We start from the raw sequence: 57,671 nt of genomic DNA, 5'->3' as shown, positions 1-57,671 counted from the left end.
TATGTTTGATCAATATGTCGCCCTCCTATAGTACAAAAGTTATAGTATCGTATGTAAGATAGTAGCAATATGAACCTGTGGAATCAAAAAAAGCAAGGGGACGGTTCTGTACTGCACCCCAAAAAGGGTGGTTGGCAAAATTCGCGTTCACGGTGGAAAAGCTGCCAAGAATAATAATAAGAAGCCAAAACATGCATTGTTGTGAATAAAACAATACATACATGGCTTCATTTAAATTTAATAATGTTCGACTAGGCATTACCGTTTGTTCAATAAAGATGATGTACAGTATCGTTGAACTACGCAGTAAATACTCTGTTGTTTTACATTTAACTTCATTCAATTAAGCTACCGTTCGTAATATAAGCTTAGCCAGATGGTTGATTTTTTTATATGGTTTATCAAAGCGTATTCTCGGTAGAACGAAGCTCCAGTGAGACTTGATCCCGTCAAGTAAACGGTGCCCCAACATGTTGAATCATGATTGAACCCTGTTGGGACATAGATCCTGTCCCTTCTTCCTGATTAACTCCAAAGCACTGAAGCAATGCGATTGAATTATTCATATTCAATTACCTCCAAAAGTTTTTCTAGAGCGGCCATCGCTTTCAATTGTCTTCTATTTCGGATACCTAGCAGGGTTAGGACCTCCTCGGCAAGTTTTCGACATGCCGCTCTTCCCTCAGCTCCCTCAAACCTGTCCTTCATCCGTGCATTTTCATCCGTATAAAACCGATGGTTAATAGCTTTAAGGAGACTTATTTTAGCCAATTGAAGACCATCAAAATTACGATAGCTACTTTCCGGATCCCGAATCGCCCGTATGTACCCTTCCTTATCCCAGTACCTGATGGCTGTTCGGGAAACATTCATTCTTTCTGCGGCTTCCCCTAAGGACCAAAGACACGATTTTTTCTCGGAGTATTCAATTAATTCGACGGCTTCTATCACGAACTTCTTTTCCTCTCCTCTACGGATCAATTCATCGTTAAGAATCCAAAGTGCTTCATCGATTTTCTTATTCCCTATGTTTTCCATAACTTTAACTGCTACATCCATTCCAAAACCATCGGATAGCGATTTAATGCATGAAAAATAGACAAGATGAATGTCCGAGTAAACACGATATCCGCTTGCTGTCCGTTTTGGCGAAGGTACAAGTCCTTTTGCTTCATAGTTACGAAGTGTGTTTGTACTTACTTTCAGTTTCGCCGCAATGTCGGCAGGTCTAAGCTTATCCATTTAATTTTACTCCTTCACTTTTATTGCAAAGTTATTCCTGAAAATCTTCTTTAAATACTGATTTTATTATATCAAACATTCCAATTTGCTTTAAGGTTGTACAATCAGGGTGAACAAAAAAGAAAGGGGACTAGCCAATGACTTTATTTAATCAGAACATGACCATAACAGAACTTGAGACATCACTGAATGCCTATGTTGAATTAAACTGGAAGAAAATCCTTGAAGACAACCGTGAGGAGTTTGAAACCTTATTTCCGGAGTATGAAGATGCCACTTACGGTATTTATGCAGAAAAGCTGCTCGTACCCGTCTGGCGGCAAGTAGAGGAGGCCGGATTCCATTCAACAGCCGAAGTAAAAGAGGATGACTTCGTGATAGCCGGTTTTCTACTGTTCCGCCATTCTCTTGAAAAAGAACAGTGGGGCACACCGTTGAACGAAAAGAGAGTATTCTGGCTTACAATAAAAAATAGACAGCACGTAGAAATCGGTACACTTCTGATGGAGATGTCACATTCTCACGTAAGTTTCTCCATTCCCGCCCCACCAAAGTTTCTTGCTCTTCAAACAACAAATGAACGTGAAATCAGATCCCAGATCCGTTCGATCTATAGCGAATAAAGAGTTTGAGAGAATTTCCTCCTGGTGGCACTAGAATAAAAAAGTTTTCTAAGGATATTATTATAATGGGAAAAACGTAACATATAGCAAGAAGCCGTTGCACAAGACTAACGGGTTTAATGATGAGGTGCAAAACGAAAAACATAGCAGTATCACACGCTAAATTACAGAACTTTCACTATCAAATCACAATGAAAAAGCCCGAAGTAAGTACTTCGGGCTTTTAGTTATCAAATTTGTTAGTTAAACTAAAACCCAGTTTTGTTACATATCACTTTTTAAAACAAAACCAGATGTTAGGCCATAAACCCAGCAATTAAATAGTTAGAATAGGTAAATGTCGTTGGATATCATTCTCTCTAGTTTCATTATACTACTACTTATAAAGTATTTATAGACTACTTTTTTTGTAATTCCTATACTATAGTGTTAATTACAAATCTAAAAATATAAGAGGTGTATCAATATGAATGACAAAAAAGATGTCTTAGATAATGGTCCTTTCTTTCATGGTACTAAAGCGGAACTAAAAATTGGAGGTCTATTAGAACCGCAACACTTATCAAATTACCAAGACAAAAAATCGAACTATATATATTTCACTGCAACATTAGATGGGGCTAAATGGGGTGCTGAATTAGCAACATCTAATTCAAAAGAAAGAATTTACATTGTAGAACCATTAGGTGATTTTGAAAATGATCCGAACTTAACTGACAAAAAATTTCCTGGAAACCCAACCCGTTCTTTTAGGTCTAAATCTCCTTTGAAAATAATCGCTGAATTAAGCTCATGGGAAAGACATTCGGATGAAGAAATAAATCATATGCTTACATCTTTAAAAAAGTTACGTGAACAAGGAAAAGCTGTAATAGATGATTAATCTTCAACATCTATAAAATCATGACTAAAAAGAACCAATAATCAACTTGCTTTTACAATTGGTTTTCGTTTCGGCATCGGAGATCACCAAGAAGCGCAAAAGTTAGACCTTGAGTGTCTCCCACACCCGCACAACTTGTTGACATCTGTACAAATAAAACCGAACTTCTCCCCCTCAATCTTGAGAAGCATCGGGACGGTTCTTTCGCTTCCTTCGTTTAGCGAAACTAAAGAAGCAAGAGATCCGTCCCCATGCTTCCACGGATTAAGGATACTCATGCAAGTGTCCTATTACATAAGAAAGTCAACAATATTTATGTAAGTGAGCGATTGGGACATAGCGTTATAGAAACAACTTATAAAGTACTATTCCCACGTTATAAAAGAACTGTGAGAAGAAGAGAAACAAACGATTGAGACATTTTGAGAATTTGTAAGCTCCGAGACTATTTCTCAGCTTACAAATTTCACTATTTAATTAAAGCGCCCGTTGAATCTATTTTATTGAATAGTATCGTTGGACTGTGCACTAAGCGTAGGTGTTATGGTTTAGTTAACAGTAAATAGCTCCAAATTAAATAAAAAATGGAACAGGAGCAACCACATGTGACCGCTCCTGTTGTTAAAGTAATACACACGTTGGCTCAATAATCCCAATTACCTTTACTTATGACCATTCATAATAATGCATCTGATAATTTAAGTACATACATACTCAAGATATTTTTCGTCTCTTTTACTAAATAATCTGCCTAAATAATTCACTTGGCATATTCGATAAGAACATAAGTGTTATTAATGGGGTTACTATTATTACATGAACTAGCCTAACAATCAACCAATGAATACCATTTGATCTTTTTTACTTATCTATTTTCCTTTTTTCTAACAAGAATAAATTTGAATTCCCGAACAATAATAAGTGAAGTGTTAGTATCTAACACAATTCAATGTGGGGGGATATCATTGGGTTTTCTTATTAGGTTAAGTTCAGCCTTATTACTGATTAGCTTGAGGACCACACTATTCATTAGGAACCTAACAACGAAGTTAGATTCTCTGTTGAAGCCAAGAATAGCGACCTAAGATTCGATATTCTGTATGTACCCAATACATTGTTAAACAGAAAAGTGAGCATACCGTTGATGTATGTTCACTTTTTTGTTTGTGGCATTCAATTTATTAGGCTACTTTATAGTATTGTTGATTACTTTGTTAATTCTGCACGCTCTTCAATTTGATGTGGTTTCTATAACCATCTTTTTGAATCATCAGCTTTAATCCCTTCGTTTGAATAGTAGAAAATGCCTTTTGCGATGATTCCTGAATCCATGATAATGTCATTTCGTAACCTCAAACATTGCTCCATAGCTGCTCCAACTATTCCTAATCCGTTCCCGTTCAAAAATACCAAACAACATTAATTTAATTCAACAGGATAGTAAAAAAAAGTATTAATTGTAGCATTAGTCCCTTTTTTATCGATGTATTGTTATTTGTTGGGATTAATATTTTCATCCTATTATTGACATACTATTCTTTGATGTATTGAGATAGGAGGTTGTTATTGTATGGAGAAAAGTAATATTAAATTAACCACAGCTGAAATTGCAACTCTTTGGAAAACATATATTCAAAACACAGCGGTAAGATGTTTTTACAAACATTGTCTTCAATATCTTCAAGATGAGGAAATAAAATCAATTATTGTTGAAGTTGTAGTTCTTGTCGAAACAATTATTGGGAAAGTCGAAACGATTTTCGAAAAAGAAAACTTTCCAATACCAAAGGGGTTTTCAGATAAAGATATTGATTTATCAGCTCCTGCTCTTTATACTGACCTATTTGCATTAAGCTTTGTATATCGTGGAGGGCAAGTAATTATTCCTCACTATGCAAATACTCTTTCTAGAGTGACTCGGATCGATATTTATAATTTTTTTGCAGAGTGTCTATACAGTGAGACGGAATTACATAAGAAATCATTAAACCTCATGCTTTCAAAAGGGCTATATGATCGCCCTCCAAGTATAGAGTATCCCCAAAATGTTGCATTTGTTGAACATCAACCATCATTAATCAACACATTGTTAGGTGAGAAAAGGCCTCTAAATACTTTAGAAATAACAGAACTTTTTGTCGAAATCGAAAGAAATGCCATTGGATTAATCCTTTTGCTGGGTTTAATACAGGTAACAAAAGATAAGGAAGTTAAAGACTATTTATTAAAAGGAAAAAAACTTGCTGAAAAGCAAATAGATACATTTGATAAACTATTGAAAGAAAATGATCATTTTAGCGGATTCCCACTAACGATGGAGGTAACAAATTCAACAACTTCCCCATTTTCTGAAAGGTTAATTCTGTTTATTATAAGTTCTGCAAACCAAATTGCTGTTTCTGCACTCGGAGATGCATTGGCTGTCTCAATGAGAAAAGATTTAACAGCCCATTACTCCCTTATAATAGCAGAGGTAATGAAGTACGGTGACGAAGGTCTTAAACTTTTGATTGAACGAGGCTGGATGGAGCAACCTCCACAACCCATTGACAGAAACGACTTTTATAAATCATAAATCAAATGAAAGGAGACGAGCTTAAAGGAGCGATTATTTATCTCAATTTGATGTATCAAGTGAAGCTGATGAAATGGTGGAATAAGCTATAGAAAAAGTTAACGATACATTGACGATAATTCAGGTAATAATAGACTTAATTACAATCTAAATAGTTTTTAAAAAGCTGTCTACTTGACAGGGATAAGACCATTATAGACAGCTTTTTTATTTAACCAAACTCGTTGTAATTTAATAAGAAAGTTTGAACTTCACAAAGTCACCCACGATTGAAGACATTTGCTGGCAGTATGAGTCAAACGCGTAGAAACAATTACTTAATAAACGTAATTGTCTCCGTAATTTCACAACAGTATATTTTTGAGTCCACTCCTGGAATCGCAAGACAAATCGATATGCTGGATCAAGAAGTAGCCGATAGATTGAGTACCCAAGTATTATAAAACCAAGTATCTAAATTATAGCTATGAATGTTGAGTAGATAAGTTCCGATGGTAGTAAAAGGGACAAAATTATGCGACACTCCAGTATAGCTCCCATCAAGTCTATCTGGATAAAATATACCTTTTCCTACAAAGCTAACGAATCACAACAAAGAAATATAAAACAAATTTAAAACAGTAACAGAAAAAATGGTTCCTGTCCCCCGCTACTTTAACGAAGGCCACTGAAAAAGTCCTTTTTAGCAGATTCGAGGAAGTAGCAATGGCTCCACACGTTGCGCGGCTGCTATGAGAAACCCACTCATAGCAGCCTTTAAAACAAAGCAACGGTTCCGCTCATTGCTTAGAGGCCACTGAAAAAGGTGAAAAACGTACCTTTTTCAGTGGCCTCACTTTAACGTACTGAGGGACAGGAACCCGTATCCTTGAATTCTACCCTTATCCTAGACCCAGTTTGCTTAAGCTGTAGACGCTAGGATTAATTCTTTTAAACCTCCAATTCCTTCTCTTCTATATGGTCTTTCCTTTTATCCCTTTTCAATAGCTTTCTCATTAACGTTCCACTAGAAGAAAATACCTTATAAACCGCCGGAATCAGGAGTAACGTAATAAAGGTAGCAAATAACAACCCTGATATGATAACCGTCGCCATCGGGGCTTGATAGTTTCCAGTAGTGCCAGTAGCTAGAGCTAGCGGCAGCATTCCTCCTGCAGTAGTGAGTGTTGTCATAAAAATGGGACGAATACGATTTTTCCCCGCCTCTACAAGTGCGTCCTCTACACGGAAGTCAGACTTTCGCAGCTGATTGGTGCGGTCTATTAATAGAATGGCATTGTTTAACACGATTCCAATTAACATGATGACACCCATTGCAGACATAACACTTAGCTCTCTTTGTGTGACAACCAACCCTAATATGACCCCGACAACTGTCATCGGGATAATCGACATCACAATGATCGGTTGAATCAGGTGATTAAATTGCACAGCCATAACGACATACACTAAAAAAATAGCTAATCCTAATATTAAAAGCATTTCAACAATTAGTTCTTGTTGCTGTTCTAAATCACCTGCTGCAGATACGCTATAATTGGACGGTACTTCAAAATCATTGATCAGATTTTGAATTTCGCGATTGACCGTTCCAAGGTCCACTCCTTCAATATCTGCCGTAACAAAAAGGTATCGTTCACCATCTATCCGGGTAATGGTGTTCGGAGTAACAACACTTTTTAATTGGACCAAGCTTGAAAGTTTCTTATCACCCTCCAATGTCGGTACATCTAAATTCAGTAAATCTGAAGCGTTCTGTACAGTTTCTTCCCACGTTAAGTTAATAGGAAGGGTTCGGTCATCCAATGTCATTTCGCCAACAGGCACTTGAAGAAATGCCTGTTCTATGAATTGTCTCACTTGGAAGGCGGTTAATCCTGCATTCTCCATTTCTATCTCGTTCAATTCAATCATTTCCTCCACAGAGGATCTCTCCATCGAATGTGAAATGCCAACGATTCCTTTGATGTTTTGTAGTTCACTTGTAAAATCAGTTGCTAATGTCTGCAACTCTTCAAAGCTTTCGCCCTTCATATTTATTTGGACAGGGTGTCCTCCCCCTGCTTCCATAACCCCTTGAATATTTACGATAGGCTCAGTTTCCTCAAGTTCTCGCAAAGCTCTAAATATTTCTTCGTTCACTTCTTTTTGATCCCTTGTAATATCGCTACCTTTCGTCATATTGATGATGGTGTAAAACACAACGCCATTATCCATGACATAGCTAGTCTCTACGTCTTGAATAGAAGAAAGAGTTTTATCCATCTTCTCAACTAGATCTTCTTTGTCCTCAGGCGTTAAACCAGTTTCTAGATTGACTACAATCTCTGCATAACGATTAAAAACGTCTGGCATAATAGTCATCGGTATTTTTGTGATTAATAGGAGAGAACCAACAAACATTAAAAGAAACAATGCTATAACAGTTATACTGTACCTCGTTTTCTTAACAATCCAGAAAACGATTTTGCTATAAAACTGTACGAATCGTCCTTCTTTTTCACGTGTACTTTTCTCTTTTATTTTTAGAAATTTAACTGCAAGAGATGGAATTAGTGTGAATGAGACAATAACAGAGCTTATAAGTGTGATTGCTACAATCGCGGAAAGAATAATCATGAACTGCCCCATTTCTCCACCCATTAACCCAACTGGTAAAAAGACAACAATGGTTGTTAACATAGAGGCAATGACAGCAGTGGCCACTTCTTTAATGCCCGCTAGTATGGCAGCCAAGCTCTCTAATCCTTGTTCTTTTTTTCTATAAATCGATTCAAGTATGACAATGGCAGAGTCGACCATCATCCCTATTCCTAGTCCAAGTCCAATTAGCGTCAAGACATTAAAGCTATAATCTAATAACCACATGCTAATAAATGTTAGGAGGATGGAAGTAGGAATGGAGAGCCCTATAATTAACGTAGCTCGGAAGTTTCGTAAAAAAAATAACAAGATCACAACAGCAAGAATGCCACCTATTAAAATATTATTGGAAACCCCTTCGATCGATTCTTGAACATAATCTGCTTGAGATACAACATCATTTAATTCAAATCCATTTATTAAGCCCTCTTCTTTTATCTTTGCTACTTCCGCTCGCACTGCTTTGGCCATCTCTATTTGAGATACGTTTGACACTCTTCCAACTTGAACGAAAATAAATTCACTGTCACCATTTTTCCAAACTCCAGATGCCTCTTTTTTCGGGTTTACCGAAACCGTCGCAACCTCGCTTAACTCTATAAACCCACTTTGTCCAGGTATTTTCATACTTTCTACATCTTCTATTGACTGAAATCGTGTATTCCACCGGAGAGAAGGCGAATCCTTTTCTCCACTTAATGTGCCTACTGTGACCTCACTATTTGCTTGTTGAAGAAAGGCTATAATCTCCGAGACATCAATACCTTCTTTTGTGACCTTTTCACGGTTAAACTTGATCATTATTTCATGTTCTTGGACACCCACTAAAAGTACATCTGACACTTCTTTCAATGCTTCTAATCTGGGCTCTAAAATATCTTGGGCAAAAGTCGACATGTCTTCTTGGCTTCCACCAGACACATCCATAAAAAAATCGTACGGTTGATTGGTACTATATTTTCCAGTTACTACATCTAGAATTCCCGACATGTTAGCAGTCGAACTACTCACTATTGTTTCTAACTCTCTATAAAGCTCTTCCCCTCGGCCTCGTTCAAAAAAAACATTTATGCTACTCGATCCGATACTAGACGAAGAGTCAATATTCTCCACTCCGTTCATGGCTAAAATCTGAAGTTCTAGGGGACTGGTAATGGATCTTTCTACTTCAGCTGCTTGCAAATCGCCTGCATAAATCACGATATAAGCACCATCAAAATCGATCGCTGGAAAAAGCTCCTTATCAAGCTTTTGCATAGAATACGCCCCTACTAACAGCACCAAGACTGCCATTAAACCAACTAAAATTTTCCTCTGAACAATAAATTTAATAAAATTCATCCTTTTCCCCCTATGTACCTAAATGATTTGATCCAGTCAATTTTAATACTCCCAAGCGCATTATATACTAATACAACCATTTAATTACTATTTTTTACAATTATTTAATAAAAACCTTCTGTATAAGCATGATAGCCCACATAATTTGTATTTTCATTTTACCAAGCAATTAACGTTTTGACACTTGTCTAACTAATCCGGACTAGTCTTATTAGCTTTTCTGACATGGGGAGGACGTCCTTTCTACTAATCTTTTATTCACCACAACCTATTTTTACCATTTTACCAATTAAATTGATTAATAACTAATTTTATTATGTAATTTTAAATTATTTTACCAGTTTGATAGTCCTACTCTTCTTAACAGGAAAATTGGCTGCATCATGTACATGTGACAAATGCTAAAAATTCACCTGTTGGTAAAGTGCTTCCCACTTGGTAAAAGCACCTTATCGAAAGGCACCCAAAGCGTATATGTGTTGAAAAAAAAAAGCGACCTCAATTTTCTGAGATCACTTTCCTGAGTTTTTTCAACAATAGCTCCTGATTGTTGAATATCCTTTTCTATTGAAGGGTATCGTTGTACTATGCAGCAAGAGCATCTGTTGTTTTTCCTTTTTCCTATTGAGCATAAGCACCCGTTCGTAATATAAGGTTAGCCAGATTTTTCTGGTTGACCTTTTTCTATATGGTCTTATGATAACGGTAGTCGGGGTAGAACGTCGCACCCGTGGGACTCGATCCCGTTAGCTAAACTGTTCGCCCCCTAATTGTATGAACATGTTTCAGGCTGGTTGGGACATTGATCCCGTTTAACAAGCGAACCTATGACATTAAAAGCAGCTCTAGGGGTTACCGACTAATTTATTTTCTAGGAGGAGATTCAATTATGAATCCAGTCGTTGGTCTGGATGTATCAAAAGGAGAAAGTCAGGTTCAAGCTTTTTTGGAAAAGGGAAAATCTTATCGTAAAAGCTTTAGTATTCAACATACTGGCTAGATCCTTAACTGTAACTTCCTCTGTATGGGCGGCTTTGTTTCTCAATTCGTGTATGCTAGCCCAATCTCTAAGAAAGGCTTTGTAATCATTTATTCCTAACTGATGCCAGTCTTTTTCTGATAGGTTATAGATAGTTAAGTTTTTCGATTTACCTAATTCGGGTGGGGCCCAGTCGCCGTACCTTTCACTATTTAAATTGATCGGTGAACCTGGATAAAATCGGTGTTCTTTTGGGAAATTTGGTTTAACAAAAGCCTGTTTCCTAGGTTGAACCCTATTATAGAACTCTGGCAGTTCAATAGATTGTTGTTTTCTAAACCAATGGACAAAGGAGTTGTTAATTTCCTGTTCAAACATTTTCCCTAAACAAATGGCACTGGAGGAATAGTCCAGTTTTATTTTGCTTGTTCGCAGGAAAGCTTCCACTTCTATTGCTGTCTGAAGTAATCGCAAGGAATGGGTGTCTAGCCACTTCTCTTTAAGTGGAATCTGCTCCTTCAATAACGGGTCATCTCTTTTTTCCAGCATCGCCAAGAATGTTGCTAGTTTGATATTTAATTCTTCAATGAAAGGAAAAAGCGGCTGGTTCTCCAAATCGTCCTTATCCACTTCAGCGATTGTTCTCTTTAAAACTTGCAAGCTGTGGATTACTCGATTGAGACTGGTTCGCTTCTGTTCCCTTGCTATATTTTTTATCTCTCGGGCAGTGTAATCCCCATCACCTAGACCGTACCCCCTGGCACGATCTAACCCGTGAAATTGTTTCATTTCTCCATTTTTCCCTTCTTGGGAAGCCCGCTTTTTATACTTCTGCCTGAAAAGTACTTGTTTCAAAAGGGAATGAACTTCACTTAATCACTAACCGTTTTGATTTGAGTGCCGGATTTTTGGGCCGTGAATGCTTTTTGTGAAGTATCGGAATCCACGGGGGTGCCCATTGCCGCCTGCTTCATGGTTTTGAGCTGGGTGCCAAATGATTTTGTTGTAATCGATTGGATTAGTTGGTAATTGTTCTTCCTGTAAGTAAATGTTTCTGTCTTGGATGATGGCTGGGATGTTGTATTTTTCAAATAGTCGGATTAGGTTTTGGATGTCGTGGGCATGGTTTCCTTGGCTAATGTATATGTGTTTGATTTGTTGATTAGTGACGAGAAAGCCTCTAAGTTGTTAGGCGTTGGTTAGGTTTGATAGATGGTTGGATGGGGTCATTGGGTTTACACCTCTTTTTAGTGTTGGTTGGTATATCCAGAAGTTGCTATAATAGAACTATAATTATATTTTAGACTATCACTAACTATTAAGAGTATACTAATTTCACAAGGTTATATAATTGAAAGGAAACTACTGCTATGAAACATCCATTTTTTCCGGCTATTATTGGAGGAATCATTAGTTTTGTAATCTTTACATTTGATTATTTCCAATTCAGTCTGATAGAGAAATTTTTAATGTTTGCGTCTTTTGTGATTTTGCCACTAATTATTATGTTAATTAACGACAAGGATCAAACAACGTTTCAAAAAAAGATTTATTCCTTCATAACGGTTCTGCATTTTCCTGCAGCGCTTCTTTCTTTAGCTTCCCTTATGAGCAACAAAACCTGGGAAACGGGAAATAGTGCTATATCAGGATCTTTGTCTCTTACGTGGCTTCTTTTTACTTTCTTACTCGCTTTATATGGATTGCTTCTAATTTTAGAGAACAAAGAAAAGATCGAAGAAATAGCAATCGGTGCTGGGCTGATTTATTTTTTTATTGGAGGTATTTGGTACACCCTTTATCAATTTCAACTAACCTTTCTACTAGTCGATCCTACAGTAAGTGCTTTAAGCTCCGTTCATTTTCATTTTTCATCTGCTATTGTTCCTATTTTTATTGGAATGCTAGGGCGGATCTTGGTCAAAAAAAGCTGGTATAGCTGGTTAGTTGTCATTGATATCATCGGACCAATTTTGATTGCGATTGGGATTGTTTTTTCTAAACCACTGGAGATCATGGGTGTAAGCATCTTTGCCTGCAATATTATCATTTATAGTACCTATCTCCTTTTGAAAATACGAAAAAGCACTAAAAAAAGGTATGGAAACTTACTTTTAACCCTTTCCTCGCTTGCTTTTTACAGTATCATTGTCCTTTCAATTTGTTATCCGATAGCGAAACGGTATTTTTCCTTAACTATTTTGGATATGGTACCTATATACGGATCACTACATGCGTTTGGGTTTGTACTATTTGGATTGTTAGGATGGATTTTAATGTCTTACAATCCACATAAACGAGCTTTATAGCGAACAATTGAAATACAAAGTAATCAGTAACACAAACGCAAATAAGCTCCTTCTTACAATTTTAATTGAGCTTCGTATATGTTTTCCAATTTCCATACACGGATTAAGGATACTCATGCAAGTGTCCTATCATATAAGAAAGTCAACAATATTTATGTAAGTGAGCGATTGGGACATAGTGTTATAGAAACAACTTATAAAGTACTATTCCCACGTTATAAAAGAACTGCGAGAAGAAGAGAAACAAACGATTGAGACTTTTGAGAATTTGTAAGCTCCGAGACTATTTCTCAGCTTACAAATTTCACTATTTAATTAAAGCGCCCGTTGAATCTATTTTATTAAATAGTATCGTTGCTGCGTAGCAAAAGATCATGTAATATAATGACAGCTCTTGTTCAACTAAAGCTTGTTTGGTTGAACAGGAAAAATCTAAAGGTGCAACCCAAAGTTGCACCTTTAAATGAGATATTACATTTTTATCTTTACAAACTTCCGTTTCCCAATTTGTACAACTAACCCTCCGGTAATAAGAACTCGTAACCCTGTATCTTCAACCTTTTCTCCGTTAATATTTACTCCTTTATTCTCAATCATTCTGCGTGCTTCACTTTTTGAGCTTAATAACTTTAGATCTACTAGAAAATCTAGGATTGGTACTTCTAGATTGCCTTTCCATTCAACCACTGGCACCTCATCAGGAATTGTCCCTTTTTGAAAAACTGAAATAAATTGCTGCTCTGCTTTTTCTGCTACTTCTGTACCGTGGTACATCCTAACGATTGTTTTCCCTAAAAGCATTTTTGCATCTCTAGGATGTAGTTTGCCTGAATCTATATCCGCTTTTACTCTTTCTACTTGTTCAGGAGTGAAGTCTGTGATTAATTCGAAGTATTTATTCATTAATTCATCCGGAATCGACATCGCTTTCCCGTACATTTCTTGTGGACTTTCATCAATGCCGATGTAGTTTTTCTTTGATTTAGACATTTTTTCAACGCCATCAAGCCCCTCCAACAATGGCATCAGCATCGCTACTTGCTTTTCTTTTCCAAACTTCTCTTGAAAATGTCTCCCCATCAAAATGTTAAAGTGTTGATCGGTTCCACCTAGTTCAATATCACAATCTAATACAACTGAATCGTACCCTTGCATTAATGGGTAGAAAAATTCATGCAGTGAAATAGGCTTTCCAAGAGCAATTCTTTCTTCAAAATCGTCCCTTTCCATTAACCTTGCCACTGTTATTTTTCCTGCTAATTGAATGACATCTTCAAAGTTTAATTGTGATAGCCACTTCGAATTGTAATGAAGTTCGATTTTTTCCATATCCATCACTTTTCTGAATTGCTCGAAGTAGGTTTTGGCATTATGTTTAACTTCTTCATCTGTTAAAGGTTTTCTAGCTACCGACTTGCCTGTTGGGTCTCCAATCTTACCTGTGAAATCTCCTATAAGCAATTGAATTATATGTCCGTTCTCTTGAAACTGCCTCATTTTCTTTAAAACGACTGTGTGCCCAAGATGTACATCTGGAGCAGATGGGTCTAATCCCAATTTAATTTTAAGTGGTCTGTTTTCAAAAATAGACTTTGCAACCTTTAGCTTTAATTCCTCCGTAGGGATAATTTCTTGCACACCTTGTGTGTATATTGTCATTTGCCTTTTGACTTCGGCTAATTGTTCTTCATTCAGTTGTTCCAACACGTTTTTCATCTTCATAACCTCCTCATATAAATAAAACCATATTCTTTTCTAAAGGGACGTGATTTTCACGCGGTTCCACCCTTATTGAAGAATATGGTCTTCCACTCAACGAATAACGGCTCGTCCGTCCTTGTATCAATAAATACATACAAGGAAGCTCTAGGAATGTAATTCAGATTACCTTTGTATCGATTCACAGAAACCATCGACTCTCTGGAACAGGGAGGTAATTCCTACTGATTTTCCTATCATCACTTTTCAGCTATTTATCATTTTTCTAACTAAAATTGATTTTCATTTATTACTCGCCTTAATAATTCAGAAACGTCTTTTTGTTCATTAACCGATAAGCTAGAGACAATCTCAACTTCTCCTTTATGAAATTGCGGATATAGCTCTTCCATTACTTTTTTTCCTTTATCCGTCAATATTACATAAGTGATTCTTCTGTCCCTCGTATCTGTTTTTCTAAACACAAGATCTTTCTTTTCTAACGTCTTTGTAATATTACTTATTGTAGCTTTTGAAACAGCAGTTAACTCTGCTAATTTCTTTGTTTCAACTGATTTCCAAATCCATAAATCATATAAAATTGAAAATGAAGTCCACGAAAGCCCATGACTCGATAGAACTTCTCGTTCCATTTTGTTTCTCAACCCTTGTGCCACTCGATAGATGTTAGTAACAACAGAAACAGCATCTAAATTAAGTGAATCCAACGGCATTTTTGACAATTGATTAATCGTTTCTTTCTCTTCTTGGAGCAGTTCTCCATTTTTATTAAAGGAATATACACTAACCACCGCCTTTTAAATTTTCATAATCGTTAGTCATGAAACGATATTACCAAAAAAAATAACTAGGTGCAACTAGAAAAATAATGCTAAATTACCTAGTACTCTTTTTCCCTCTAATTCATCTTAGTTCTCTTTTACAAAGCAACCAAAAAAGGAAGATGATTGTTGCACAGTATCCGTCAAACGCGAAGAAACAATTACTTAATTAACGTAATCGTCTCCGTAATTTCACAACAGTATATTTTTGATTCTATTCCTGAAATCGCAAGACAAATCGATATGCTGGATCAAGAAGTAGCCGATAGATTGAGTACCCAAGTATTATAAAACCAAGTATCTAAATTATAGCTATGAATGTTGAGTAGATAAGTTCCGATGGTAGTAAAAGGGACAAAATTATGCGACACATCAGTATAGCTCCCATCAAGTCTATCTGGATAAAATATACCTTTTCCTACAAAGCTAACGAATAACACAAAAGAAATATAAAACAAAGTTAAAACAATAACATACCACCTTGATTTCAAATCAACAACTAACAGCTTCACACACTTCCTCAATAAAAAATATGTCCAACTAATGTTAACTATATGGTGATTATTGAGTTAATCTGTCTGCTTCGTTAGGCAAAAAAGCGCTGCTGCCGCTGCAGAAACGCTACCCGTTAGCATAAAAGAAATAAGTTACTTGGAGAGCTATTACAACGGGATAGATATCAGCGCCCACTAGCGCGAATATCCAAACTCCAGAACTGTTGACTGTTTCATTTCGATATGGCAAGTCTTCGTCTCCTTCAATACAAAAAGAGCCCCAAAGGGACTCTCTATTGGACCAAGAATTTTTCATGTTGCTCACGCTCTTCTGTAAATCTTGCACCTCATCTAAGATGCTTTTAGAAAATCTATTTCTTTCTCTACATAACAATGAGTCATTTTCCTTCATTAAGAGAGTATGCTATATCTCCCTGTAGATATATATCTGTACTGCTGCTTTCCGACATCATCCCGTCTCCAGAATCACCTCTTTCGAAAGTTGGGTCTATCGTTTCTAAGAATATGGAGTCCATTTACAATAATCGAATCAATTTCGATTCTTTTTGCCACTATATTGGACCTCTGTACACTCATTTTCTGATTGAAACGTTCTTTGTTCTTTTACTAAACCAAATTATCTGTCTCCAAGACTATTACTCCTAGGAAGCACAACTCCATTGCTTCCGGAAATTTTTTCCGAATAACTTTTTTCCTCCTGTAAAAACTAACATAATATACTAGTTCAACAATAACTAGGAGGGGCACAAATGGTTTCATTAAACGATATTGTAACAGCTCACGAAAAGATGACGGGAATCGTACATAAAACTCCATTAGACTACTCACTTACCTTTAGTGAATATTCGGATAACGATATTTATTTAAAGCTTGAGAATTTGCAAAAGACAGGTTCCTTTAAAGTACGCGGCTCCTACAATAAAATGATTTCATTGAGAAAAGAAGAATTAATAAATGGGGTCGTTGCTGCTTCTGCAGGAAATCATGCACAGGGTGTTGCTTACGCCAGTACGATGCTAGGCATCCCTTCTACCATTGTCATGCCAGCAGGGGCTCCATTAAGTAAAGTACAAGCAACAAAAGAATATGGTGCAAACGTTGAATTAAAAGGAGCTGTATTTGATGAAGCCCTTGCCTATGCTCTAGATCTAAAAGATCAAACAGGCGCTGCTTTTGTTCATGCCTTTGATGATGAAGCCATCATCGCTGGTCAAGGAACGGTTGGACTAGAAATCCTGGAACAGATTTCTGAAGTCGACGCCATTGTCTGCCCAGTCGGAGGTGGCGGGTTACTTGCTGGACTCGCAGCAGCAGTGAAAGAAAAAAATCCATCTATACAAGTATACGGGGTGGAAGCAGCGGCTTGTCCAAGCATGGCACAGTCGCTTTTGGAAATGGAACCAATTACAGTCGATGCTCATCCAACGATGGCAGATGGGATTGCGGTCAAAAGGCCAGGACAACACACCTTTCCGTTAGTTCAACGATACGTGGATGACATGCTCACTGTTGATGAAACAGAAATTGCTCGAACGATGCTCATGCTACTTGAGCGAAACAAACTACTCGTGGAAGGGTCAGGTGCAGTTTCACTAGCTGCCCTCTTAAATCAAAAGCTTCCTATCAAAAACAAGAAAGTGGTACCCGTTATAAGTGGAGGAAACGTAGATGTCAGTTTTATATCTAGAATTATTGAAAGAGGGATGGTCGAGGCCGGACGATTTATGCGTTTCAATACCATTCTCAAAGATAAGCCAGGAAACCTTGAAAAGGTGTTACAGGTTGTGACGGAACACCAAGGAAACATTTTGGATATCTCCTTTAGCCATATAGGAGATAAAATTTATCCGAGCTATGCCCAATTATCTATTTCTGTTGAAACAAGAGATCGACACCATATTGAAGAAATCGTAAAAGCATTGCAGAAAAAAGGGTTCACAGCGGAATTGATCTAAATTCGAATAAAGATTGAGACCGCCAGTGCTTGCATGCACTGGCGGTCTGATCTCGTTTAAAGGTGGATCTCTATGATTAGTAAAAGAATCCTCCATTTAAAATTGTCAGCAAGATCTAAGGTTTTTTAAAGTTACTGGGTAACGGGTCATAATAATGCGCTTAAATCCTTTTATAAAAATACTCTTATAACCCAAACTTATATATTACAAAACATTAATCACTCCCAGTGATCAAAAGATCATCTTTTAATAGAGCTAATATGCTCTCTGTCGATACAAAGTCTCCTTCTTTTATACAAAGAGAGGTAATCGTGCCACTAGCACCTACAGAAATTTCTTCCATATTTCCTTCAGACGTTTTAATAAAAAATAACTTTTCCCACTCGTATACGTATGAGTCTTCTGTAATTAAAACTTTTTCAATGATCCCTTTACAAGGACTTGTTATCGTATGAGTTTCTTGAATCATTCTAAACACCTTCCAATTTTTTATATTCATTTCCAACTTCTATAGCGTGATCTCTCTTCCATTCTCTATATACCTACCATATACCCTGGATTTTTAACAGTAACTTTTTTAACGGTTATCATACCATTTAGCAAGTACAATTTAGTCTATTGTTTAAGTTACAGAAAGAAACAAAATACTACAAGTACATAATAATTATAAATTTTCATTTTTAATTATTTGAAAAGCCGATGTCCTTCGGAAACAGGATATCGGCTTTTTTGATGTAAAAAAATGCTTATGTACAAAATCTTAGCTATGTACGTCTTCTATACCCACCCTCTAAAACGAGAGGCTTCTGCCATTCGCCGAACCCCCACCATATAAGCGGCTAGACGCATGTCAACTTGATGTCTTTGTGATATTTGAAATATACTTTCAAATGATTGCTTCATAATCGTGCGTAATTTTTTATCAATCTCTTCTTCATCCCAATAATACCCTTGATTATTTTGAACCCATTCAAAATAGGAAACCGTGACACCACCTGAGCTGGCTAATACATCTGGCACTAGAAATTTGCCACGTTCTGTTAATATTTTAGTAGCTTCTAATGTTGTTGGTCCGTTTGCAGCTTCTACAATAATCTCCGCCTTAATCTCATGAGCATTGTCCACCGTAATTTGATTGGATATCGCAGCCGGTACAAGAATATCACAATCAGACTTCAACAGCTCTTCATTGCTTATCGTTTGCTTAAATAGATTGGTCACCGTGCCAAAGCTATCCCTCTTACTTAACAAATAATCAATATCAAGGCCATCCGGATTATAAAGAGCTCCATAAGCATCGGATATTCCGACTACCTTCGCTCCAACTTCATGCATGAAAGAAGCTAGGAAGCTCCCTGCATTTCCAAATCCTTGTATAATCACACGTGCGCCTTGTAATTTAAGACCCTTTTTCTTTACAGCCTCTTCTATACAAATGGTTACCCCCCTTGCTGTAGCACTTTCTCTTCCATGTGAACCACCAAGTACAAGTGGCTTTCCTGTAATAAAACCTGGTGAATCAAATTCTCGAATACGGCTATATTCATCCATCATCCAAGCCATAATTTGTGAATTTGTAAAAACATCCGGTGCCGGAATGTCTTTTGTTGGGCCTACAATTTGACTAATGGCTCGTACATATCCCCGACTTAACCTTTCTAATTCTCTAAAAGACATGCTTCGCGGATCACATACAATCCCACCCTTCCCCCCACCATACGGAAGATCAACAATTCCACATTTTAAACTCATCCAGATCGATAACGCTTTCACCTCTTCTTCACTTACTTCAGGATGAAATCGTATTCCTCCTTTTGTTGGTCCTATAGCATCATTATGTTGTGCACGATAACCAGTAAATATCTTTACTTCTCCGTCATCCATACGAACGGGAATACGTACTGTAAGCATTCTGATTGGTTCTTTTAGCAGCTCGAACATTTCATCTTTATAACCTAATTTATGTAACGCTTCTTGTATGACCTTTTGTGTAGACTGGAACAGACTTAATACATTCTTTTTTTCTTCCTTTTTGATTTCCTTTGTAGTGATCATCTTCTATACCACCCTATTCTTTTTTTTATACTCATATAGTTCTTACATGCCTGATCCAATTGTTAAAAAATACTAAAATCCCATTCATCTGCAAGATTTTTCAAAAGCTCAACTCCTGCTATACTATTTCCAAACTCATCTATCGCTGGTCCATAAATCCCTATTCCACACCCCATTTGAAAAGGGATCTTTTGCTCATATCTTGCCGGAACTGAAGCAATAACCCCCCCTGACACTCCACTTTTTGCTGGGACCCCAACAAAAGCTGCAAATTTCCCTGAGGCATTATACATCCCACAAGTCATCATTAAACCTTTTATCAACTTTGCTACCTCCTTAGGAAAGACTTGCTTTTTTTGAATCGAATCGTATCCATTTTGAGATAAAATTAAACCCATTCGAGCAATATCTTTGGCATTTACTTCGATGGAACATTGTTTTAAATAAACTTCTAACGCATCTTCGACCTCCGCCTCCAAGAAACCGCCTTCTTTTAAATAGTAAGCTAATGCTCTATTTCGATTGGCCGTTTTCCATTCTGACTGAAAGACTCTTTCGTTAAAAGTTGGTCGTCTCCCAATCATTTTTTCAAGCAATTCATATACCGAATTTAACTTTTGCTCAGGTGATTCCCCATTAAGGAGAGAAGTTATTGTAATAGCACCTGCATTAATCATTGGGTTAAATGGTCTCCCCGGTTTATTCATTTCCAACCGGACAATCGAATTAAATGCATCGCCTGTTGGTTCAACATCAACACGTTCTAGCACATATGAAATTCCACGGTCTAAACATGCAGCAATAAAACTAATGACTTTTGAGATACTTTGTAGAGTAAAAGGAACATCCCATTCGCCTGATTTGATCTCCACACCTTCTGGGGTAATGATGCAAACCCCTAAATCCAAGAGATTTGACTCCCCTAAAGCAGGAATGTACTCTGCACAACGACCTTTCCTACCAAGTGGACGGCACTGTTTTACCCAGCGATCGAGATTTTCTCCCTCAATGAAATTCATACTTATCCTTTTTCCCTGTAATGATTGCATTAGCCTTCCCTCCTTTGTAACCGCTTCCATTATTAAGCTGGCAACTTTCATATTTAGATTAAAATCTAAACTACGAAAAAGAACAAAACACTACAAATCGATTTAAAAAAGTTTTTTTTCCCTTAACTGGAATGAGTTGAGAGAGACGATGTCTCAATAGGTTACTTTTTGCTCTATTGAGACACCTATAGGCCAAAGTGGTATTAAAGACGAAGGACCATACATGTTCATCAAAGTTCCTTTTTTAGCTCTCTCTTTACCCTAGTAAAAGCAATAAAATCTCTTAATTCCTCAACAGTTAATGGAGAATGATCAAGTATTAGGACATGTTCATCTGATGCCAATAGTTCTGTAAGTTCAAATTTCGGAAGTTTTTCTACTTCGCGGTTCAAAATATAATCAACCGTTGTTTCGTACAAATCAGCAATGTCTGCTAACGCTTGGATAGAAGGCATTCTATAGCCAGATTCATAGCCCGCATACGTACTTTTTGCAATACCAAGTCGGTCAGCCGTTTCCTGCATTGACCAATTTCTCTTCTTTCTAAGTTCTGATAATCGCTTTAGCAACTGGATCCCTGCTTCCGTATTTTTTATAGTTTGATAGTAGAGGAAAAGTTATTTTTCTTCTATGACAAACTTTGAACACGCTTATCGTCATAAATTATCGCATGAGAAAATAACTCATTAATAAAAACGTTCTCGAAACGAGAACAACATATTGATTTTAGTTTACTTGTATTATAATATAATAAACATTAAGGTCGCGATATGCAAACACTATTACGATATTGGAATCTAAAGGTGGACAGATATGAAAAAACTATTGTTACTTGCTACTGGTGGGACGATTGCATCCATTGAAGGTGAGGAGGGACTTGTTCCCGGCCTATCAGCAAAGGATCTACTAGATTATTTTAACGACACATCTTTATCTGTTGATGTAACCTATCAAATCCTCATGAACAGAGATAGTACAAATATGCAGCCCGAACATTGGGTTGAAATTGCAGAAGCAGTTCATCAAAACTATGACCAATATGATGGATTTGTGATCACTCATGGAACCGATACGCTAAGTTTTACGTCCGCAGCATTGTCCTATATGCTGCAAGGATTGCAAAAGCCAGTTGTTGTAACAGGTTCTCAAGTTCCTATTAGCTTTAAACATACAGATGCCAAAAAAAATCTATCAGATGCACTTCTTTTTGCATGTGAAAACATAGGCGGGGTTTTTGTTGTATTTGATGGGCGTGTCATGATGGGAACAAGGGCTGTAAAAATGAGAACAAAAAGCTATGATGCTTTTGAAAGTATTAACTTACCCTATGTCGCTATGATAAAAGAAAATCGGATCACCTACTACTGGCAGCCTGAACGTAATGAACTGAAACTTACGTTAGATACAAGTTTATGTCCTGATGTATTTGTTTTGAAATTACACCCTGGAACAAATCCGGAGATTTTTGACTTTTTGAAGAAGTTGTATAAAGGGGTAATTATCGAAAGTTATGGAAATGGTGGTGTTCCATTTGAACAAAGAAATCTCTTACCTAAAATAAAAGAGTTAATTGATGAAGGCGTCGTCGTCCTCATTTCAACACAATGTTTAGAAGAAGGAGGAGATTTATATCTTTATGAGGTAGGCAGAAAGGTTGCACAATATGATGTGATTTTATCTGGAGATATGAACAAAGAGGCCATTGTGGCCAAGCTGATGTGGGCACTTGGTAAAACGACTAATATAATAGAAGTCAAACAAATCATAGAAACTCCACTGGCTTGGGATCTATCTATAACTTGGGATACTGAGGATTAATGAGATATAGCGGTTTATTTGGAACTGCCGCGGATGATATCGAACGAAAAGGAGCTCAAACAACGGGGAGATGATCTTTTTGTTTAAATAAAAATCCCCCTAAAGTAGTTTAAATACCTTGTCTACTTTAAGGGGGTTCATTTCAACCTTTTTAATTATAACTCTATTTGAGCATGTCGCTGTAGACAAGCTCTCCTGTTTCCATCATTAGGCTTCTTTACGCTTTTCAGGTATTTCTTCACCTTGCCAGCATTCCACATTTTTAAGGCCTTCAATGCTGCTAGCATAAAATACGGGATCTTTGCCCTCTTTTTTCTGTTTAACGTAATCTTTTAATACAGCAATCGCAATTTTCCCAATTAAAAGAAGAGCAATTAAGTTTGTGATTGCCATTAGCGCCATAAAGAGATCAGCTAGATTCCAAACCATGCTTAGACTTGATACGGACCCAAATAGTACTACTGCTAAGACAGCTAGACGGAAGACAAGGAGCATCGTCTTATTTTCCTTAATAAATTCCAGATTGGATTCACCATAGTAGTAATTTCCAACAATCGAACTAAAACAAAATAACAAAATGGCAATAGCGACAAAAATTGTTGCCCACGAACCAACATGACTAGCTAAGGCACTCTGAGTAAGCTGAATGCCACCCATTCCTTCTCCTTGAACACCAGATAATAAAATAATAAACGCAGTTGCACTACAAATGAATAATGTGTCAATAAATACACCTAATGTCTGAACAAACCCTTGTTTTGCTGGATGACTCACATCGGCGGTTGCTGCTGCAACAGGTGCACTCCCCATTCCAGCTTCATTCGAAAATAATCCGCGCTTGACACCATTCATAATGGCTGCACCAATCCCACCAGCAACCGCTTCGTTGAAGCCGAATGCACTAGAGACGATAAGACCAATCATCCCAGGAATTTCGCCAATGTTTCCAATCACTACATATGTAGCTAAAATTAAATAACATAGAGCCATAATCGGAACAACTACCTGAGTCACTTTAGCAATACGTTTCACGCCGCCAAAGATAACCAAACCAGTCAGTACAGTTAGAGCAATACCGAGGACAAGTCGATTTATGCCAAAGGCTTCCTCAAATGCAGATGTTATCGTATTTGCTTGAACCGAATTAAAAGCAAGTCCAAAACAGAAGGTAATTAATATCGCAAACAATACACCCATCCATCTAGCACCAAGAGCTTTTTCCATATAAAAGGCTGGGCCACCCTTGTACCCATTGGATCCTTTAACCTTATATACTTGAGCTAATGTACTTTCAATAAAGCTTAATGCTGCACCAAAAATAGCAACAATCCACATCCAAAAGACAGCACCTGGACCTCCTAAAGTAATCGCAATGGCCACCCCAGCAAGATTACCAGTCCCAATTCTTGATGCAGCACTAATACAAAAAGCCCCGAATGATGAAATTTGTTTCTCTCCGCTGTTAGTCGAAGGACTTTCTTTCATTAAACGAAACATTTCTCCAAGATTTCTAATTTGAACAAATTTCGTTCTGAACGTAAAATAAATACCTAACCCAACAAGTAAAACAATTAACACATAGGACCATAAAATCGTATTTCCCCAATCAATGATCGCTTCTACCATAAGAATCACCTCTTTAGTTTATTATTTACCCGTGTTCAAAAACTCCTCTCATTTTTTAAGTCAATGACACCTCCCAATATAATGTAAGCGTTTGCATTTATTCTTGCTTACAAATATACATTAGTATAGAAAGAAATCTACAAAAAGAAACCGAATGCTACAAGAAAACACACAAAAAAATATAGAGTCTATTCAACAAGGTGGTTATTTCCCTTTTTGAACAGCAATAAGTGGATCCCCGAATGGTTTTAAAGCCAATGGGATAAGCGCTGACGCGTAGCGTGCGGAGTCATTGCACCTAATTTATCGCAGATATAGTTGAATAAAAATAACTTTTTATATAAAATTATGCTTAAATCTTTAGTAGTTTTTTAAACAACCTCTAGGAGTGACACCTTTGAACCTTTATCCTTTACTAAAAAAAGAACGTACGATTATGATTTTTATGATCCTTTTTGTTCCACTAGCGGGCGAAATTAATTTTTACCCCATTAATGAAACATTCAGAGTTAGTTTAGGCCCACCCGTTCTTTTCCTATTTCTACTATTTTTAAGAAACACCGCTATTATTCCAGGTTTTTTAACTGCTTCTGTAGTTGTCATTTTTCGAATTCTACTAGATTGGCTAATGCTAGACAACTTTAACTGGTTAACAACGTTTGAATCACATTATCCCACTTTTTTCTTTTATTTCACTTATACTTGTCTTTTTTATGTAATGAAAGTTAATCGTTACCACCATCGCCCCTTGATCATTGGCTTATTTGGCATCATTATTGAATTAATATCAGACTTTTCAGAGCTATTCGTGCAACATCTTGTATTTGGAATGACCATTACTTCTAACTCTTTGACGGAAATGGTTATAATAGCGCTTTCTCATAGCTTTATGGTCTTAGGTGTTTTTAGTATGATGAAGTTATATGAGGCTCAATCACGGGAGCGGGAAGTTCGAAAGCAAAATGAACATATGCTCATGCTCGTATCCAATTTGTATGAGGAATCGATTCACTTGAAAAAATCACTTCAAAACTCCGAAGCAATCACCAGAAAGGCTTACGAGCTATATAGAGGATTAACTCAGGATCAACTTATTAACAGCAATGTCATCAAAAGAACTCGTCAACAACTACTAGAAATCGCTGGTGAGGTACATGACATCAAAAAAGACAATCAAAGAATTTTTGCTGGATTATCTAAACTTATTACAAATGAGAGTTTCTCAGATTATGTCAATATCACTGATCTCATTCATATTATTGTTCGAGCCAATGAAAAGTATGCTAGCTTATTAGAAAAAGAGGTTAAATTTAGTTATACGATTGAGGGAGTGCACCCTCATTACCATATCTATACGATTTTATCGATTCTCAATAATTTAGTCGCAAACGCCGTTGAAGCTATTACTGATAAGGGAACCATCAAAATAGAAGTGATCGCAAAGCAAAATTGGGTTGAATTTAACATTGAAGACGATGGAGTCGGGATTACTGATAAGCATAAAAAATTAATATTTAAACCTGGCTTCACTTCTAAATTTGACCTTATGGGTAATCCCTCAACAGGCATTGGATTAACCTTTGTAGAGGATATGGTTACAAAGCTTAACGGCACCGTCACCTTCCAAAGTAGACCAGGGAATAAAGGAACTGTATTTACAATTAGCTTGCCAGTTGAAAATTTAGTAGAAAAGGAGTGTTCTAGATGAACTTCTATATTACCGATGATGATGAAATCGTTCGTTCTATGCTCGCTCAATTTATAGAGGATGAAGATCTAGGGCAAGTTGTTGGTGAATCTGAAGATGGTGCATTATTAGATGGAGAAACACTAAACATAAAAAAGGTAGATATTTTATTAATTGATTTACTAATGCCTCATCGTGATGGACTTGAAACGATTCGAACAATCAAACCTACGTTTAAGGGCAAAATCATTATGATCTCTCAAATTGAATCAAAGGATCTAATTAGTGAAGCGTATCTACTTGGGATAGAGCACTATGTGAATAAACCGATTAATAAAATCGAAGTATTAGCTGTGATTCAAAAAGTGATGGAGCATATCCGCTTAGAAAAATCCATTTATGACATTCAAAAGTCATTAAATACCGTCCTTCACATTGAAACTAAGTGGAAACCGTCTGCTTATAAAGAGGATAATATTAAGACTTATGGCCAATTTCTTTTATCTGAATTAGGGATCTCTGGCGAAAGCGGCTCTAGAGATTTACTAGATATATTGGTTTATTTATTTAATTTTGAGAAGAAGTATACATTTGATCACGAAATGCCCTCTCTTACAACTATTTATGAGCATGTCGCTACAAAAAAGCTAGGAGCAACTGCGGATGATGAAAATCTAAGAAGAGAGATAAAGGCTTCTAAACAGCGGGTCCGAAGAACGATTTATCAGTCCTTAAATCACTTAGCATCTCTTGGACTTACTGACTTTTCAAATGCACTATTTGAAAAGTATGCTTCCCACTTTTTTGATTTTACAGTTGTTCGAAAAAGAATGTTAGAATTAAAAAACGAATCTGTATCACCGGTAACTTCTACTCGAGTTAATACAAAAAAATTTATTCAAACGTTATATTTTGAAGCCAAACAAATGATGTCCGAGTAAATTTATTTCTGCATTATAGGATAAAGTTTGTTTAAAAAAGTCCATTATTTCTTTCTTAGAAAAAGTCCTGCCCCTAGCAAATTGCCACTGGGAGCAGGAACGTAATTTATTACCGGAACATCCGGAACATTCACATATCTTATTCGTTTCCTCTGGGTAGAGAGGAATAGGTTCATTGTCCCAATTCTTACGATGTGTTTTCTATCTATTATTCTTGTTGAATGCTAGAATGAAAATACAGACTTTTAATAGAACAAGTATCTGCGCTCAACAGGGATGAAATCTTCGCCTATTTCTCAACTGGAACTGGGACGCGGTTCCTGTCCCCTCGTACCTCTTCAATGGTATCGATGGATGTAACTCAACCATCTGAGGTTCAACAAGTAGTGGAGGATGTAATCACTCATTATGGTCGAATTGACGTCTGGATTAATAATGCTGGTGCATTTAAAGCGATTGGTCCGACTTGGGAAGTAAAACAGGAAGATTGGATTAATGATGTATCTACTAACTTATTTGGAACATTTCACTGTGTCCAAGCCGTAGTGCCAGTTATGATCAACCAAGGCTATGGAACTATTATCAACATTGCAGGCGGTGGTACCGTAGGCTCTTTTAAATATGGTAATGGATACGGAACGTCTAAAACAGCTGTGGCACGGTTAACAGAAAACTTATCTGAAGAATTAGAGGAAACTCCAATTAAAGTATTTGCGCTAGATCCAGGATTAAATGATACAGATATGACTCGTTACCAAAGAGATACAAATGTTGGTCAACGGTATTTAAGTGAAATTGAGAATTTATTTGAGGAAAATATTGATGTACCGCCACATCAGGCTCCACAATGGGCCTATTATATGGCAACAGGTGAGCTTGATGACTTTAGTGGAAGAGTCGTGTCCGTGTATGAGGATTTGGTGACGTTAAAAAATATGGAAAAACAAGCAAGTGATCCTGATTTCCATAAGCTCCGACTTTTGAAGTAGCGGGCTATTCACGCTAAAAAACATACGAACAATAGTAGCACAGACCCTATCCACGGTTTCTGCTACTATTGTCAGTCTCTTCGCTATTTTCTGTAATTCACCTATTTCAGACTTTTTATAGGCTAGTATGTCTCTTTCTTCACCTGACTTCCCACTAGATGATTTGCGTGAGGGTTAATTTAAACCTGATCTTTTACCAAATAGGTACAAATCCATCAATTTCTTTTAAAATAGATTCAATTTCAGTTAATACATCATTAGAAAGCTCAACTTCAGAGGCTTTTACATTTTCAGTTACCTGTTCCGGGCAACTTGCCCCGACAATTGCAGAGCTAACACCTGGCTGTCTTAAGATCCAGGCAACGGCTAATTGGGATAATTTAATACCTAAATCATTTGCAATTCCTTCCAAGCGGGCAACTCGTTCTAAAACATCATCATTTAAGTAGCTTTTAATCCAACGATTGATGTTTTCATTTGCTGCACGAGTGTTGGAAGGGATCACTTGACCTGGTTTATATTTACCTGTAAGAATTCCTTGGGCTAAAGGTGAAAAGACAACTTGTCCAATCCCTTCTTTTTCAGAAACCGGTAAAACTTCTTTTTCGATATAGCGTACAAGCATGTTATAGATTGGTTGATTTGAAACGAGTGGTCGTAGATTTTTTTCTTTTGTTATATGTACAGCATCCGTAATCTGTGCTGCAGTCCATTCACTAACACCGTAATATAGGATTTTTCCTTGCTTAACTAAATCATCTAATGCACGTAATGTTTCTTCTGTTGGCGTTTCTTCATCAAATCGATGACATTGATAAAGATCAAGATAATCAACACCTAATCGTTTTAAGCTCGCATCGCATTGTTCAATGATGTGCTTTCTTGATAGGCCTCGATCATTCGGACCATCTCCCATAGGGAAAAACACTTTTGTTGCAAGCACATAACTTTCTCTAGAAAAAGACTTAAGAGCTTCACCAACCACTTTTTCAGTTTCGCCTCGATTGTATGCGTTTGCAGTATCAAAAAAATTAATACCAAGCTCATAAGCCTGATGAATACAGTCAATGGCGTTTTGGTTCCCTACCGTTTCTCCATAAGTTAGCCAGCTGCCAAGTCCAATTTCACTAATTTTTAATCCGCTATTGCCTAAACGACGATATTTCATTTTAAAACACTCCTGTTTTGAATTTCAGTTTATTTTCGCAAATATCTTTCCTAGAGAAAGAATGAATGACAAAAAAATGATTATTTTTCTTGAGATAAGACAAAGTGCAATCGGTATTACAGTTCTATCAACGATTAATAGAGACAATTCTTTTTACAATGTTTTAATCCTTTTTTACTTCGATTCCTGCTAATTCTTCATAACATTTTATTACTGCGCTCATATCTTCGGCCCCATATCCTTTAGCTCTTGCCATTTGAAACATTTCTTTTACTAAGGATAAAACAGGAGTAGGTAGTTCAAGTTCTTTTGCAACATCAGCTGCTAATCCTAGATCTTTATAAATAAGATCAGTCATAAAATGAGGAGAGAAATCTCTATTTAATATTTTCGGGCCTTTATTATCCATCATCCCGCTTCTGGCACCACCGCCGCTGACGACTTGTATAAATAGCTCAGGATCAACCCCAGATTTTGCTGCCATCGTTATGGCTTCTGAGAAGGATAATAGATTAATAGCACCCATCGTATTATTAGCTAGTTTCGTATACGAACCTGATCCATTTTCTCCCATATAATAAGCTTGTTTCCCCATCACATAAAATAAAGGCTCGCATTTTTCATAAACTTCTTTCTTTCCACCAACCATAAAAGTTAAAATACCTTCAATAGCTTGAGGTTCACTACCTGTAACAGGTGCATCTAACATTTCAATCCCCTTGTTTAAAAGGATATCTGCTACTTTTTTACTTGTATTCGGCGAAATTGTACTGCTATCGACAACAATTAAGCCGGCATGTGCTCCTTTAATAATGCCTTTTTCGCCTAAAATCACTTCTTCAACAGCCTGATCCGCAGTTAGCATAGTGAAAACAATTTCGCTTTTTTTAGCAACTTCTTCAGGTGAGGATGCAATGATTGCTCCTTGTTTTTCAATGGAGTCGGCTTTATTTCTCGAGCGATTATACGCAATAACTTCATAGTCGTTGTTTAATAAATGTCCTGCCATTGGAAGACCCATTGTACCTAATCCGATAAAGCCAATTTTTTTCATTTCATTATCCTCCTAATTCATTCTATTGTTTATTAAGTAAATTGATAACGTTGTTTTTTTAGTATAAATAGTAAAACTATTCATTTAAAGTACTGAATTATTTTTGATATAATAATAAATAGGTTATTTAATATAAAATTTATAGTAACTATCATCAGGGTAGGAGGGGAGGAATTATAGTGGAAGATGTAGTAGAACAAAACATTTGAATGTTCAATTGAAAAAGCACTTCGGGCATCCGATCATTGATTTAGGCTCAGTTATAAGAATCGTACAAGAAACAATCTCCATCATCACCCTGTCCCCTTGTCCCATTAATTACAGCCACAAGAATATACCATCTCTGCTATAATTTTCACCAACAATTTCCACAAACATATCTCCGACTTAAATTTTAGCTGTTTTAGTTGTGTTATAGGTATTCACCTAGTGCTTGTTGCAAAGTTCCTAACTTCTTAGTTTCTCGACTGAATTTAATTCCCGAGTCCGTAATATCTTTGGCTACTTCCTTTCGTAATCCTGTTAATACAGTTGAGCATCCCATCAATGAGATACCATCAATAACTTTCAAAAATTCATAGATAACTACTTGTTCCATACTAGCGATACCTGAAAGGTCCATTATTAACGTTTGAATTCGTAAATCTGATACCTCTGCTAATACTTTTTCCTTTAGAATATAAATACGATTAATATCAATTGATCCAATTAATGGCAATATACTAACATTACCATTTATAGGAATAATCGGTACTGATAGATTTTCGACTAATTTTTTTTGTGCTTTAATCAGTGAATCCTTGTATGTAGAGTAACTAATAAAAAATGCATTTAGAAAAATGTCTACTCTATTATTTATCTGTGCTTCTAGAATAAAAAAATCGTCAATATTATATTGATTAGATAGATCATAATACTTATGTATAAAAAACCATAAAGTTCTACGAATAGCTTGTACCCATTCCAGCTTAAAAGTTAATTCTATAGAATGTGTTGCCCAGGCTATCCCTTCCTTTTTCGCAAATAGTTTTAGTTCATTATCTTCATTATTAATGATATAAACAGTTAACTGATGTGCATTATTAACTAAATCTATATTACCGATTTTTAGAATTTCATTGATCTTATTTTTAACGTTTACTGCTTCATCCAACAAAGTAGATTCAAAATTATTCTTATTAGCCTCGAAAAATTCTCTTAGTTTAAATGAAGATTCGAAATAAATATCCACTTTTAATTCCCCCTACTTTTTTTAATAGTACTAGAATATGCAGTATCAACGTTGTATTACTTTCTCCTAGCTAGATAATAAATAAAATTTATACAAGTCCCAAAAAGTTAATACCCTTTTTAAATAGTAATTAAACATGATTATTCATTAAATTTGAATAAAAACCAAGAATTCTCATGGTGTCTTGGTTGATTTCGTTTCCAGCTGAGTGAAAGCCCATATGCTATCAGGGCTAGAAACATTTGATTCCAAATATCTTGTGGCTTCGCACTCCAGATTTTGGTAATTTAAGATGCTGTTTAATCCATTTGAAGAATAACTCAATTACCCAACGATTACGGTAGATGTCCATTATTTGTTGATCAGTTAGATCAAATCTTGTGGTTAGAATTCGATAGGTTCTTCCTTTTTCATCTACAAATTCAATGTATCTGACTGGTATTTTTGAAATGCCGTATTTGTCCATGATATGGAGGGCTTCAAAGAATCGAAGCCTCTCCGCTAAAATGCTTTATTTCTTTAGCACTACATCGCAATAGACTTTGGCTGAACAGATGTTTTTTTCTTTCCTTTTTTCCATTGAATCACTACAACTAGCGCGATAATGGCAAATCCAGCTAAATCTTGTATGAAAACGGGATTCATGAATAACAAGGATCCTCCAAATAATAGCAAACGTAAAATAGGGTTTATGTTAGCAAATAGATACCCTTCTGCTGCCGTTCCTAGCATAATAACTCCCGTGACCGCTGTTATGACAACTAGCAATCCTTCCATAAGGGTTGTATCAATCAACAGAAGGGAGTTATTGTAAACAAACATATATGGAACAATAAATCCGGCAACGGCTAATTTCATTGATAGGAAACCTGTCTTCATTTGATCTCCTCCTGATATCCCTGCGGCTGCAAATGCAGCTAAGGCAACAGGTGGCGTAATGTTTGCAAATATTCCAAAATAGAAAACGAATAAATGTGCAACTAATGGCTCAATACCTAGTGTGATAAGTGCAGGAGCAGCCATTGTTGCCGTAATAATATACGTTGGAATACTTGGTAGCCCCATTCCAAGAACGATACATGCAATCATCGTAAAGACAAGGGTTAAAAATAAGCTTTCACCACCAAACGTGACAATCCCATTTGCCAGCTTCAAGCCAAAACCGCTCATTGTTGCCACACCAACAACAATTCCAACACAAGCGCAGGCAATCGCTACCCCTATAGATGTCCGCGCCCCTTGTTCCAATGCATCAGTAATATCTCGTACTGACATTCTTGTTGTTTTTCGTAACATACTAACGACAACGGTAATAATAATCGTGAGGAACGCAGAGAAAATAATCGTGCGTCCACTAAAGAACAGCATATACATTAGAAAGATAAGTGGGATAAGCAAATGCCCCCGCTCTTTTAATACTTCCATGACTCTTGGAAGGTTTTCTTTAGAAATCCCTTTTAATCCTTCTTTGGTTGCACGAATATGAATTTGAACAATAATCCCTAGATAGAAAAGTAACGCTGGTAATAACGCAGCTAGGGCAATTTGACTGTACGGGATCCCTAATGTTTCAGCCATTATGAAGGCAGCAGCTCCCATGATTGGTGGTAGAATTTGCCCCCCGACAGAGGCAGCAGCTTCAACAGCTCCAGCAAAATTACGACTGTACCCAATTTTTTTCATTAGTGGAATCGTAAAAGAACCTGTCGTCACCACATTGGCAACAGCTGCCCCGTTAATACTCCCTAAGAAACCACTTGCGATAACTGATACTTTTGCTGGTCCCCCACGCGTTTGCCCAGCAATCGCTAATGCCATATCGTTAAAAAATTGTCCCATCCCTGATTTCGATAGAAAAGCACCAAATAAAATAAAGAGGAAGATGTAAGTAGCTGAAACGCCGATTGCTGTTCCATAAACCCCTTCTGTAGTCACATACATAAAATTAACTAGTTCATCCCAGGTATAGCCACGATGGCGAAAAATTCCTGATAATTCACGGCCAAATAATCCATATAAGAAGAATATAACGGCCATCGTTGGTAAACCCCAGCCTGTTACACGACGTGATGCCTCTAATACTAATAGAACTAACATAGCCCCAAATAATAAATCGAAATTATTTGGTAAGCCACCTCGGTTCACAATCCCTAAGTATTCAACAAAGATATAGACAGATGTCGAAACAGCCATAAGAGCGAATATTACATCATACCAAGGAAGCTTTGTTCGACTTGCTTTTTTAAACGGCGGATATAATAAAAAGATTAGAGCTAAGATCGCTGCAACATGCAAGGAACGGTGTTGCAACGTAGCTGGTGTTCCAAAATAAGACGTATACATATGATAAAGAGATAAAGAAATTGCAATAAACGAAACGATTATTCCAACCGTCTTGTTGGAGAAAGTTCGAAAGCGTGATTCTGCATCGTATTTTTCTAAAACTTCTTGCTGTTCTTTTGTCATTTGAGGTTCGTCCATAGTTGAACGCTCTGCCATGACAATCACCTCTTCTCTACAAATATTTCCATTCTTTCATGGTGGGGCAGGTCTTCCGCATCAAAAACTGTTGATTCATTAATCTCAAGCTCAAAATTAACATTTTGTGAATGAATCCATCGGAACACAGGTAGTTTCTCATTTATATCTCGAATGATTACTTCTCCATCTTCTACGCTCATGGTTCCTTTTTGATGAGGAACACCTGCGCCAAATGATGTAAACACTGTTTCTATTAATAAAAGATTTCCTTCAGTCGTAAGTTGATAGGTTTCACTCCATGGTGTTTTCTCGACAGAATGAATCCACTTGATTGTGAATGCATCTCCAGCTTTCAGATCATTCACTTTGTTATAAATAATCCCATCTTCTTGACTCTGAATAATAAGGGTCATTTTATCTGGATTCGTACAAGCCGATAAAATGAAAAGAATGAATACGAACCAGATTCTCATTTCACAACCCCCTATCTCTTAAAAATAAGAAACTGACTCCATTCAACAAACCGTCCATTTAAGGAATCGTAGTGCGCTTTTGAAAGAGTCAGCTCTCAAGAAAATGTATTAGTCTAGTGCGCCCACTTCTTTAAAGTAACGCTCAGCTCCTGGATGAAATGGAATAGACATACCAACGTCAACGGTTTCTAACGTAATATCTTTTGCTGCATTGTGAGATCCTTGAATTTGCTCAAGATTTTCAAACAAAGCCTTTGTAATTTCGTATCCAGCGTCTTCAGAGACTTCATTTGAAAGTAGCAATAAATTAGTAATAGCGGCTGTTGGAATCTCTTCCTCATTTCCATAAGCACCTGCTGGGATCATTTCACTTGAAAAGAACTGATAGTTCTCAATTAAGTAATCCATAGCTTCGCCTTCGATCGGAAGAATTTTAGCTTTATGCGTTGTATCAAGGTCAATAACTGTTGCATTTGGAACACCACTAGTTACAAATGCTGCATCGATCATACCGTTTTTGATTTGATCAATTGCTTCACTGTAAGATAAGTAATCTTCGTCAACATCATCATAAGTCATTCCATGCGCTTCAAGAACCATACGTGCGTTTAACTCTACACCAGAGTTCGCAGCCCCAACCCCTACTCTTTTTCCTTCTAATTCAGCAATGCTTTTAATTCCTGAAGCTTCAGTTGTTACAACTTGAACAAAGTTAGGATAAAGTGCCGTTAAACCTCTTAATGAATCAATTGGCTGTTCTCCTTCAAATGCACCGCTTCCTTCATAAGCTTGTAAAACCGTGTCGGCCATCGTAATGGCAAGTTCGGCTCTACCCGTATTTAAAAGGTTAACATTCTCAACAGATGCACCAGTTGCTTGAACAGAAGAATCAATTCCAAGTTCAGTTTCAATAATATTTGAAATCGCACCACCGATTGGATAGTACACCCCAGATGTTCCCCCTGTTGCTACTGTTGCAAATAAATCTTCAAGTTGCTCTTTACTTTCAACTTCAGTTCCTTTTGTCTCTTCAGCCTCTGAATTTGTAGTACCTTCGCCTCCACATGCAGTTAAAAAAACAAGCATTGATGCAACAATCAACGTGCAAAACTTTTTCATAGATGATTCCCCCTAGACTTTTTTATCTTTCCACCTTCTTTAATGCAAATCCCGTGCCAACTTTCAAAGTGCAGAAATGTATGCGTTTTCAAGTTAACGCATACATTTCTGCCGGATAAAAAGCGGCAAAAATTGCCGTACTGCAATTTTTGCCGCTTTCTTATTGCTCATATTGCTTCAACTTGTCACGTAACCCTCTCTCGCTTATCCCTAGCATGGAAGCTGTATTTTTTCGATGACCTTTATTCGCCTCAAGCGTTGCTAATATGAACTGTTTCTCCATTTTTTTTAAAGGAAGCCCTACAAAATCAAGAATCGTTTCTCCTTCTATTCGTTCAACTGATTGGATTGACCTTACTTGCTGTGGTAAATCCAGCATTTCAATATATTCATCGTCTGCAAGAACCATAGATGATTCAATAATATTGGATAGTTCTCGAATGTTGCCAGGATAATCATAGTTCATTAAAATTCGGTTTGCTTCTTTCGTCAATCCTTTTACCTCTTTACCTATCTCCGAGTTAAATTGTTTAATAAAGGATTGAATTAAATATGGGATATCTTCTTTTCTTTCTCTTAAAGGTGGCAATGGTACCTTTATAACATCCAAGCGAAAATATAAATCTTCGCGAAATTCTCCGTTTTTTACCGCTTCTTCAAGGTTTTTATTGGTTGCTGCAATTACACGTACATCTAGGTTCATTTCTTTATTAGAACCAAGCTTAGTGACAACTTTCTCTTGTAATATCCGTAGGAGTTTTGCTTGTAACGAAAGTGGCATATCTCCGATTTCATCTAGAAAAATCGTTCCTCCATTCGCTAGCTGGAACTTTCCCTCTTTACTAGAGACAGCTCCAGTGAAAGCCCCTTTATCATAACCAAATAACTCACTTTCAAGAAGTTGATCAGGGATGGCAGCACAATTCACGACTTCAAAATGCGATTTTTTGCGCTTTCCTGAGAAGTGAAGCGCTCTAGCAACCAATTCCTTACCAGTACCACTTTCTCCAACAACTAACACATTAGAATCTACTTCTTTTACTTTTCGAATCAGATTAAAAACAGAAGCCATTGCTGCACTTTTCCCAATAATTCCTTCAAAGCTATATCTTTTCTCTAATTCTTGACTTAAATAATTGACTTGTTCATTTAAATGCTGGTAATGAAGTGCTTGTTGAATAATAGAATAAAGCTCTTCAATATTAATCGGCTTCGTTAAATAAGAATAAGCGCCTTCTTGAATCGCTTTGACAGAAGTTGAAATTGTTCCATAAGCTGTAATCATAATAACAACAGTCTTAGGACTAACCCCTTTGATTTTTCTTAATACATCTAGACCATCTACTTGTCCAATTTTTAAATCTAGCAAACATAAATCATAACTCTCTTCTTCAATCGATTTTAGCCCTTCATTTGGTTTTGTCGTTGTAACTACATCATACTGGTCCTCTAAAGCAAACTCCAAAGAAGAACAAATTGAAGCTTCGTCATCGATCACTATAATCCGTTTCATAAACTCACCCTCAATCCTTTTTTTGAAAATGTTAACGAAATGGTCGTACCTTTCCCTTTCCTACTATCCATCTCTAACTTCCCTTTATTTTCATGGACATATTGGTTCGCTATCGCTAAGCCAAGACCGGTTCCTTTTTCTTTTGTTGTGTAAAAAGGTTCTAACGCTTGGAGTTGCTCGGCTTCAGTCATGCCAGTACCTTTATCTGACACTTTCATGACAATGCTTTCTTCCTTTGAATACGCTGTTAAGTTTAAAAACCAATCTTCCGTTTCATCTCTAGTGCTCATGGCATCCAAGCTATTAATAATTAAATTGATAATGACTTGTTTCAACTGATTGGAATCGGCTTCAATCCAGAGATCTTCTTCTGTTTCACATACCAAAGAGATTCCTTTATTAAGAGCCGTACGTTCAAATAAAATCGTACATTCTTTCATTATTAATGAGACATCAATCGATTCTTTATTTAACTGTTTTGGCTTTGCATAATCAATTAATCCTTCAATCAACTGATTGATTCGTTCAATTTCCTGAGGTACATAGGTGGAAATTTCTTTTTGAAAGCGTTCGTTATTATATTTGCGCGGGATCAGCTCTGCAAATGTCTTGATTGATGTTAGTGGGTTACGAATCTCGTGTGCGATCCCAGCAACAACTCTGCTAAGAGCCTGGTTCTTTTCTTGTTCAAAGATTTGAAGACGTAACTTTCTTTCTTCTGTAATATCTTCAAATGTAACAATCAGTCCATTTAAACGCTTTTCAAAATCATATAAAGGATAAACATAGTAACGTAAATAGTAAGTACGTTGTTCATCTCTCTCCCATACAGTTTCTTCACCTAAGAATAAGTTTTTTGTTTGAAACACTTTAGTAAAACGATCCTCTAACAGTTTTTGCAACAACAGAACTTGTTCATAATGAAGACCGATAATTTGACCTATTTCTCCTGATATTTCAACAGCTTTCGTATTAAAAGACGTGATGATTCCTTCTTGATTAACCGTTGCAATTCCACGCGGACTACTATTTAATATTTGCTTTTGGAATTCATCACTATTTTTCGTTTGTTCAATTTTCTCTTGAAGTTTGACATTCATTTGGTTTAAGACATTTGTTTTTTTTGCGACTTCTTTTTGTAACTTCCTATTCCAACGTATCCCTATAAAGAAAAGGATCACAACGAAAAAGAGCAACGATCCGATGATTTGAATAATCATCCATAAGCGGTCCGCTAATTCATTTTCACTTTCAAACCACTTCGCATATAGGGCACTATATGTGCCATCACGTTTTATATCATGAATAGCACGGTTTAGTTGACTAAGTAGTGAATAATTCTCTTTTTGAACAGCCATAGTATATTCGATAGGGAGCAGATAATTGCCGACAATTTTATAATCATCCTGCATACCTGTTTGCTCTAAAATATATTGGGCTGTTATCACATTCCCAACAAATGCATTAGCACGACCATTAAATAGTAACTCTAATGCAGTCACCTGATTACTTGCGACATGATACTTGATCCCACGAATGTTACGTAAAAACTCGTATTCAAGTGTATCGCTTTCAAGCGCTGTCACTGCGTTCGTTAATTGAGCTAAACCTTCAATTTCATTGTTCTCTTCATGAACGAGTAGTCCAATTGATGTTCCTAATATAGACTCGGAAAATTCCATCACTTCAGCATGCTTTTCATTAAAGTAGGCACTTAACAAAATATCTATTTGTTTATTTTGAAGTTTTTCAATAGCCTCTTTTTGTGGGACTAAAATATACTTAATCTCTGTTCCCATTCGTAACGCTATTTCATTCATTATATCTACAGCAAAACCAACAGGCTCTCCATCCTGATTAAAATGTACAGGAGGAAAATTGGGATCATAACCAACCACAAGGCTGGATTTCTCTTCAGCTTGTACCATTGTTCCTATAAGAGCCAGAAACAAGCATATCGCAAAAACTAGAATCTTTTTCATCTGTATCCCCTTACAAAACTGTACTCTATTAATCTATCGTAGATGAAAGTAGGGTAAAAGCCAAGCTAGAATCTTTTATGGAATATGATTACAATCCACGTCTCATCTTAAGAAGTCCTACAGTAGGTGTTATTTATTGTGGAAATATGATCTCCTACCTTTTATTTGAATCAAGTGTATGAACTTGTCCAATTAAGTGTAACCTATTTAAATTGACTTTTTATTAAAGTTAAAAGGCATGAGCCCGCTACAAAACAAAAAATTCTTGTCATCTAGTACTTTAAAGTACTAGATGACAAGAACCCACTACTTAATCACATCAACAAATTAGGCAAAAACGTCACAATTTGCGGAACATACGTAATCAACAACAAGACAACAATCATTGCTAAAAAATACGGCATTAATGCCTTAATCGAATCACTTACAGAAATCCCAGCAATCCCACATGATACAAACAGGCACACCCCTACTGGTGGTGTAAATAACCCAATGGCTAAATTTATAACCATCATGACGCCAAAGTGAACTGGGTCGACCCCTATCTGTATAACGATTGGCAAGAGGATCGGTGTGAAAATAATAACGGCTGGACTTAAATCTAGGAAAAAGCCAACAAATAATAGCAAAATATTAATTAACAACAGAATTAATAGAGTATTATCTGTAATGGAAAGAATTAAATTCCCTAACATTTCCGGAATCCCTTCAATGGCAAATACATATCCGAAAGCGGAAGCAGTCGCAATCATTAACGCTACCATTCCTGTTGTAATTCCGACTTCGATCATAATTCCAGGAATTTCTTTGATTTTTAGTTCTTTGTAGTAAAAGACGCCTAGTAGAAACGAGTATAAAACGGCTATGCCTGCAGCTTCTGTTGCTGTAAAAAAGCCACTTACAATTCCTCCGATAATAATGATAACCGTCATAAGAGCTGGAATGCTGCGGATCAATATTTTCCCTGTTTCTTTTACTGGTAACTTTACCTCAACTGGATAATTACGTTTTTTGGCAATGAAATATGTAACAAGACAAAGGGCGAAGGCGACCAGTATCCCAGGAAGAATACCACCTAAGAAGAGCTTCCCAATTGATACCCCTGCTGAAACCCCGAAGATAACCATCGGGATACTTGGTGGAATCATTACGCCAATCGTTGATGAGGTTGTCGTAACAGCTACGCTAAAGTCCTTTTCATATCCCTTTTTCGTCATAGCCGGTATTAAAATCGAACCGACAGAGGAGGAATCAGAAGCAGCTGATCCCGTAATTCCAGCAAAAAACATACTGCTCACAATGTTTACGTATGCTAAGCCACCTCTTAAAAATCCCACTAACGATTTGGATAGGTCGATTAAGTCGTTCGTTATTCCGCCTAACGCCATTAATCTTCCTGTTAAGATAAATAACGGAATCGCGATTAAGGTAAACGTATCAATCCCTGCAAACATACGTTGGACTAGAACCGTTATTGTCAGTTCCTCTGAGAGCAAGATTGCGGCATAGACTGCTAAACCGGTACTAATCGCAATCGGAATATTAATAAACATTAATACTAATAAAACGATAAATGCTATTAAAGCAACCACTTACAAACACCCTCTTTCTCCTAGTTTGTAAACTACTTCTCGAGTCACCCTTCAACCTTAGATGATTCTGCTGGGGTCTTAAACAGTGTTAATAGACTATAAAAACTATAAATGGCAAAAAGGATTCCTGTGATCGGAATAGACAAATAGAAATAAGACATCGGCCAACGTAACACAGGTGATTTGGAAATTTCACCGAGTTCGACTAACTGAAAACCATATTTTGCGATTAAAACGCCAAAAAAAAGAATCACGAGTTGAATAAAGATATCTACAGACCTCTTACTTTTTGGTTTTAATTTTTGATAAAAAAATTCAATCCCAAGGTGCATTTTACTTCTTAAGGTAATGACACTTCCTAGAAACGCAAACCAGATAAAGAGAAATCTCGCTAATTCTTCGGTCCAAGAAAAAGGAAGTGTTAATAAATATCTCCCACCAATTTGTAAGAGGATCACTAACACTAACGTAATCCCTAACACTTTTACGACTTTGTCAAGGAGAACATCATAAATGATCTTAATGATAAACTTCATCCGTTCTTTCCCCCTTTTCTTCTTAGGTTGATAAGCTAGAATAAGTTACAAGGCTGAAATGCTCTTTCAGCCTTGCTTGCTCTTTTTTACTCATTTAAGAAAGCATCTAATAGATCTTGGCCAATGATATCCTGGTATTCATCATAAATAGGCTCGACTGCTTCGATAAAGGTTGATTTATCATCTACAGAGTTGATCTTCATGCCATGTTCTTCTAGTGTTTTGGCCGCTTCTTCTATTTGTCTTACTTCTTCTTCAAATGCAAATGCTGCAGCTTCTTCTGACGCTTCTAAAACAATTTGCTTTAAATCCTCTGGAAGCTTATCTAAAAACTTCGTATCAAAGGCAATGACATTTGGTGTGATAAAGTGTTCTGTTAAAGAGACATAATCGGTTACTTCGTACTCCTTTTCCGTAACAATAAGGGCAATGCTATTTTCTGCGGCATCAACAACGCCTGTTTGAAGAGCCATATAACGCTCGTCTGCTGAAATTGGTGTTGGTTTTGCTCCTAATAATTCCATAGTTTTGATCATTATTGGACTCTCCATGACACGAACCTTTAGTCCTTTAAAGTCATCAGCTGTTTCAATCGCACCTTTTGAGCTATACACGATACGCGGGCCGCGAATCATCCAGCCAGTAATTTGAATCCCCGTCTGTTCCTGTAATGCATTACTAAGCTGATCACCAACACCGTTTGCTAAAACGTCACGTTGATGTTCCATGCTGCGGGAGATGTATGGCATTCCAAAGATCATGAATTTATCATTGATCCCTTCAAGAATCGATGTATTTATTTCAGCTGCTTGAATGGATCCCATTTGCAAACCATCAATATAGTCCGTATGTCCACCTAATTGACCGCTATGCATCACGTTTACATCAATTTTTCCGTTACTTCTCTCTTCAACGATCTTTTCAAATTCAAGAAACGCCATGACATTGGAGTCACTTGGAGTACTTGGAGTGGCCATTTTGATCGTGTATGTTTTTCCATCATCCGCTGCTTTTTCTTCTGAACTTGTTTCTCCGTTTGATTCGGAACGTTCAACATCTTGACTCGTTTGAGCTCCCCCGCACGCTGCCATAAGGATCATCAATGCTACAACTACCACCATCAACAAGATCGGTCTCTGTTTACCTTTCATCATTGTTCCTCCTCAAATATACAATTAGTTTGGTAACCGCTTACATTAAAAGGATAAGAAAAATTAGGTTTGAACCTCTGGTACTCTCTTAATATCTGGTGCGGTGAATAGGTCAAACTCGTCCGTGCTTTGTGTTGAAAATTCGGTCACCACTGCGCCTTCTTCTCCAGCTTGAAACCAATGTGGAGTATTAGGAGGAATGGTATATTGGTCTCCAGGATTTAGGACAATTTCATTCCAAACCGTGTAATGCTCGTCTCTTCCAGTTGGTATTTTTGCCTTTGGATGTTCGGTCATTTCACCAGGTACATTTAGATAGACTGTCCCAAAGCGACAGCGAAACGTTTCCTCTTTTCCTGGTGAATCACCAACTGGCGGGTGCAAATGCTCTGGACACGTTTGGCGTGGGAGCAATACTAATTCTTTTGCACAATGACGCTCCGTGTTAACATAAACAACTAACTGTAAGCCAATTTCTCGTATTCTACCTAAACCAAAATCGGCAACTTCAAAGGCGTCAATTTCATCTTGACGAAGCACGACCCCTGTTTGTTTCAAAAACGTAAGTGCTTCCTCTCTCACTTGTTCATATTCTTGTTTCGTAATCAACGAACCATTCCCCCTTTGTATCTGCGAGCTACTTCGTATTGTATAGAACTCGAAAAAAAACATCTATATCGAAAATACATCTACTCTTATCCATAATTCAGACCGTCTTACTTTCTTCATTAAATACATTGCAAAAATATTTTATAAAGACGCGGGACAAAAAATAAGGATATGAATTTTCGTTAAGTGGAGATGTATTCCCGTCATAGATGTTTCGCTTCGATTGCTTTACACTTCAACTTAACGTTGGAAGCGATATCATCCAACAACTAAACTTTTTAGGGGGTTTTTAGTATGGTACGTAAAATGATGGTTCCTTCAATGGAACTTGTGAATTATGATGGACCTGGAACGCAGTTGTGTGCAGTTATGGAAAACCCAGGAGAAATTACTGTTAAACGGGCAAAAATTCCCGAACCTGCCCCTGGTGAAGTTCGAATCAAAATAAAATGGGTCGGTATTTGCGGAAGCGATGTTGAGGTGTATCGAGGCGAAAGAGATCCCGAGTTTATTACATACCCAACTCGACTTGGGCATGAAGTGGCTGGTGTCATTGATAAGGTCGGTGAGGATATCATCGGTTTAAAAGAAGGCGATCATGTTGCCCTTCGGTATGTATGGGGAGCATTTACAGAATATGTTTGTTGCAGCCCTTTCTCTGTAAAAGTTATACCAAAAGATTTTCCGCTCATTGAAGGCTCGTTAGTTGAAGTTTTGCCTGCACTCGTATCAGCTGCTGAATTAGGAAATCTATCTCCGAATAAAAATGTGCTGATTATGGGGCAAGGTGTAAGTGGATTAGCCTTAACACAAGTTCTTAGTTTATACAGTCCCAAAAATCTAGTAGTCACTGATCTATTCGATGAAAAACTAGAATTAGCAAAGAAGTACGGCGCTACTCACACATATAAACTTCCATCAAAGGATACAAATACGATGGATATTGTCGGCCAAGACTTTCCTGATGGATTCGATGTCGTCTATCCTTGTTTACTAGAAGGAGACGGAATGGTCGATGCTATTGATGCTGCTGCTCAAAACGGTCAAATTGTGATGTACGGTTGTATCGGCACGTGCCATAAGCCAGTTGATTTCTTTAAAGTCCACAAAAAGCGCTTAGACATTTTATCAACTGAACCAAAACGGGATATTGATAACCGAAGATTCTTCGATGAAGGCTTAAAATTAGTCCTTGATGGGTTAGTAAACACGAAAGAAACGATTACTCATATTTTTCCACTAGAAAAAATCGATGAAGCTTTTAAAATTCGGAACGAACACAAAGGCGATACGATTCATGTCATGATTGATTGTGAAGTGAAACCAAACAATAAAGCGCAGCTTACAAACGAAAAAGTGACCGTAAACCATGACTAAACAGAATAAATGTTTTTATTGTACAAAAGATGAAAAGCTCCAAAGCTTAATGTCCAAAATTTGTTCCTTACAAGTCTCAACTCTTTATTTAAACAAAGATCAGACCCACAAAGGTCGGTGTATCATTGCGTTTCATGAACACAAGAACGAGCTATTCGAACTTGATGATTCGAATTTGCAGCTCTTTATGGATGATGTCGCAAATGCTGCTGAAGCATTAAAGGCAGTCTTTGGTGCAAACAAGATCAATTATGCCATTTATGGGGATCTTGTCCCACACCTTCACTTCCATCTCGTTCCTAAATATGAACATGACAAGGAATGGGGAGAAGCATTCACGAATAATCCTAACAAGAAACAAATCATTAATGTAGAGAGCTTTGAGAAAAGAGTAGCTTCTATTTACGAGCACTTACACAAAACGCTCTAAAAAAGCCTCGTTCCTCTCTAGTACTAGAGAGGAACGAACTATTCAGACTTAGAAACAACTGCAGGTTGCAAATCTAGCAGGAAATCTTCTTCTAGTACAATGTCTTTTCCAACAACGTTTCTTGTTTGTTCACGATAATCGCTTGGAGAGATCCCTTCCCTATCGCGAAACAATCTTGAGAAATAAGGTGGTGTTAAACCAACAAGCTCTGAGATCTCCGTTACCGTAGAATTGGTGAACTCTAAGTATTCTTTCGACTTCTCTACTCTTAGTTTCTGCAAAAATTGCATAGGAGTCGTCCCTAAGTTTTTCCGAAATAACTCAATTAAATAATGAGGATGGAAATTGAAATGCTTTGCCATATCTTCAAGCGTGACTTTTGATTGAAGGTTCTCAACAAGAAAGTCAACAATCGGCAAATCAGGATGTGCGTCTTGTATAACAGATAGTGATTCACTTGGCTTCGCTTCATTGAATTTAGAGTGTTGCTGTAAAAAGGCAAGCAGAAATCCTTTAAATTCAACATCGATCCGGTACGGAAGAATATCGTGTGGTCGATGCAAATTATCGCTAGAAAGTTTAAAGATTCCTTTTAATTTATTTAAAAGATTCCCAACCAATTTCGGTTCATCTATTTTACTAGTAACGATGATTTTTTCTAATTCATTGTCATCAACGAGAAATTTAAAATCCAACGTTGTTGAATCACTAGAAAAATGAAAACTATGACTCATGCCTTTAGGAATAAAATAACAGTAATCAGGCTCGATGTTATAGCAATCTCGTCCTAAATAAATCGTACCGCTACCATTGATAATAAAAATCAACTGGTAAAAGTCGTCGTGTTTATGAGTACCGACCCCACTATTCGTCTCATAATCGATTCTTGAAATCCATAATATTCGCAGATGACTATCTCTCAAATTCTGTTCCAACACCAGTCACCTCATTTTTTCTTTTTATGTATCTTATCATAGTAAAACACAATTCATAATAAAAGAACAATTCAAAATATTTTTTTCATAGTAAAAGGAGTGTTTGCATGGAAAAACGAAAATTAGGAAACTCCGATTTAATCGTTAGTGTGTTAGGAATGGGCTGTTGGCAATACGGCGGTGGATCCTACTGGGGGGAACAAAACCAACGTGATGTCGACCTTGTCGTTCATAAATCGCTTGATCTTGGCATTAATTATTTTGACACAGCTGAAGTCTATAACGATGGTGAAAGTGAGAAAGCTCTTGGAATCGCCATTAAAAACAAGCGCAATCAAGCTATTATCGGGACTAAGTTCACTCCTGCCAATGCAACTCCCGTTAGCTTGCGACAGTCATGCGAACAAAGCCTAAAACGTCTTCAAACCGATTATATTGATCTTTATATGCTGCATTGGCCTATCAATCACCATGCGATTCGTCATTTTACAGATAACGAAGATTCAATCTCGAACCCTCCACTATCACAAGAAGTCTTTCAAACGTTGGAAGACCTTCAGAAAGAAGGGAAAATACGGTACATCGGTGTGAGTAATCACGGCGTAAAACAAATGAAAGCAGTAGAAGAGGTAAATCCTTCTGTTATGACAAATGAATTAGCCTATAACCTGTTTTCAAGAGGAATTGAACATGAAATTTTACCGTATTGCACGGAAAAAAATATAGGCGTGATCGGCTATATGCCCCTGCAACAAGGGTTATTAACAGGAAAATACTCATCCCTCTCTGATGTGAAACCAATGCAAGCACGCTCTAGACATTTTCATTTCAGTCGCGGAGAAGGATCGAGACACGGGGAAAATGGAGCAGAACAAGAAATTGAAATTGCGTTAGCAGAAATCAAAGCGATTGCAGATGAATTAAATGTCCATATGATCGAACTTTCATTAGCCTGGGCTATTTCAAATCAAGAAATCTCCTCAACTATTGTCGGCTCACGAACGGAGAGGCATCTTGATTTAAATGTTAAAGGAGCGTATTTAAAGCTACCACAAGATGTGATGAATCGTCTTAACGATATTACAAATCCTGTCTTAGAGAAATTAGGGGCGAACCCTGATTATTATGAAAGCAGATATAATAGTAGGATTTTTTAAGACGGAGGGACAGGGTTCTGAACTGCACCCCAATTGTTAGACACAACTAACAATTGGAGGTGCAGTTCAGTTCATTGTCCCAATTCTTACGATGTTTATTAATATCTAGTATTCCTGTTGAAGCCAGAATGAAAGTACAGACAGTAGAGTAAGTGCGCTCAACAGGGGTGAAATCTTCACCTGCTTTACCGGTTCCTAGTCCCCTCATCCAGTTTATCTAAATTTTAACCTTCTCCCTTACCTCTTCTTCCTTCACCAATTGTTTCACCTTCTGATCAATTCTCTCGATCTCCATTGAAGCATTTCTCCACCAGTTTCGGCTCCAGATGCGTTCAATGGTCCATCCTCGGTTTTCAAGGAATCGTTGGCGGTACACATCTCGTTCTTTTGCATTTTTTGAGCTATGGTACATCGCACCGTCACACTCGACCCCAAGTATATATCGATGAGGATCATTTGGATGAATGATCGCTAAGTCAATGCGATAACCTGACATTCCGACTTGTGTGTCCACTTTATAGCCTAAATGCAGAAGCTGCTTGTATACTTGTTCTTCAAATGGCGAATCAAAACTTACTTCTGTCTGTTGCGTTCGGGTATTAGAGCTATCCCGAACATCGTTCACAACCGCTTTAATTTGTTCTTGATCCATTTTAGAGACGGCTCTTACGTACTGCAAGTAGGATTTTAATATTCTTGGGCCGATATGAGCGGTACTCGCTACATTTAATTCTTCAGGTTCAACACTTGAGACGACGATAATCCCTTCTTTTGCCCGTGTAACAGCAACATTCAAACGGTTTTCGCCACCTTGTTGATTTAACATACCGAAACGGTTATAGATTCTCCCTTCTTCATTTTTCGCATAACCAATGGAAAAGAGAATTACATCACGTTCATCCCCTTGGACATTTTCGATATTCTTCACAAAAATACGTTCATCTAAATCCTTGCTCATCACTTGATTATACAGTGCCTGAAACTCTGGATCATCTTGAACTTTTTTATCAATGATATCTAAAATTTTGTCTTGTTGTTTGGCGTTGAATGTGATCACACCGAGGGTTTTATTCGGTTCTTTAATTAGCAACTGTTTTACTTGCTCGACAACCGCTTGTGCTTCGATTTCATTTGACTGATTGACCCATAGTCCATCGACTTTCTTCCATTGTAGGGCGGGTGGTTCTCGTAATGGTTCAACATTTGGTGCAATTTGTACTTGCCCTTGGTAAAAGGCATGGTTTGAAAAGTTAATTAAATCCTCATACTTGGAACGATAATGCCATTGGAGGATTTTTTCTGGAAAACGGCGTTTGGCTAGGTTTAATAAACTTTGCGAATCATCGATGTCGTACTCCTCTTCATCTTCGTCGCCAGAAACCGAGCTTTGGAACATACTAAAGGGAGGAAGCTGCTTCTCATCCCCTGCAACGATCACTTGCTTTGCACGGTAAATGGCAGCAATGCTGCTCTCCACTGTACATTGAGACGCTTCATCAAAAATGACGCGATCAAATAATCCTTCCTCAAGTGGAAAGATCGATGACACTGCTTCTGGAGACGTTAGCCAAACTGGCAGCACATCCAACAGTCCGTCGTGTGCAAATTCTTCAATAACTTTACGTAATGGCCAGATTCTTCTTTTCTTGGTCACTTGATGGTTAAGTTCTTTTACACGTCTTCCTTTCTCCGCTTTTACTTGCAGCACCATCTCACTTAGCTCATGACGCAAGAATTTCTTGGCGACTTCCCTCTTCTCATCAATTCCCTTTGCAAACAACTCGCGGATTCGTTCAAATTCATTTGTTGATATCTTCTTAACATCAGGATGATTCGTTTCCACTTGATCGATCCAATGAATAAATGTCGAGTTTCGGACGAGATCTACCCAAACTTTCGGCAATGATGACGTATCGGTTAATTCTTTTTCCTTCAGCTTTTCAACGACACTTTTTACTAATTCAGTACTATTCTCCAAATAAGAATCCATCTGTCTTAAATCTTCAAAATCTTGATGGATGTACTCTAACATCTTATCGAGTTCTTCTATTGGGATATCACCTTCAGAGACTCGTTGTTTCAACTGCTCAACAATGTCTTCATCGATATAGGCTTTTAGCTTCTCAATCTGTTTCGCCATCACTTGTGTCTCATTCGAAAGTTCATACATAATCTTTAAACCTTCGCGAATCGTAAGCCATTCTGTTGAAGATACTCCTTTAAACTTTTGACCATTTAATAATTCCTCAATGATTTGTTTTCCTGTAAACGACGTCCACCACCAGAGGCGGAGACCTTGTAGGGTACGCTTATTTTCAGGGGCTAGGTCTCCATAAATTTTGCTGAGTTTATCATTTACAAGCCACGTATATGCCGGTGTTATTTTTTCATGATTGAGTGTGTTCAAATGCTCTACAGATGACCGGGCTTTCGTCAGTACATCTTGTATTGTTTCGACTACGTTTAACTTATCCTTCATTTCCATGAAAGCAAATGATTTTCTCATTTTGAGTGGATAATTATCTTTGCCAAATCGTTCGTACCATTCGCCGTACGTATACACGGCAGCAAGAGTGTCTTCTAAAGCGGTTTTACTTATCTTCGGGAGAATGTCGCTAACATCTAACAATTGAGCCGTATCTTCCAACGGTTTTGCCTGCCCGTAAAGGTCGTACAACCTGTAACCAAAGTCTTGATATTCAAATAACGTCGTTGAGATCGAATTTAACAAAGCTTCTTGAGAAGCAATTCTTTCAGACAGTTCTTTTAATTCTTGCGCTGCTTGATCAAATAACAATTCTGGCTTATTTAAAAGCTGTTCAATCTGTCCATAGAGCGCCTTGCGATCATGTTTTTCATCGTGAATGAGTGCACAATGCTCGGCAAGAATCAAGCTTTCTAAACGTTGATAGATCACATCAAGAGCAGCACGTTTTTGACAGACAACGAGCACCTTCTTTTTTTGATGAAGTGCATCCGTAATGAGATTGACGATCACTTGAGATTTCCCTGTTCCTGGTGGTCCATGTACGACCAAGCCTTTTTGGTAACGCGCCTCTTCTAATATTTCTTCTTGTGAACCATCTGTTTGCATTAAAAAAAGCTTATCTTCTTCTTTAACGAACGAACCGGAGAGTCGGTCCTTTTCACTTTCTTCTGCAGTCAATGATGAGGGATCGACCACTTCATGAGTTGGGTCGATGAGATCCTGCGCCAACGCTAGGTCTTCTTCTTCATTTAATTGAATCATCTGGTCATAATCTTTGACGATTGCCGAGCCACCTTGAGGAAAATTGCCGATCACCGCATGCTTCAACAGTGTTACATTCACTTGATCAGGAATCTCGTCTCGCTTGTACTCTCTTAAACGCAAGATTTCCCCTTCTTGTACTTGTATGTCCGGGAACACATCTCCTAGTACTGCCTTCCATTGTTCGAAATCATGAGTAGGTGCGATTTCACTTAACCCATCTAACCAGTCCTCTGAAAAGGTCATGCCATTTACCTTTTTTAATGCCAAAAACAACGTGCGGTTGATTTGCGGCTCATCATCAGAGTACGTTAATACCCACTTTTGTTGATTCACTCGATCTTTTTCTAGTCGAATGGGATATAAAAACAAGGGAGCTTGAAAAAAGGTACCATCAACCATCGTCCCTTGGATAAATGGGTATCCTAAGTAAAAATCGTAGACCCCTGTTTCATCCTCGATTGCTTTCATATTACGAAATAAATCAGTCACTTTCTTAGAGAGCAACAAGGAGTCATCATCATTTATGTTTACAGTAAAAAGCGGAATGTCGTTTTTGTGATTACTAAGAACTTTTGATACGACACTCTCCGATATTCCGGCTTCAATTCTTCGGTTTAACTCTGTTACGTCCAAACTCCATTTGTTATATAATTTCAGCAATCGAATCGAACGATTTCGCTTACTAATATCATTTAACTTATCTCGCATATGGACCAATTTTTCTTTCATATTTAACCCCTTTTCCCGTTTCTTCTGTCATAAACTATATGTAAACAAACGTAAATTATATTTACTACTTTTCTACTAATTGTAATTACCTAATTTTAACAAAGACAAAGGAGAAAGACCAAATAAATTGTCGAAAATAAGAAAGAAAGGTTCCGCAATCTCAAAAAAAGCAAGACTTGAAGAAGCCACCTTTGCGGGTGGATATTTCTGGTGCATGGTAAATTTCCCGGTATTTACAAGGGGCTCTCCGGCTATTCAGGAGGCTACAAAGAAAATCCATCGTACGAAGAAGTTATTTCCGGTACTACAGGTCACCGAGAAGTTGTACAAATTACTTTTGATCCAAATGTATTTCCATACGAAAACCTACTGAATATTTATTGGAGAAATATTGATCCGACCGATGAAGGCGGTCAATTTCGCGATCGTGGGGAACAATATAAAACAGCGATCTACTATCATAGTGAAGAGCAACAGAAGCTAGCAGAGGAATCAAAGCGTCGGCTTGAAGAAAGCATGAAATTTAGTAAGTCTATTGTAACGGATATTCTCCCAGCCAAAACCTTCTATCCGGCCGAAGAAAAGCATCAAGATTATTATAAAAAAAATCCATATCATTATAAACGCTATTATGAAGGGTCAGGACGAAAAGGATTTACCGAAAACAAATGGAGGGTAGAAAAAGACCCAAAACAACTAAAAGAGAGGCTGACTTTTCTCCAATATGAAGTGACTCAAAATAATGCGACAGAGCGGCCATTTGAAAACGAATTCTACCAAAACTGTGAAGAAGGAATTTATGTTGACATTGTAGCAGGCGAGCCCCTTTTTTACACTAACGATCAATACGATGCTGGATGCGCCGCATTACGCTTTATTCCTAAAAATATTTTGGATTCAGCAGGATACGGAGAGTATTTATCCATATTTGAGGAAGGTGAACAAACATGAGTAAAAATTTTGATATGCAAACAACGAATGTACAAACTGCAACATTTGGATTTGGATGATTTTGGGGACCAGATGCCCGGTTCGGACATCTACCAGGAGTTATTAGAACACGTATTGGTTTTTCAAGTGGTACCACCCCTTCTCCAACCTATCGGAATATGGGTAACCATACAGAGACATTAGAAATTGATTTTGATCCAACGATGAAGAGGAGAAACCCGCTCCTCTCAAGGCTTTTAAAAGATGTAACGACTCCACTCATTGCTTCGGGGGTGTCCCCAAAGTTCAAAAATAGGCCTTTTGGACCCCCCCTATGGATTTCAGCGTCGTAACACGTAATAAATCCGTTCTAATATAATATATGAGAAGGATGACAAAAACAGTCCAAAGTATGATCGTTCACCATTCCCACCGCTTGCATATAAGAATAACAAATTGTACTGCCGACGAATTTAAATTCATCTTTTTTTAACTTTTTGCTCATATAATCACTTATTTCGCTTGTTGCAGGTACTTCTTGTACTGTCTCCCAATGGTTAATCATTGGTTTGTGATCTACAAAGCTCCAAATGTAATTAGAAAAGGAACCGTATTCTTTTTGAATTCTTAAGAATGCTTTGGCATTCGTTACGACGCTTTGAATTTTTAATTTATTCCGGACAATCCCGTTGTTCTCCATTAAAGATTGTAATTTTTCATCTGTATAGTGAACAATTTTTTCTGCATCAAAATGATCAAAGGCTTTTCGGTAATTTTCTCTTTTTTGCAAAATCGTCCACCAGCTGAGTCCCGCCTGTGCTCCTTCTAGGCAAAGCATTTCAAATAATGTCCGATCATCATAAACAGGTACTCCCCATTCTTTATCGTGATACTCAATATATAAAGGTTCTTTTGCTATTACCCACGTGCATCGTTTCATCACTTGTAGCTCCCAGCTTTTTGTTTTTGTAGTTATTCTCTATTTACGAATCTGTAATTTGCTTTTTTAATCAAAGCCCTTCCTCAACAACAATAATCCTAAGGATGAAGCGGACGCTCAGCACGAAATACCCACTTCGGCTTTACCAATGGATCCTTCCAATGCCACGCTCCGAGCGCCGCTGCACATGCATCAATTGAATGACTCTCTTCTTCTACAAAAGCTGGCACACCTGTTACGTTTTGTTCCCCTAGCCATTCTCTTATATATTTTCTTGCTGGTCTAATTTTATCAAATAAGCCTTCCATTTACATAATGAATGCCCTTAAAAAAAGAGTTCTTGTTTAACTAAAAGTAAAAGCTGGTATGAAAGTGGAAAATATTATTATTAGTGGATTAGGACAATTTGCTGCCCAAAGAAACTAAAATAGGAACCAGAATTTACAATTTCTGATTCCTAACACAATGGCCTAAGCTTTTTTACAAATAAATCTAATAGCTCTTTGGCACTATGTACTTCTTTATCTGGTTTATAGGTAGCATTGGCTGGTAAATCTTTCTTACGATGGTTCATCCAGACCGCCTGCCAGCCTGCTTGTTTTGCTCCGATAATATCTTTTTCAAAATTGTCCCCGACATAAACCGTTTTGGTTTGGTCAAGTTCCATTTTCTCTTCTATAAAATCAAACACTTCTCTTTTCGGTTTTGCATGACCAATGGTTCCAGAAATAAAAGTCTTTTCTGCAGGAATCCAGCGACTAAGGCCGAGTTGCTTTATTTTCATTGCTTGATGTTTTTCCTCACCATTGGTAAGAATCCCAAGCTGTTTTCCTTTTTTGTAAAGTGCATTTAGTAGTTCTTCCACTTCCGGAAACAATGTAATGTTTTTTTGTTCGGCAACATATGTTTCATGAAAAATAGCCGCTTTTTCCGTATCTATAGTAATGTTGAAGTCCTTAAAGGCAGCGATAATTCGTCCAGTCTGCCATTTAAATTGTGATATTTCACCTGCTTCACTTTGATCAAATAAAATCTCACTATACTTTCGACTAGCTTTATATATTTGATCAATTTCTTCGTCTGATAATGGCTCTTGAAACAGCTTCCTCACAGTTTTATGAAAAGATTGTGCTTGGTCATATAGTGTATCATCGACGTCAAAAATTATCGTATCCATTCGCAAAACCCTCCTCGTATTATTATGATACCACTTATTTGAGCTAGAAATTATTTAATTGAATTTCAAGTGTAGGTGATGAATGGGAAACCCACCTTCATATAATGCAACCACTTGCTTCTTAAATTTGGTGGTAAACGTTTTTCTTTTTTGAGACATAGTAGATTCGCTCCTTACTTGTTATATGTTATTCTACTAGCCCTTATTTTTCTTTCATCTTGAAGACCTCTCCGAATACAATGAAACCTTACAAAAACAAGTCGAACTAAATCTTCCACTGCTCAAAAAACAGAAACAAGCAATAGAAGAATGGGCGCTGACCAAGAAAAGAAAGGAACAATTTCATGCGTTAACACCTGATCAACAAATATTCATCCTTGTTTTCAACAAAGAAGAACAAAATGCCTTGTTAGACCGCATTCATAAGCCGTTTTATTATACGTATGAAAGTATTGAAGCCTTATCTCTAGATGACCGAATCAAAAAACAAGTCGAATTGCAGCTGCCTTTGTTAAAGGAGCAAATGCACGAAATTGATATAGCGCAGAATAAAGCGGAGCGTAAAAAAGGAGAGCTTGGCTAACCACCAACTCTCCTCTATGATTTATGAAAAAAACACCGTAAACGTCATCACAATTAAAGCAAAAATTCCTGGATTTTTCAGTTTTGAGTTTGTCATATGGATCCCTCCTGATATGTTGATCTCTTTTTGTTGTCTTTATCATATCAAGCATAAAAGGAGTTGTATCAATGGTTGTTAGGTTATATGCCATAAAACATATATTTGAAATGCGTCTTTCACAAATTAACCAGATTCTAAAATACCAGCTCCGCCTCTCTACTTTTATCAAGAGCCCTATGAGATCGGTATAAAGCATAAAAACATTTAGCTGACTGGGCATAGAGAAGCAACGGTTCTAGTGCTTCCTTCGATTAGCAAAACTAAAGAAGCAAAAGATACGTCCCCTTTCTTCAGTCCATTTACAATAATCGAATCAATTTCGATTCTTTTTGCTACATCGATATATTGGATCTCCGTTCACTCTTTTTCTGTTTCAAACACTCTTTGTTCTTTTACTAAACCAAACCCTCCATTGTAAATCGTAATGCTTAATTGTTCTGTTTTTTCATTTGTGGACTTATACCTCACATTTGCCACCTCCATCATCTTTTCAAATATTAGTAGCGCCAACCAAGCTGTGGGTGGTTTATTATGGAAATTTGTTATGTAAAAAGGTTCCTTCGATCACTAATTCATTTTCCTAAGAATAGAGCCTGTCACTTTTTGAATTAGGAAGTGGCAGGCTCTTCGCTTTTTATTTCCCCTTCAACTGCACATTCCACAGCGGATTATAAGCCTGAATTAATTTGATGTCTAGCTCTTTAATTTCCTCGATATTTCATAAAGAGAGTGTAAAAAACTTATAGTCTTACATTGTCACTTAATCGTTATGAGCGAATTTAAGCGACAATTTGTTGATTGTCCGTCACGATATCAGTTTTTCAGGGCAATTTTCCCGTAGCCACTATTCACTCGTTTTTTATATGAATCTAAGCAGCATCCAACGTAAACAAACTTATTGTCAACGGTATAGGCATTTGCTTAAAAATCAAAATATTAATAGAAAAGATCTGTTTTTTGAACTTCTATCATGAATAAATTTACAGTCGAATGGGAATTAGCAATAAAAGGGAGGATTCATTATGCAGATTGTCACTTTTATTTTTGCGCTTTCACTTGCAAGTATGCACGTTCTAGCGAAAAACATGCGCTTTATTGAAGTTATTCCTAGAAGTCGGTTCCTGTCATTAGGTGGAGGTGTATCAGTCGCGTATGTATTTATTCATATTTTGCCGGAGTTAAAAGAACATCAAGAATACATTGAAGATACCGGTTTCTTGTTAGAATACTTAGAACATCATGCCTATTTATTAGCAATGTTAGGGTTGGTTATTTTTTATGTGTTAGAAAGAGTAGCGAAGGAATCACAGAAGAAAAATCAACAAGATACTGGTCATAACAAACCGAGGAAAGCAATGTTTTGGCTACATATTAGTTCCTTTTTCTTCTATAATGGTTTAATCGGGTATTTGTTAATTCATCGGGATTCAGAAGGCTTCATCAATTTGATCTTTTATGTCGTCGCGATGGCGTTACACTTTATTGTAGTCGATTATGGCTTACGGACACATTACAAGGACACTTATAACCAAATCGGTCGGTGGATTTTGTCTTTAGCCGTTATGATCGGCTGGGGCATAGGGGTACTAACAGAAATTCCTGAAGCAGCATTAGCGTTACTTTTTGCTTTTCTATCAGGTGGGATTATTTTGAATGTATTAAAAGAAGAATTGCCTGAAGATCGTGAAAGTAATTCATGGGCTTTTTCATTCGGTGCAATTGGATATGTGGTCTTACTATTGATCGTTGTGTAATGTAAGAGATGCCTGCCCAGATTCCCTTACTCAATATATGGAATCTGGGCAGTCCCTTTGCTTCCACAAAAAAGCCTAGAATCTATCGTTCTAAGCTTTCCTAGTTTCTACTTATTTTGTGCGCAACCTCTTCTGGCACTTTAAAAGATACATCGCTTAAACTTTAAAACAATTGAACAACGAAATATAAAATAGGAAGGACTATGAATAGAAGAGCTGTGTTTAAAAGCCAGCTTGAGTTAGCTAAATCGACATCAAGTTTAAATAATTGTGGGGGAATTAATGATGAAACAGCGGGGGGCATTGCTGATAAAACTAATATAACACCAAGCACCATACCATTATGCATCTCACCCATACCAAATAAAAAAGCCATTGTTGTAATTATGCCCGGTACTATAACGAATTTGATAGCTGAAATAAAAAAGCTCTCTCTTAAATAACCTTTCACACTTTTAAAATTCATGGAAAACCCAATTGGTATTAATAGTAGCAACGTTGAGATCGGAACCAAAGTTTGATTTAAATGACCATAAAATATAGGCCTTTCCAATGAAGATAAATTTAAACAACCACCAATAACAATAGCCGTAAAACTTACGATAATAAATGGATCTTTTAAAATTTTTAGTATGACAGAACGATTATCTTCCTCCCCTTGTTTCGTACCAAATGCTTTTGCAATGGGGAATGCCACTGTATAATAAACAAATTCTTCAAAAATACGAAATAGAGCCACAAAAGCTAAACTAGCTTCACCAAAAAGCAAAAAACAAAACAAAGTACCAAAACTACCAAGGTTTACAAAGGCACCTGAAACGAACAAAGAACCTGTTTGCGCACGATTGAGTTTCAACAGTTTTCCTACTGCTATCCCTAAAAGCCCTCCAAGAATAATAGTTGTGACTCCTAAAATGGGCAAATAAATTAAATTGAATTCCGACAAGTCAACAATCCAAAAGGCACCTATTAGAATAAGTGGGTTAATTCCTAGTAACACGAAACGAACTAATAATTTTAAGATTCGACCAATGCCTAAACTTGCAGGCAATCTTTGTGATTCTACTAACCATCTAATTACTTTTCCAATACATAGACCCAAAATAATAATACCTAATGCGTATAAGAAAGTACCCACTGTTCCTCTCCTCTCGATCATCACAATGACTCTATAAAAAAGAACATAATCTACTCTACTTTCTAATGTAAAGAGAGTTTACCCTATTCTCCTTGTTAGAACTCATAGTGTATTTTATTATATAACAAGTGTAGCCAATAGAAAAAGCTATCATTTATTCAATATAGTAAAGACGCTAATAAATGTGCCCAAAAATGAATAGTGGTGAGTTAAAATCTATCAATCACAATAATCGTTTTGCGGGTTTATCCTACTCTAACGTTTTACAATGGTTTATTGAAATCTTAAATGGTTACACTCATAGATATTCTTTTCTATTGTTAGCAAACCTATGTAACCAACAAATCTTGTTGTTTGCGCGTTGATGGGGTTGGTGGTGACGACGATTGTAGGGATGTTTTTGATATAAAAAATCACTAGTGTTGCATTAAATTAGACTAACTATTAAAAATACTCAAAATGTTCAATAAAGTTATTTTGTGCAAAGAAA

Annotated in this window: 47 protein-coding genes and 1 other annotated feature (1 of these 48 running past the window's edge); of the genes, 16 read left to right on the top strand and 31 right to left on the bottom strand. The window is 37.0% G+C overall.

The features are described from left to right. Positions 1-13, bottom strand: the beginning of a protein-coding gene (locus SLH51_RS16270; RefSeq protein WP_335962415.1) for a sulfatase family protein. It extends 1,787 nt beyond the left edge of the window; 13 of the gene's 1,800 nt are visible here — the first part of the coding sequence; the start codon lies at positions 11-13; the stop codon falls past the left edge of the window. A gap of 545 nt (positions 14-558) precedes the next feature. Beyond that, complete coding sequence (locus SLH51_RS16265; protein WP_335962414.1) at positions 559-1,242, bottom strand: MerR family DNA-binding transcriptional regulator; 684 nt, start codon at positions 1,240-1,242, stop codon at positions 559-561. Between the two features lie 137 nt (positions 1,243-1,379). On the opposite strand from SLH51_RS16265, the gene SLH51_RS16260 reads away from it, so the two are divergent. The 3 genes from SLH51_RS16260 (at position 1,380) to SLH51_RS16250 (ending at position 5,323) form a co-directional block, all read left to right on the top strand. Then, positions 1,380-1,865 (top strand): DUF6022 family protein, encoded by a 486-nt coding sequence (locus tag SLH51_RS16260; RefSeq protein WP_335962413.1) that lies wholly within the window; start codon positions 1,380-1,382, stop codon positions 1,863-1,865. A gap of 466 nt (positions 1,866-2,331) precedes the next feature. After that, a complete protein-coding gene (gene arr, locus SLH51_RS16255; RefSeq protein ID WP_335962412.1) occupies positions 2,332-2,748 on the top strand; it encodes an NAD(+)--rifampin ADP-ribosyltransferase in 417 nt (138 codons plus the stop codon). 1,570 nt (positions 2,749-4,318) lie between these two features. After that, positions 4,319-5,323, top strand: a complete 1,005-nt coding sequence (locus SLH51_RS16250; RefSeq protein ID WP_335962411.1) for a DUF3231 family protein — start codon at positions 4,319-4,321, stop codon at positions 5,321-5,323. A gap of 930 nt (positions 5,324-6,253) precedes the next feature. Here the strand turns inward: SLH51_RS16250 and SLH51_RS16245 are convergent. After that, the gene (locus tag SLH51_RS16245) at positions 6,254-9,307 is read right to left on the bottom strand and encodes an efflux RND transporter permease subunit (RefSeq protein WP_335962410.1); all 3,054 of its coding nucleotides are present in this window, start codon (positions 9,305-9,307) and stop codon (positions 6,254-6,256) included. 916 nt (positions 9,308-10,223) lie between these two features. Continuing rightward, entirely contained in the window at positions 10,224-11,141 is a 918-nt protein-coding gene (locus tag SLH51_RS16240) for a hypothetical protein (protein WP_335962420.1), read from the bottom strand. A gap of 515 nt (positions 11,142-11,656) precedes the next feature. On the opposite strand from SLH51_RS16240, the gene SLH51_RS16235 reads away from it, so the two are divergent. Continuing rightward, positions 11,657-12,595, top strand: coding sequence for a YndJ family transporter (locus tag SLH51_RS16235; protein WP_335962408.1), 939 nt, complete (start codon positions 11,657-11,659; stop codon positions 12,593-12,595). 471 nt (positions 12,596-13,066) lie between these two features. Here the strand turns inward: SLH51_RS16235 and tyrS are convergent, their stop codons facing one another. From tyrS to SLH51_RS16220, 3 genes are all read right to left on the bottom strand, one after another. Continuing rightward, positions 13,067-14,311 (bottom strand): tyrosine--tRNA ligase, encoded by a 1,245-nt coding sequence (gene tyrS / locus SLH51_RS16230; RefSeq protein WP_335962407.1) that lies wholly within the window; start codon positions 14,309-14,311, stop codon positions 13,067-13,069. Between the two features lie 40 nt (positions 14,312-14,351). Next, positions 14,352-14,563: a binding site (T-box leader), on the bottom strand. A 20-nt stretch (positions 14,564-14,583) separates the two neighbouring features. Further along, positions 14,584-15,027: a MarR family winged helix-turn-helix transcriptional regulator gene (locus tag SLH51_RS16225; RefSeq protein WP_335962419.1), complete on the bottom strand. Its 444-nt coding sequence runs from the start codon at positions 15,025-15,027 to the stop codon at positions 14,584-14,586. Positions 15,028-15,756: 729 nt separating this feature from the next. Further along, positions 15,757-15,945 carry a hypothetical protein gene (locus tag SLH51_RS16220; protein WP_335962406.1) on the bottom strand — a complete coding sequence of 63 codons (189 nt, stop codon included), beginning with the start codon at positions 15,943-15,945 and terminating at the stop codon, positions 15,757-15,759. A 454-nt stretch (positions 15,946-16,399) separates the two neighbouring features. On the opposite strand from SLH51_RS16220, the gene ilvA reads away from it, so the two are divergent. Further along, on the top strand, positions 16,400-17,605 hold the full coding sequence (gene ilvA / locus SLH51_RS16215) for a threonine ammonia-lyase (protein ID WP_335962404.1): 1,206 nt from the start codon (positions 16,400-16,402) through the stop codon (positions 17,603-17,605). Between the two features lie 214 nt (positions 17,606-17,819). On the opposite strand, the gene SLH51_RS16210 is transcribed toward ilvA, so the two are convergent. The 4 genes from SLH51_RS16210 to SLH51_RS16195 form a co-directional block, all read right to left on the bottom strand. Continuing rightward, positions 17,820-18,074: a biotin/lipoyl attachment domain-containing protein gene (locus SLH51_RS16210; RefSeq protein ID WP_335962402.1), complete on the bottom strand. Its 255-nt coding sequence runs from the start codon at positions 18,072-18,074 to the stop codon at positions 17,820-17,822. A 308-nt stretch (positions 18,075-18,382) separates the two neighbouring features. Next, positions 18,383-19,660: a Glu/Leu/Phe/Val family dehydrogenase gene (locus tag SLH51_RS16205; RefSeq protein WP_390183870.1), complete on the bottom strand. Its 1,278-nt coding sequence runs from the start codon at positions 19,658-19,660 to the stop codon at positions 18,383-18,385. A gap of 62 nt (positions 19,661-19,722) precedes the next feature. Next, positions 19,723-20,679 (bottom strand): glutaminase, encoded by a 957-nt coding sequence (locus SLH51_RS16200; RefSeq protein WP_390183876.1) that lies wholly within the window; start codon positions 20,677-20,679, stop codon positions 19,723-19,725. Between the two features lie 260 nt (positions 20,680-20,939). Further along, a complete protein-coding gene (locus SLH51_RS16195; protein ID WP_335962399.1) occupies positions 20,940-21,278 on the bottom strand; it encodes a helix-turn-helix domain-containing protein in 339 nt (112 codons plus the stop codon). Positions 21,279-21,522: 244 nt separating this feature from the next. Here SLH51_RS16195 and SLH51_RS16190 point away from each other — a divergent pair, with 244 nt between their 5' ends. Further along, complete coding sequence (locus SLH51_RS16190; RefSeq protein ID WP_335962398.1) at positions 21,523-22,527, top strand: asparaginase; 1,005 nt, start codon at positions 21,523-21,525, stop codon at positions 22,525-22,527. A gap of 207 nt (positions 22,528-22,734) precedes the next feature. Here SLH51_RS16190 and SLH51_RS16185 read toward each other — a convergent pair whose 3' ends face one another. After that, complete coding sequence (locus tag SLH51_RS16185) at positions 22,735-24,153, bottom strand: alanine/glycine:cation symporter family protein (RefSeq protein WP_335962397.1); 1,419 nt, start codon at positions 24,151-24,153, stop codon at positions 22,735-22,737. A gap of 445 nt (positions 24,154-24,598) precedes the next feature. Between SLH51_RS16185 and SLH51_RS16180 the strand changes: the two genes are divergently transcribed. The 3 genes from SLH51_RS16180 to SLH51_RS16170 all read left to right on the top strand — a co-directional run bounded on the left by SLH51_RS16180 (position 24,599) and on the right by SLH51_RS16170 (position 27,770). Beyond that, positions 24,599-25,861, top strand: a complete 1,263-nt coding sequence (locus tag SLH51_RS16180; protein WP_390183877.1) for a sensor histidine kinase — start codon at positions 24,599-24,601, stop codon at positions 25,859-25,861. Then, positions 25,858-26,781: a response regulator gene (locus SLH51_RS16175; RefSeq protein ID WP_335962395.1), complete on the top strand. Its 924-nt coding sequence runs from the start codon at positions 25,858-25,860 to the stop codon at positions 26,779-26,781. The genes SLH51_RS16180 and SLH51_RS16175 overlap by 4 nt, the downstream gene beginning before the upstream one ends. A 341-nt stretch (positions 26,782-27,122) precedes the next feature. Further along, positions 27,123-27,770: an SDR family oxidoreductase gene (locus tag SLH51_RS16170; RefSeq protein ID WP_335962394.1), complete on the top strand. Its 648-nt coding sequence runs from the start codon at positions 27,123-27,125 to the stop codon at positions 27,768-27,770. A 193-nt stretch (positions 27,771-27,963) separates the two neighbouring features. Here the strand turns inward: SLH51_RS16170 and SLH51_RS16165 are convergent, their stop codons facing one another. The 13 genes from SLH51_RS16165 to SLH51_RS16105 all read right to left on the bottom strand — a co-directional run bounded on the left by SLH51_RS16165 (position 27,964) and on the right by SLH51_RS16105 (position 42,679). Beyond that, positions 27,964-28,938 (bottom strand): aldo/keto reductase family protein, encoded by a 975-nt coding sequence (locus SLH51_RS16165; RefSeq protein ID WP_335962393.1) that lies wholly within the window; start codon positions 28,936-28,938, stop codon positions 27,964-27,966. 163 nt (positions 28,939-29,101) lie between these two features. Beyond that, the gene (locus SLH51_RS16160) at positions 29,102-29,992 is read right to left on the bottom strand and encodes an NAD(P)-dependent oxidoreductase (RefSeq protein ID WP_335962392.1); all 891 of its coding nucleotides are present in this window, start codon (positions 29,990-29,992) and stop codon (positions 29,102-29,104) included. Positions 29,993-30,404: 412 nt separating this feature from the next. Beyond that, positions 30,405-31,223 (bottom strand): STAS domain-containing protein, encoded by an 819-nt coding sequence (locus SLH51_RS16155; RefSeq protein ID WP_335962391.1) that lies wholly within the window; start codon positions 31,221-31,223, stop codon positions 30,405-30,407. Between the two features lie 232 nt (positions 31,224-31,455). Beyond that, complete coding sequence (locus SLH51_RS16150; RefSeq protein ID WP_335962417.1) at positions 31,456-31,575, bottom strand: transposase; 120 nt, start codon at positions 31,573-31,575, stop codon at positions 31,456-31,458. A 173-nt stretch (positions 31,576-31,748) separates the two neighbouring features. Continuing rightward, complete coding sequence (locus tag SLH51_RS16145) at positions 31,749-33,722, bottom strand: TRAP transporter permease (protein WP_335962390.1); 1,974 nt, start codon at positions 33,720-33,722, stop codon at positions 31,749-31,751. Between the two features lie 5 nt (positions 33,723-33,727). After that, positions 33,728-34,177, bottom strand: a complete 450-nt coding sequence (locus SLH51_RS16140) for a DUF1850 domain-containing protein (protein WP_335962389.1) — start codon at positions 34,175-34,177, stop codon at positions 33,728-33,730. A gap of 108 nt (positions 34,178-34,285) precedes the next feature. Then, positions 34,286-35,296, bottom strand: coding sequence for a TAXI family TRAP transporter solute-binding subunit (locus tag SLH51_RS16135; RefSeq protein WP_335962388.1), 1,011 nt, complete (start codon positions 35,294-35,296; stop codon positions 34,286-34,288). Between the two features lie 160 nt (positions 35,297-35,456). Next, on the bottom strand, positions 35,457-36,809 hold the full coding sequence (locus SLH51_RS16130) for a sigma-54-dependent transcriptional regulator (RefSeq protein WP_335962387.1): 1,353 nt from the start codon (positions 36,807-36,809) through the stop codon (positions 35,457-35,459). Continuing rightward, the gene (locus SLH51_RS16125) at positions 36,806-38,791 is read right to left on the bottom strand and encodes a transporter substrate-binding domain-containing protein (protein WP_335962386.1); all 1,986 of its coding nucleotides are present in this window, start codon (positions 38,789-38,791) and stop codon (positions 36,806-36,808) included. The genes SLH51_RS16130 and SLH51_RS16125 overlap by 4 nt, the downstream gene beginning before the upstream one ends. 314 nt (positions 38,792-39,105) lie before the next feature. Further along, positions 39,106-40,383, bottom strand: coding sequence for a TRAP transporter large permease (locus SLH51_RS16120; protein ID WP_335962385.1), 1,278 nt, complete (start codon positions 40,381-40,383; stop codon positions 39,106-39,108). 44 nt (positions 40,384-40,427) lie between these two features. Beyond that, positions 40,428-40,919, bottom strand: coding sequence for a TRAP transporter small permease (locus SLH51_RS16115; protein WP_335962384.1), 492 nt, complete (start codon positions 40,917-40,919; stop codon positions 40,428-40,430). Positions 40,920-41,005: 86 nt separating this feature from the next. Continuing rightward, a complete protein-coding gene (locus SLH51_RS16110; RefSeq protein WP_335962383.1) occupies positions 41,006-42,070 on the bottom strand; it encodes a TRAP transporter substrate-binding protein in 1,065 nt (354 codons plus the stop codon). 63 nt (positions 42,071-42,133) lie between these two features. Next, positions 42,134-42,679: a D-lyxose/D-mannose family sugar isomerase gene (locus tag SLH51_RS16105; RefSeq protein WP_335962382.1), complete on the bottom strand. Its 546-nt coding sequence runs from the start codon at positions 42,677-42,679 to the stop codon at positions 42,134-42,136. Between the two features lie 294 nt (positions 42,680-42,973). On the opposite strand from SLH51_RS16105, the gene SLH51_RS16100 reads away from it, so the two are divergent. Both SLH51_RS16100 and SLH51_RS16095 read left to right on the top strand, forming a co-directional pair. Then, positions 42,974-44,056, top strand: a complete 1,083-nt coding sequence (locus SLH51_RS16100) for a zinc-dependent alcohol dehydrogenase (RefSeq protein WP_335962381.1) — start codon at positions 42,974-42,976, stop codon at positions 44,054-44,056. Then, positions 44,049-44,486 carry an HIT family protein gene (locus SLH51_RS16095; protein ID WP_335962380.1) on the top strand — a complete coding sequence of 146 codons (438 nt, stop codon included), beginning with the start codon at positions 44,049-44,051 and terminating at the stop codon, positions 44,484-44,486. Before SLH51_RS16100 ends, SLH51_RS16095 begins: the two co-directional genes overlap by 8 nt. A gap of 38 nt (positions 44,487-44,524) precedes the next feature. Here SLH51_RS16095 and SLH51_RS16090 read toward each other — a convergent pair whose 3' ends face one another. Beyond that, positions 44,525-45,421 (bottom strand): AraC family transcriptional regulator, encoded by an 897-nt coding sequence (locus SLH51_RS16090; RefSeq protein ID WP_335962379.1) that lies wholly within the window; start codon positions 45,419-45,421, stop codon positions 44,525-44,527. Between the two features lie 107 nt (positions 45,422-45,528). Between SLH51_RS16090 and SLH51_RS16085 the strand changes: the two genes are divergently transcribed. Further along, on the top strand, positions 45,529-46,578 hold the full coding sequence (locus SLH51_RS16085; RefSeq protein ID WP_335962378.1) for an aldo/keto reductase: 1,050 nt from the start codon (positions 45,529-45,531) through the stop codon (positions 46,576-46,578). Between the two features lie 217 nt (positions 46,579-46,795). Here SLH51_RS16085 and SLH51_RS16080 read toward each other — a convergent pair whose 3' ends face one another. Continuing rightward, the gene (locus SLH51_RS16080) at positions 46,796-50,560 is read right to left on the bottom strand and encodes an AAA domain-containing protein (RefSeq protein ID WP_335962377.1); all 3,765 of its coding nucleotides are present in this window, start codon (positions 50,558-50,560) and stop codon (positions 46,796-46,798) included. A 210-nt stretch (positions 50,561-50,770) separates the two neighbouring features. Here SLH51_RS16080 and msrA point away from each other — a divergent pair, with 210 nt between their 5' ends. After that, positions 50,771-51,511, top strand: coding sequence for a peptide-methionine (S)-S-oxide reductase MsrA (gene msrA, locus SLH51_RS16075; protein WP_335962376.1), 741 nt, complete (start codon positions 50,771-50,773; stop codon positions 51,509-51,511). Beyond that, positions 51,508-51,843: a peptide-methionine (S)-S-oxide reductase gene (locus tag SLH51_RS16070; RefSeq protein ID WP_335962375.1), complete on the top strand. Its 336-nt coding sequence runs from the start codon at positions 51,508-51,510 to the stop codon at positions 51,841-51,843. Before msrA ends, SLH51_RS16070 begins: the two co-directional genes overlap by 4 nt. Before the next feature lie 17 nt (positions 51,844-51,860). Here the strand turns inward: SLH51_RS16070 and SLH51_RS16065 are convergent, their stop codons facing one another. The 3 genes from SLH51_RS16065 to SLH51_RS16055 form a co-directional block, all read right to left on the bottom strand. Continuing rightward, positions 51,861-52,430: a DNA-3-methyladenine glycosylase I gene (locus SLH51_RS16065; protein WP_335962374.1), complete on the bottom strand. Its 570-nt coding sequence runs from the start codon at positions 52,428-52,430 to the stop codon at positions 51,861-51,863. Between the two features lie 98 nt (positions 52,431-52,528). After that, entirely contained in the window at positions 52,529-52,738 is a 210-nt protein-coding gene (locus tag SLH51_RS16060; protein ID WP_335962372.1) for a hypothetical protein, read from the bottom strand. A gap of 149 nt (positions 52,739-52,887) precedes the next feature. Then, positions 52,888-53,607: an HAD family hydrolase gene (locus tag SLH51_RS16055; protein WP_335962371.1), complete on the bottom strand. Its 720-nt coding sequence runs from the start codon at positions 53,605-53,607 to the stop codon at positions 52,888-52,890. A 406-nt stretch (positions 53,608-54,013) separates the two neighbouring features. On the opposite strand from SLH51_RS16055, the gene SLH51_RS16050 reads away from it, so the two are divergent. Together SLH51_RS16050 and SLH51_RS16045 are read left to right on the top strand one after the other, a co-directional pair. Further along, positions 54,014-54,190 (top strand): hypothetical protein, encoded by a 177-nt coding sequence (locus SLH51_RS16050; RefSeq protein WP_335962370.1) that lies wholly within the window; start codon positions 54,014-54,016, stop codon positions 54,188-54,190. A 1,121-nt stretch (positions 54,191-55,311) separates the two neighbouring features. Then, on the top strand, positions 55,312-56,043 hold the full coding sequence (locus tag SLH51_RS16045) for a hypothetical protein (RefSeq protein ID WP_335962369.1): 732 nt from the start codon (positions 55,312-55,314) through the stop codon (positions 56,041-56,043). 163 nt (positions 56,044-56,206) lie between these two features. Here the strand turns inward: SLH51_RS16045 and SLH51_RS16040 are convergent, their stop codons facing one another. Beyond that, the gene (locus SLH51_RS16040; RefSeq protein WP_335962368.1) at positions 56,207-57,181 is read right to left on the bottom strand and encodes an AEC family transporter; all 975 of its coding nucleotides are present in this window, start codon (positions 57,179-57,181) and stop codon (positions 56,207-56,209) included. Positions 57,182-57,671 lie beyond the last annotated feature (490 nt).

Source organism: Halalkalibacter kiskunsagensis (assembly GCF_037027555.1).
Classification (GTDB): Bacteria; Bacillota; Bacilli; order Bacillales; family Bacillaceae_D; genus Halalkalibacter; species Halalkalibacter kiskunsagensis.
Note: the sequence above shows the minus strand (reverse complement) of the source record. Positions and strands in the feature narration are given on the sequence as shown.

Bases quoted from the DNA above. Each gene is read 5' to 3' on its own strand.
- SLH51_RS16110 (WP_335962383.1), bottom strand. From the start codon at position 42,070: ATGAAAGGTAAACAGAGACCGATCTTGTTGATGGTGGTAGTTGTAGCA.
- SLH51_RS16180 (WP_390183877.1), top strand. From the start codon at position 24,599: ATGATCCTTTTTGTTCCACTAGCGGGCGAAATTAATTTTTACCCCATT.
- SLH51_RS16150 (WP_335962417.1), bottom strand. From the start codon at position 31,575: ATGGACATCTACCGTAATCGTTGGGTAATTGAGTTATTCTTCAAATGG.
- SLH51_RS16225 (WP_335962419.1), bottom strand. From the start codon at position 15,027: ATGCCGTTGGATTCACTTAATTTAGATGCTGTTTCTGTTGTTACTAAC.
- SLH51_RS16235 (WP_335962408.1), top strand. From the start codon at position 11,657: ATGAAACATCCATTTTTTCCGGCTATTATTGGAGGAATCATTAGTTTT.
- SLH51_RS16165 (WP_335962393.1), bottom strand. From the start codon at position 28,938: ATGAAATATCGTCGTTTAGGCAATAGCGGATTAAAAATTAGTGAAATT.
- ilvA (WP_335962404.1), top strand. From the start codon at position 16,400: ATGGTTTCATTAAACGATATTGTAACAGCTCACGAAAAGATGACGGGA.
- SLH51_RS16205 (WP_390183870.1), bottom strand. From the start codon at position 19,660: ATGATCACTACAAAGGAAATCAAAAAGGAAGAAAAAAAGAATGTATTA.
- SLH51_RS16210 (WP_335962402.1), bottom strand. From the start codon at position 18,074: ATGATTCAAGAAACTCATACGATAACAAGTCCTTGTAAAGGGATCATT.
- SLH51_RS16245 (WP_335962410.1), bottom strand. From the start codon at position 9,307: ATGAATTTTATTAAATTTATTGTTCAGAGGAAAATTTTAGTTGGTTTA.
- SLH51_RS16085 (WP_335962378.1), top strand. From the start codon at position 45,529: ATGGAAAAACGAAAATTAGGAAACTCCGATTTAATCGTTAGTGTGTTA.
- SLH51_RS16080 (WP_335962377.1), bottom strand. From the start codon at position 50,560: ATGAAAGAAAAATTGGTCCATATGCGAGATAAGTTAAATGATATTAGT.
- SLH51_RS16260 (WP_335962413.1), top strand. From the start codon at position 1,380: ATGACTTTATTTAATCAGAACATGACCATAACAGAACTTGAGACATCA.
- SLH51_RS16095 (WP_335962380.1), top strand. From the start codon at position 44,049: ATGACTAAACAGAATAAATGTTTTTATTGTACAAAAGATGAAAAGCTC.
- SLH51_RS16100 (WP_335962381.1), top strand. From the start codon at position 42,974: ATGGTACGTAAAATGATGGTTCCTTCAATGGAACTTGTGAATTATGAT.
- SLH51_RS16200 (WP_390183876.1), bottom strand. From the start codon at position 20,679: ATGAATTTCATTGAGGGAGAAAATCTCGATCGCTGGGTAAAACAGTGC.
- tyrS (WP_335962407.1), bottom strand. From the start codon at position 14,311: ATGAAAAACGTGTTGGAACAACTGAATGAAGAACAATTAGCCGAAGTC.
- SLH51_RS16065 (WP_335962374.1), bottom strand. From the start codon at position 52,430: ATGAAACGATGCACGTGGGTAATAGCAAAAGAACCTTTATATATTGAG.
- SLH51_RS16190 (WP_335962398.1), top strand. From the start codon at position 21,523: ATGAAAAAACTATTGTTACTTGCTACTGGTGGGACGATTGCATCCATT.
- SLH51_RS16185 (WP_335962397.1), bottom strand. From the start codon at position 24,153: ATGGTAGAAGCGATCATTGATTGGGGAAATACGATTTTATGGTCCTAT.
- SLH51_RS16125 (WP_335962386.1), bottom strand. From the start codon at position 38,791: ATGAAAAAGATTCTAGTTTTTGCGATATGCTTGTTTCTGGCTCTTATA.
- SLH51_RS16220 (WP_335962406.1), bottom strand. From the start codon at position 15,945: ATGAAAAATTCTTGGTCCAATAGAGAGTCCCTTTGGGGCTCTTTTTGT.
- SLH51_RS16135 (WP_335962388.1), bottom strand. From the start codon at position 35,296: ATGAAAAAGTTTTGCACGTTGATTGTTGCATCAATGCTTGTTTTTTTA.
- SLH51_RS16060 (WP_335962372.1), bottom strand. From the start codon at position 52,738: ATGGAAGGCTTATTTGATAAAATTAGACCAGCAAGAAAATATATAAGA.
- SLH51_RS16175 (WP_335962395.1), top strand. From the start codon at position 25,858: ATGAACTTCTATATTACCGATGATGATGAAATCGTTCGTTCTATGCTC.
- SLH51_RS16160 (WP_335962392.1), bottom strand. From the start codon at position 29,992: ATGAAAAAAATTGGCTTTATCGGATTAGGTACAATGGGTCTTCCAATG.
- SLH51_RS16130 (WP_335962387.1), bottom strand. From the start codon at position 36,809: ATGAAACGGATTATAGTGATCGATGACGAAGCTTCAATTTGTTCTTCT.
- SLH51_RS16045 (WP_335962369.1), top strand. From the start codon at position 55,312: ATGCAGATTGTCACTTTTATTTTTGCGCTTTCACTTGCAAGTATGCAC.
- arr (WP_335962412.1), top strand. From the start codon at position 2,332: ATGAATGACAAAAAAGATGTCTTAGATAATGGTCCTTTCTTTCATGGT.
- SLH51_RS16145 (WP_335962390.1), bottom strand. From the start codon at position 33,722: ATGGCAGAGCGTTCAACTATGGACGAACCTCAAATGACAAAAGAACAG.
- SLH51_RS16115 (WP_335962384.1), bottom strand. From the start codon at position 40,919: ATGAAGTTTATCATTAAGATCATTTATGATGTTCTCCTTGACAAAGTC.
- SLH51_RS16140 (WP_335962389.1), bottom strand. From the start codon at position 34,177: ATGAGAATCTGGTTCGTATTCATTCTTTTCATTTTATCGGCTTGTACG.
- SLH51_RS16055 (WP_335962371.1), bottom strand. From the start codon at position 53,607: ATGGATACGATAATTTTTGACGTCGATGATACACTATATGACCAAGCA.
- SLH51_RS16250 (WP_335962411.1), top strand. From the start codon at position 4,319: ATGGAGAAAAGTAATATTAAATTAACCACAGCTGAAATTGCAACTCTT.
- SLH51_RS16170 (WP_335962394.1), top strand. From the start codon at position 27,123: ATGGTATCGATGGATGTAACTCAACCATCTGAGGTTCAACAAGTAGTG.
- SLH51_RS16265 (WP_335962414.1), bottom strand. From the start codon at position 1,242: ATGGATAAGCTTAGACCTGCCGACATTGCGGCGAAACTGAAAGTAAGT.